General features: G+C 37.9%; 50 protein-coding genes and 1 tRNA gene (1 of these 51 running past the window's edge). 22 read left to right on the plus strand and 29 right to left on the minus strand.

The window, feature by feature from the left end:
- From rplA to NBC122_RS07300, 8 genes are all read left to right on the plus strand, one after another.
- Positions 1-423: the 3' portion of a 50S ribosomal protein L1 gene (rplA, locus tag NBC122_RS07265; protein ID WP_133439737.1), read on the plus strand. 270 nt of this gene lie to the left of the window's left edge; only the last 423 of its 693 coding nucleotides appear in the window; its start codon lies beyond the left edge, outside the window; it ends in the stop codon at positions 421-423.
- Between the two features lie 13 nt (positions 424-436).
- Positions 437-1024, plus strand: a complete 588-nt coding sequence (gene rplJ, locus NBC122_RS07270; protein ID WP_133439738.1) for a 50S ribosomal protein L10 — start codon at positions 437-439, stop codon at positions 1022-1024.
- A gap of 53 nt (positions 1025-1077) precedes the next feature.
- Positions 1078-1443: a 50S ribosomal protein L7/L12 gene (gene rplL / locus NBC122_RS07275; protein ID WP_133439739.1), complete on the plus strand. Its 366-nt coding sequence runs from the start codon at positions 1078-1080 to the stop codon at positions 1441-1443.
- Positions 1444-2300: 857 nt separating this feature from the next.
- Positions 2301-6128, plus strand: a complete 3828-nt coding sequence (rpoB, locus tag NBC122_RS07280; protein ID WP_133439740.1) for a DNA-directed RNA polymerase subunit beta — start codon at positions 2301-2303, stop codon at positions 6126-6128.
- A gap of 83 nt (positions 6129-6211) precedes the next feature.
- A complete protein-coding gene (gene rpoC / locus NBC122_RS07285) occupies positions 6212-10477 on the plus strand; it encodes a DNA-directed RNA polymerase subunit beta' (RefSeq protein WP_133439741.1) in 4266 nt (1421 codons plus the stop codon).
- Between the two features lie 135 nt (positions 10478-10612).
- Positions 10613-10924, plus strand: a complete 312-nt coding sequence (locus tag NBC122_RS07290) for a DUF3467 domain-containing protein (RefSeq protein WP_133439742.1) — start codon at positions 10613-10615, stop codon at positions 10922-10924.
- A 100-nt stretch (positions 10925-11024) separates the two neighbouring features.
- Positions 11025-11774, plus strand: a complete 750-nt coding sequence (locus NBC122_RS07295) for a thermonuclease family protein (RefSeq protein WP_246012475.1) — start codon at positions 11025-11027, stop codon at positions 11772-11774.
- 580 nt (positions 11775-12354) lie between these two features.
- On the plus strand, positions 12355-12990 hold the full coding sequence (locus NBC122_RS07300) for an MBL fold metallo-hydrolase (protein WP_133439743.1): 636 nt from the start codon (positions 12355-12357) through the stop codon (positions 12988-12990).
- 77 nt (positions 12991-13067) lie between these two features.
- On the opposite strand, the gene NBC122_RS07305 is transcribed toward NBC122_RS07300, so the two are convergent.
- From NBC122_RS07305 to NBC122_RS07355, 11 genes are all read right to left on the minus strand, one after another.
- Positions 13068-13628 carry a thioredoxin family protein gene (locus NBC122_RS07305; protein ID WP_133439744.1) on the minus strand — a complete coding sequence of 187 codons (561 nt, stop codon included), beginning with the start codon at positions 13626-13628 and terminating at the stop codon, positions 13068-13070.
- A 92-nt stretch (positions 13629-13720) separates the two neighbouring features.
- Entirely contained in the window at positions 13721-14623 is a 903-nt protein-coding gene (gene miaA, locus NBC122_RS07310) for a tRNA (adenosine(37)-N6)-dimethylallyltransferase MiaA (protein WP_133439745.1), read from the minus strand.
- Positions 14624-15125: 502 nt separating this feature from the next.
- The gene (locus NBC122_RS07315) at positions 15126-15467 is read right to left on the minus strand and encodes a YkvA family protein (RefSeq protein ID WP_133439746.1); all 342 of its coding nucleotides are present in this window, start codon (positions 15465-15467) and stop codon (positions 15126-15128) included.
- A gap of 72 nt (positions 15468-15539) precedes the next feature.
- Positions 15540-16091 (minus strand): TlpA family protein disulfide reductase, encoded by a 552-nt coding sequence (locus NBC122_RS07320; protein WP_133439747.1) that lies wholly within the window; start codon positions 16089-16091, stop codon positions 15540-15542.
- Positions 16092-16112: 21 nt separating this feature from the next.
- Positions 16113-16676 (minus strand): thioredoxin family protein, encoded by a 564-nt coding sequence (locus tag NBC122_RS07325; protein ID WP_133439748.1) that lies wholly within the window; start codon positions 16674-16676, stop codon positions 16113-16115.
- A 154-nt stretch (positions 16677-16830) separates the two neighbouring features.
- A complete protein-coding gene (gene aroC / locus NBC122_RS07330; protein WP_133439749.1) occupies positions 16831-17901 on the minus strand; it encodes a chorismate synthase in 1071 nt (356 codons plus the stop codon).
- Between the two features lie 145 nt (positions 17902-18046).
- Positions 18047-19690 (minus strand): LIC_10190 family membrane protein, encoded by a 1644-nt coding sequence (locus NBC122_RS07335; protein WP_133439750.1) that lies wholly within the window; start codon positions 19688-19690, stop codon positions 18047-18049.
- Between the two features lie 54 nt (positions 19691-19744).
- Complete coding sequence (locus NBC122_RS07340) at positions 19745-20329, minus strand: YMGG-like glycine zipper-containing protein (RefSeq protein WP_133439751.1); 585 nt, start codon at positions 20327-20329, stop codon at positions 19745-19747.
- Positions 20330-20750: 421 nt separating this feature from the next.
- Positions 20751-20821, minus strand: a tRNA-Cys gene (locus tag NBC122_RS07345).
- A gap of 62 nt (positions 20822-20883) precedes the next feature.
- The gene (locus NBC122_RS07350) at positions 20884-21378 is read right to left on the minus strand and encodes an RDD family protein (RefSeq protein WP_133439752.1); all 495 of its coding nucleotides are present in this window, start codon (positions 21376-21378) and stop codon (positions 20884-20886) included.
- Between the two features lie 24 nt (positions 21379-21402).
- Positions 21403-22779 (minus strand): DUF4403 family protein, encoded by a 1377-nt coding sequence (locus tag NBC122_RS07355; protein ID WP_133439753.1) that lies wholly within the window; start codon positions 22777-22779, stop codon positions 21403-21405.
- A gap of 332 nt (positions 22780-23111) precedes the next feature.
- Between NBC122_RS07355 and NBC122_RS07360 the strand changes: the two genes are divergently transcribed.
- The 3 genes from NBC122_RS07360 to NBC122_RS07370 all read left to right on the plus strand — a co-directional run bounded on the left by NBC122_RS07360 (position 23112) and on the right by NBC122_RS07370 (position 26918).
- Positions 23112-24119: an LLM class flavin-dependent oxidoreductase gene (locus tag NBC122_RS07360; protein WP_185145755.1), complete on the plus strand. Its 1008-nt coding sequence runs from the start codon at positions 23112-23114 to the stop codon at positions 24117-24119.
- A 282-nt stretch (positions 24120-24401) separates the two neighbouring features.
- Positions 24402-25523, plus strand: a complete 1122-nt coding sequence (gene ribB / locus NBC122_RS07365) for a 3,4-dihydroxy-2-butanone-4-phosphate synthase (protein WP_133439755.1) — start codon at positions 24402-24404, stop codon at positions 25521-25523.
- Between the two features lie 183 nt (positions 25524-25706).
- Complete coding sequence (locus tag NBC122_RS07370; RefSeq protein WP_133439756.1) at positions 25707-26918, plus strand: type IX secretion system plug protein; 1212 nt, start codon at positions 25707-25709, stop codon at positions 26916-26918.
- Positions 26919-26957: 39 nt separating this feature from the next.
- On the opposite strand, the gene NBC122_RS07375 is transcribed toward NBC122_RS07370, so the two are convergent.
- The 4 genes from NBC122_RS07375 to NBC122_RS07390 all read right to left on the minus strand — a co-directional run bounded on the left by NBC122_RS07375 (position 26958) and on the right by NBC122_RS07390 (position 29849).
- Positions 26958-27152 carry a hypothetical protein gene (locus tag NBC122_RS07375; RefSeq protein ID WP_133439757.1) on the minus strand — a complete coding sequence of 65 codons (195 nt, stop codon included), beginning with the start codon at positions 27150-27152 and terminating at the stop codon, positions 26958-26960.
- 227 nt (positions 27153-27379) lie between these two features.
- Entirely contained in the window at positions 27380-28408 is a 1029-nt protein-coding gene (gene hemH, locus NBC122_RS07380) for a ferrochelatase (RefSeq protein WP_133439758.1), read from the minus strand.
- Positions 28409-28493: 85 nt separating this feature from the next.
- Positions 28494-28901 carry a GxxExxY protein gene (locus NBC122_RS07385; RefSeq protein WP_133439759.1) on the minus strand — a complete coding sequence of 136 codons (408 nt, stop codon included), beginning with the start codon at positions 28899-28901 and terminating at the stop codon, positions 28494-28496.
- 69 nt (positions 28902-28970) lie between these two features.
- Positions 28971-29849: a NifU family protein gene (locus NBC122_RS07390; protein WP_133439760.1), complete on the minus strand. Its 879-nt coding sequence runs from the start codon at positions 29847-29849 to the stop codon at positions 28971-28973.
- Positions 29850-30035: 186 nt separating this feature from the next.
- Here NBC122_RS07390 and NBC122_RS07395 point away from each other — a divergent pair, with 186 nt between their 5' ends.
- Entirely contained in the window at positions 30036-30560 is a 525-nt protein-coding gene (locus NBC122_RS07395) for a gamma carbonic anhydrase family protein (RefSeq protein WP_133439761.1), read from the plus strand.
- A 21-nt stretch (positions 30561-30581) separates the two neighbouring features.
- Here the strand turns inward: NBC122_RS07395 and NBC122_RS07400 are convergent, their stop codons facing one another.
- Entirely contained in the window at positions 30582-31043 is a 462-nt protein-coding gene (locus tag NBC122_RS07400) for a hypothetical protein (protein ID WP_133439762.1), read from the minus strand.
- 233 nt (positions 31044-31276) lie between these two features.
- On the opposite strand from NBC122_RS07400, the gene NBC122_RS07405 reads away from it, so the two are divergent.
- On the plus strand, positions 31277-33397 hold the full coding sequence (locus NBC122_RS07405; RefSeq protein ID WP_133439763.1) for a helix-turn-helix domain-containing protein: 2121 nt from the start codon (positions 31277-31279) through the stop codon (positions 33395-33397).
- Positions 33398-33887: 490 nt separating this feature from the next.
- On the opposite strand, the gene lnt is transcribed toward NBC122_RS07405, so the two are convergent.
- From lnt to NBC122_RS07445, 8 genes are all read right to left on the minus strand, one after another.
- Entirely contained in the window at positions 33888-35549 is a 1662-nt protein-coding gene (lnt, locus tag NBC122_RS07410; protein ID WP_133439764.1) for an apolipoprotein N-acyltransferase, read from the minus strand.
- A gap of 514 nt (positions 35550-36063) precedes the next feature.
- The gene (gene folB / locus NBC122_RS07415) at positions 36064-36423 is read right to left on the minus strand and encodes a dihydroneopterin aldolase (protein ID WP_133439765.1); all 360 of its coding nucleotides are present in this window, start codon (positions 36421-36423) and stop codon (positions 36064-36066) included.
- 185 nt (positions 36424-36608) lie between these two features.
- Entirely contained in the window at positions 36609-37628 is a 1020-nt protein-coding gene (nadA, locus tag NBC122_RS07420; protein WP_133439766.1) for a quinolinate synthase NadA, read from the minus strand.
- A gap of 34 nt (positions 37629-37662) precedes the next feature.
- On the minus strand, positions 37663-37965 hold the full coding sequence (locus NBC122_RS07425; protein WP_133439767.1) for a helix-turn-helix domain-containing protein: 303 nt from the start codon (positions 37963-37965) through the stop codon (positions 37663-37665).
- Positions 37940-38278, minus strand: a complete 339-nt coding sequence (locus NBC122_RS07430) for a type II toxin-antitoxin system RelE/ParE family toxin (protein ID WP_133439768.1) — start codon at positions 38276-38278, stop codon at positions 37940-37942. Before NBC122_RS07430 ends, NBC122_RS07425 begins: the two co-directional genes overlap by 26 nt.
- 112 nt (positions 38279-38390) lie before the next feature.
- Complete coding sequence (locus tag NBC122_RS07435) at positions 38391-39122, minus strand: NAD(P)-binding domain-containing protein (RefSeq protein WP_133439769.1); 732 nt, start codon at positions 39120-39122, stop codon at positions 38391-38393.
- Positions 39119-39682 carry a guanylate kinase gene (gene gmk, locus NBC122_RS07440; protein WP_133439770.1) on the minus strand — a complete coding sequence of 188 codons (564 nt, stop codon included), beginning with the start codon at positions 39680-39682 and terminating at the stop codon, positions 39119-39121. Before gmk ends, NBC122_RS07435 begins: the two co-directional genes overlap by 4 nt.
- Positions 39683-40049: 367 nt before the next feature.
- A complete protein-coding gene (locus NBC122_RS07445; RefSeq protein WP_133439771.1) occupies positions 40050-40907 on the minus strand; it encodes a YicC family protein in 858 nt (285 codons plus the stop codon).
- Positions 40908-41227: 320 nt separating this feature from the next.
- Between NBC122_RS07445 and NBC122_RS07450 the strand changes: the two genes are divergently transcribed.
- From NBC122_RS07450 to NBC122_RS07460, 3 genes are all read left to right on the plus strand, one after another.
- Entirely contained in the window at positions 41228-42307 is a 1080-nt protein-coding gene (locus NBC122_RS07450) for a PASTA domain-containing protein (RefSeq protein WP_133439772.1), read from the plus strand.
- Positions 42308-42373: 66 nt separating this feature from the next.
- Positions 42374-43432 (plus strand): RluA family pseudouridine synthase, encoded by a 1059-nt coding sequence (locus NBC122_RS07455; RefSeq protein ID WP_133439773.1) that lies wholly within the window; start codon positions 42374-42376, stop codon positions 43430-43432.
- Between the two features lie 47 nt (positions 43433-43479).
- Positions 43480-44424 carry a PorP/SprF family type IX secretion system membrane protein gene (locus tag NBC122_RS07460; RefSeq protein ID WP_133439774.1) on the plus strand — a complete coding sequence of 315 codons (945 nt, stop codon included), beginning with the start codon at positions 43480-43482 and terminating at the stop codon, positions 44422-44424.
- Positions 44425-44723: 299 nt separating this feature from the next.
- Here NBC122_RS07460 and NBC122_RS07465 read toward each other — a convergent pair whose 3' ends face one another.
- Entirely contained in the window at positions 44724-45020 is a 297-nt protein-coding gene (locus tag NBC122_RS07465; protein ID WP_133439775.1) for a type II toxin-antitoxin system RelE/ParE family toxin, read from the minus strand.
- Positions 45010-45240 carry a hypothetical protein gene (locus NBC122_RS07470; protein ID WP_133439776.1) on the minus strand — a complete coding sequence of 77 codons (231 nt, stop codon included), beginning with the start codon at positions 45238-45240 and terminating at the stop codon, positions 45010-45012. Before NBC122_RS07470 ends, NBC122_RS07465 begins: the two co-directional genes overlap by 11 nt.
- Positions 45241-45462: 222 nt before the next feature.
- Between NBC122_RS07470 and hemW the strand changes: the two genes are divergently transcribed.
- Positions 45463-46587, plus strand: a complete 1125-nt coding sequence (hemW, locus tag NBC122_RS07475; RefSeq protein ID WP_133439777.1) for a radical SAM family heme chaperone HemW — start codon at positions 45463-45465, stop codon at positions 46585-46587.
- 224 nt (positions 46588-46811) lie between these two features.
- On the plus strand, positions 46812-47642 hold the full coding sequence (murI, locus tag NBC122_RS07480) for a glutamate racemase (RefSeq protein ID WP_133439778.1): 831 nt from the start codon (positions 46812-46814) through the stop codon (positions 47640-47642).
- 1419 nt (positions 47643-49061) lie between these two features.
- Here the strand turns inward: murI and NBC122_RS07485 are convergent.
- The gene (locus NBC122_RS07485; protein WP_133439779.1) at positions 49062-49664 is read right to left on the minus strand and encodes an RsmD family RNA methyltransferase; all 603 of its coding nucleotides are present in this window, start codon (positions 49662-49664) and stop codon (positions 49062-49064) included.
- Between the two features lie 349 nt (positions 49665-50013).
- Positions 50014-50736: a DUF3822 family protein gene (locus NBC122_RS07490; RefSeq protein ID WP_133439780.1), complete on the minus strand. Its 723-nt coding sequence runs from the start codon at positions 50734-50736 to the stop codon at positions 50014-50016.
- Positions 50737-51099: 363 nt separating this feature from the next.
- Between NBC122_RS07490 and NBC122_RS07495 the strand changes: the two genes are divergently transcribed.
- Positions 51100-51402 (plus strand): DUF6370 family protein, encoded by a 303-nt coding sequence (locus NBC122_RS07495; RefSeq protein ID WP_221343565.1) that lies wholly within the window; start codon positions 51100-51102, stop codon positions 51400-51402.
- A 387-nt stretch (positions 51403-51789) separates the two neighbouring features.
- On the opposite strand, the gene NBC122_RS07500 is transcribed toward NBC122_RS07495, so the two are convergent.
- Positions 51790-52284, minus strand: a complete 495-nt coding sequence (locus tag NBC122_RS07500; RefSeq protein ID WP_133439781.1) for a Smr/MutS family protein — start codon at positions 52282-52284, stop codon at positions 51790-51792.
- Positions 52285-52956: 672 nt separating this feature from the next.
- On the opposite strand from NBC122_RS07500, the gene NBC122_RS07505 reads away from it, so the two are divergent.
- The 3 genes from NBC122_RS07505 (at position 52957) to NBC122_RS07515 (ending at position 57475) form a co-directional block, all read left to right on the plus strand.
- Entirely contained in the window at positions 52957-56496 is a 3540-nt protein-coding gene (locus tag NBC122_RS07505; RefSeq protein WP_133439782.1) for a T9SS type A sorting domain-containing protein, read from the plus strand.
- A 15-nt stretch (positions 56497-56511) separates the two neighbouring features.
- Entirely contained in the window at positions 56512-56757 is a 246-nt protein-coding gene (locus NBC122_RS07510; RefSeq protein WP_133439783.1) for a hypothetical protein, read from the plus strand.
- 241 nt (positions 56758-56998) lie between these two features.
- On the plus strand, positions 56999-57475 hold the full coding sequence (locus NBC122_RS07515) for a regulatory protein RecX (RefSeq protein ID WP_185145756.1): 477 nt from the start codon (positions 56999-57001) through the stop codon (positions 57473-57475).
- Positions 57476-57671: the final 196 nt, after the last annotated feature.

Genomic DNA, 57671 nt, shown 5'->3' on the forward strand with positions numbered 1-57671 from the left:
GGTGCTGATTATGTAGGTCTTGATGAGTATTTACAGAAAATAAAAGACGGTTGGACAGATGTTGACGTTATCGTTACCATGCCAGCTGTTATGGGTAAATTAGGTCCGTTGGGTAGAATTTTAGGTCCAAGAGGTCTAATGCCAAATCCAAAATCAGGAACGGTAACCATGGAAATCGGTAAAGCGGTATCAGAAGTAAAATCAGGTAAAATTGATTTTAAAGTTGACAAATACGGTATTATCCATGCAGGAATTGGTAAAGTATCTTTCGATGCTGGTCAAATCAGAGAAAATGCTTCTGAATTAATTCAGACTTTACTTAAATTGAAACCAACTGCGTCAAAAGGTGTTTATGTGAAAAGCATTTACTTGTCTTCTACCATGAGTCCGGGTATTGCAATTGATACTAAATCTGTAAACTAAAATCTGTAAGACAATGACAAAAGAAGATAAAGTATTAGTAATACAAGAATTAAAAGAAGTGTTACAAGACGCGAAAGTTGTTTATGTAGCAAGTCTAGAAGGAATGAATGCTGCTGCGACTTCAGATTTTAGAAGACAGGCGTTCAAACAAAATATCACTGTAAAAGTTGTAAAAAACACTTTACTACAAAAAGCACTGGAGCAAATCGAAGGAGTAGATTACTCTGAAATGTTCCCTACTTTCAAAGGAAATTCAGCGTTGATGATTTCTGAAACAGCAAATGCTCCGGCAAAGTTGATTCAAGGATTCAGAAAAAAAGCAGAAGTTCCAGCATTGAAATCTGCTTATTTACAAGAAACCTTCTATGTTGGTGACGAAAACTTGGCTACACTAGTAAGCATCAAGTCTAGAGAAGAAATGATCGGTGAAATCATCACATTACTTCAGTCTCCACTTAGAAATGTACTTTCTGCACTTCAAAATAAAGATGAAGCAAACGGAAACGCTGAAGAAGCTGCTCCAGTTGCAGAAGAAACCCCAGCTGAAGAAGCTGCTCCAGAAGCAGGCGCTGAAGCAACCGATGCACCTGGTGCAGAGTAATCAGACTCAAAAAAAAATCAAATAAATCGTTCAACAATTAAAACATTATTAAAATGTCAGATTTAAAAAACTTAGCGGAAACGCTTGTAAACTTAACCGTTAAAGACGTAAATGAATTAGCTACTATCCTTAAAGATGAGTACGGAATCGAACCAGCTGCTGTAGCTGTAGCTGCTGTTGCAGGTGCAGGTGAAGCTGTTGAAGAAAAAACAGAATTCGACGTAATCCTTAAAGCTGCAGGTGCTTCTAAATTAGCAGTTGTAAAATTAGTTAAAGATTTAACTGGTGCAGGTCTTAAAGAAGCTAAAGATATGGTAGATTCAGCTCCGACTGCAATCAAAGAAGGTATCTCTAAAGACGAAGCTGAAGCTTTGAAAAAACAATTAGAAGAAGCTGGTGCTGAAGTAGAATTGAAATAATTCTTCATCAACCTTATAATAAAGCCGTTTCCTTTTAGAAGCGGCTTTTTTGATGTGTTCTTAAATCGGATGATGGTAAGTAATTCTTTGATTGGTAGATTTTTTTGTGCTTTTTGAAGGTTTTATTAGCTATTGCTGCAGAGGATTAAAGTATCGTTTCATTGTAGATGCCCCATGAATGCTTAGGAGGCACCGAAAAGACCTTTTTTGAAATTTCTAAAAAGAATACTATAGATCTGTATCCGGTAATCATGAATCACTGCCGACTGTCTTATGGTAAATTGAAGATTCTACGAAGTCAAATGAGAAAGATCGTTCCGAGTCTTCGCTGGGAATGATCATATACGTTAATAAAGGTGGGGTAAAGACTTGCCGTTTTTAATGGCTCGAAATGGACTTTCTGGAAACCCTAAAAAACGAGCAATCAATTGCTTAAGTCACTCCGTGGAGTGGCTTTTTTATTTGTTGATTCCAGATATTATATGTAACTTTGCACTCAATTTTGGCGCATATAATTGTTTACTTGACTTTAAAATATTGAATATCAACTCTTTCATCGATTGAAAGGGATTTCGTGTTTATAGCTATGTCAAACAAAAGTTACCGCCAAAATTACAGTGAAAATATTTTGCACTACGTCGTGAAAAGATATACCGATGTTGCAGTTAGGTTTAGATAAAAGACTGATAGGTAATCGATCAGAGACTTATAATAAGAATTATTCGGATAACTGCGCCAAAGTTTTCTATATCATTTTCTTATCGAGTTCGTCGCTAATCACCAATCTTTTCGTTTCCTGTTTAAACCTGATATTTTGAAAACAAAATATTTTTTAACCCTCATTCTTTAATTTTTTTATGAGTAAATCTAAAGCAGTCGCTAAAACTCAGGCCAATGAAAGAATCAATTTCTCCGAAGCAAAAGGAAAAATTGTTACCCCTGACTTTTTGGACATTCAGATCCAATCTTTCAAAGAATTTTTCCAGTTGGATACCCTTCCGGAGCAGAGACTCAAAGAATCTTTGTACAAAACCTTTGAAGAGAATTTCCCAATTACCGATTCTAGAAACAATTTCGTTTTAGAATTTTTAGATTATTTGGTAGATTCACCCCGATACTCGAGAGACGAGTGTGTAGAAAGAGGTTTAACCTATTCGGTTCCTCTTAAAGCCAGACTAAAATTGTATTGTACCGACCCGGAACACGAAGATTTCCAAACGGTAGTACAAGACGTTTATTTAGGACCGGTTCCTTATATGACGCCGTCTGGATCATTTATTATTAATGGCGCTGAGCGGGTTATCGTAACCCAGTTGCACCGTTCACCAGGTGTTTTCTTTGGTCAAACGTATCACGCCAACGGAACCAAATTGTACTATTCCCGTATTATTCCTTTTAAAGGATCCTGGATGGAATTTACAACCGACATTAATAATGTAATGTTCGCGTATATCGACCGTAAGAAAAAATTACCATTAACAACTTTGTTAAGAGCTATCGGATACGAATCCGATAAAGACATTTTACAGATTTTCGACCTTGCCGAAGAAGTGAAAGTTTCTAAAGCAGCGTTGAAAAAAGTAGAAGGAAGAGTTCTTGCAGCGAGAGTTTTGAACACCTGGTTCGAAGATTTCGTTGATGAGGATACCGGTGAAGTCGTTTCTATCGAAAGAAATGAAATCATCCTTGATAGAGAAACCGTTCTTGAAAAAGAACATGTTGAAATGATTATCGATTCCGGTGTGAAATCAATTTTGATTCACAAGGAAAATGCTAATGAATTCTCTATCATCCAGAATACATTACAAAAAGACCCTACCAACTCAGAAAAAGAAGCGGTAGAGTATATTTACCGTCAGTTGCGTAATGCAGATCCGCCCGATGAAGAAACAGCACGTGGAATTATTGAAAAATTATTCTTCTCTGAGCAACGTTATTCATTAGGTGAAGTTGGCCGTTACCGACTGAACAAAAAATTAGGATTAAATATTCCTGAAAAAACTGAAGTTTTAACCAAAGATGATATCATCGCGATCGTAAGACATTTGATCCAGTTGGTAAATTCTAAAGCGGAAGTTGATGATATTGACCACTTGTCAAACAGAAGAATTAAAACTGTTGGTGAGCAATTATCAGGACAGTTCGGGGTAGGTCTTTCGAGAATCGCCAGAACAATCCGCGAGCGTATGAACGTTAGAGATAACGAAATCTTTACGCCAATTGATTTGGTTAATGCGAAAACTTTAACCTCAGTGATCAACTCGTTCTTCGGAACCAACCAGTTGTCTCAGTTCATGGACCAAACCAACCCGCTATCAGAAATCACGCACAAGCGTAGACTTTCTGCCCTGGGACCTGGTGGTTTATCAAGAGAGAGAGCAGGTTTCGAGGTACGTGACGTTCACCATACGCACTACGGTCGTATTTGTCCGATTGAAACTCCTGAGGGACCAAACATTGGTTTGATTTCTTCTTTAGGAATTTATGCAAAAATCAATACTTTAGGTTTCATCGAAACTCCATATAGAAAAGTAGAAAACGGTAAAGTTGATTTAAAAGGAACTCAGATTTATTTAAATGCTGAAGATGAAGAAGACAGAGTAATTGCTCAGGCAAATATCGAAATGAAGGACGACGGTACCATCCTTACAGACAGAGTTATCGCTCGTTTGGATGGTGATTATCCGGTAGTGGAGCCGCAGCAGGTAGATTTGATTGATGTTGCACCAAACCAGATTTCCGGTATTTCTGCTTCATTGATTCCTTTCCTGGAGCATGATGATGCGAATAGAGCATTGATGGGATCGAATATGATGCGTCAGGCAGTTCCATTATTGAAACCGGAAGCACCAATCGTAGGTACAGGTTTAGAAAAACAGGTAGCGAGTGACTCCAGAGTCTTGATTAATGCTGAAGGAACTGGAATCGTAGAATATGTTGATGCTGATAAAATCACCATTAAATATGATAGAACTGATGACCAGAATTTAGTTTCTTTCGATTCAGGGACAAAAACTTATAAATTAACCAAATTCCGTAAAACCAACCAGAGTACCACGATTACTTTGAGACCAAACGTAAGAGTAGGTGACAAAGTAGAAAAAGGTCAGGTTCTTTGCGACGGTTATGCAACTGAAAACGGTGAATTGGCAATCGGTAGAAACCTTACTGTAGCATTTATGCCATGGAAAGGGTACAACTTTGAGGATGCGATCGTAATTAATGAAAAAGTAGTTCGTGAGGACTGGTTTACTTCAATTCACGTTGATGAATATACACTGGAAGTTCGTGATACCAAATTAGGTATGGAGGAATTGACCGCAGATATTCCTAACGTTTCAGAAGAAGCAACCAAAGATTTGGACGAAAACGGTATGATCAGAATCGGTGCTGATGTGAAGCCTGGTGATATCATGATTGGTAAGATTACGCCAAAAGGGGAATCTGATCCAACGCCGGAAGAGAAATTATTGAGAGCAATTTTCGGTGACAAAGCCGGAGATGTAAAAGATGCTTCGTTAAAAGCAGATTCTTCATTAAGAGGAGTTGTAATTAACAAGAAATTATTCTCAAGAAATATCAAAGACAAAAAGAAAAGATCCGAAGAGAAATTGAAACTTGAAGAAATCGAAAACACGTACAAAGCGAAATTCGACGAATTAAGAGGAACACTTCTTGAAAAATTAGGAACTTTAGTAAACGGTAAAACTTCTCAGGGAGTGAATAACGATCTGGCTGAAGAAATCATCGGAAAAGGAGTGAAGTTTACAACGAAACTTCTTCAGTCTGTTGAAGATTATGTAAATGTAAGCGGTGCTGACTGGACTGTTGACGCTGAACGTAATGAACTGGTTAAACAGTTAATTCATAACTACAAAATCAAATACAACGATCTGAACGGTGTTAAAAACCGTGAGAAATTTGCAATCTCAATCGGAGACGAACTTCCTGCAGGTATCATCAAATTGGCGAAAGTGTACGTTGCTAAAAAACGTAAACTGAACGTAGGTGATAAAATGGCGGGACGTCACGGTAACAAAGGGATTGTGTCAAGAATCGTTCGTGAAGAAGACATGCCGTTCTTAGAAGACGGAACTCCGGTAGATATCGTATTGAATCCACTTGGTGTACCTTCCCGTATGAACATCGGTCAGATTTACGAAACCGTTCTAGGTTGGGCTGGACAAAAATTAGGGTTGAAATTTGCAACTCCAATTTTCGACGGTGCAAGTTTAGAGCAGATTACAGAATATACCGAGCAGGCAGGTTTACCAAAATACGGCAGTACTTATCTATATGACGGTGGAACAGGTGAAAGATTCGCGCAGCCAGCAACGGTTGGGATCATTTACATGTTGAAACTGGGCCACATGGTAGATGACAAAATGCACGCACGTTCAATCGGACCTTATTCATTGATTACGCAGCAGCCGTTAGGAGGTAAAGCGCAGTTTGGTGGACAGAGATTCGGAGAGATGGAGGTTTGGGCATTGGAGGCATTTGGTGCTTCAAATATCCTGAGAGAAATCTTGACCGTGAAGTCAGATGATGTGATTGGTAGAGCAAAAACTTACGAAGCGATTGCGAAAGGAGAAGCAATGCCTGAACCAGGTATTCCGGAATCTTTCAACGTATTGCTTCATGAGTTGAAAGGTCTTGGTCTTGATGTAAGACTGGAAGAATAGAATAGAGACTTTTAGACGTGAGATTAGAGATTTTAATTGCTCTACTCGCCGCTCTCTCAATCTTTTAATCTAAATTTAAACAAATGTCAAACAAAAATAAAACAAGTAATTTTAGTAAAATTACAATTGGTCTTTCTTCACCGGAATCTATTTTACAGGATTCAAGAGGTGAAGTTTTAAAGCCCGAAACAATTAACTACCGTACGCACAAGCCGGAAAGAGATGGTCTTTTCTGCGAAAAAATATTCGGTCCTGTTAAGGATTACGAATGTGCCTGTGGGAAATACAAAAGGATCCGATACAAAGGAATCGTTTGTGACCGTTGTGGTGTAGAGGTTACTGAGAAAAAAGTACGTAGAGAAAGAATCGGGCATATCGGCCTGGTTGTTCCTGTGGCTCATATCTGGTACTTCCGTTCTTTACCGAATAAAATCGGGTATCTTTTAGGATTGCCGTCTAAGAAATTAGACATGATCATCTATTATGAAAGATATGTTGTCATTCAGCAAGGTATGGCTAAAAGAGCCGATGGTGCTGACTTCGATGATAAAGAATTCTTAACAGAAGAAGAATATCTGGATGTTCTGGAAACTCTTCCTGCGGACAATCAATATCTTGATGATGCTGATCCGAACAAATTCATCGCGAAGATGGGTGCGGAAGCAGTGGAGCAGTTATTGAGCAGAATCGATCTTGATACCTTATCATTCGACCTGCGTCACAAAGCGCACAACGAATCTTCAAAACAAAGAAGAACAGAAGCATTAAAAAGACTGAACGTTGTAGAAGCGATCAGAGGAGCAAATACCAGAATGGTTAACCGTCCGGAATGGATGATTATGAGAGTGCTTCCTGTAATTCCACCAGAATTGAGACCTTTGGTTCCATTGGATGGTGGTCGTTTTGCGACTTCGGATTTAAATGACCTTTACAGAAGAGTAATCATTAGAAATAACCGTTTAAAAAGACTTTTGGAAATTAAAGCTCCGGAAGTAATCTTGAGAAACGAAAAAAGAATGTTGCAGGAATCTGTAGATTCATTATTCGATAACACCAGAAAATCTTCTGCAGTAAAATCGGAATCCAACAGACCATTGAAATCACTTTCTGATTCATTGAAAGGTAAACAGGGTCGTTTCCGTCAAAACTTACTGGGAAAACGTGTGGATTATTCTGCCCGTTCCGTAATCGTCGTTGGACCAAACCTGAAACTTCACGAATGCGGTATTCCAAAAGATATGGCAGCGGAATTGTACAAACCGTTCATCATCAGAAAACTGATTGAAAGAGGAATTGTAAAAACCGTAAAATCGGCGAAAAGAATCATTGATAGAAAAGAGCCAGTTGTTTATGACATCCTGGAAGGAATCATCAAAGGTCACCCGGTTCTTTTGAACAGAGCGCCTACTCTTCACAGATTGGGTATCCAGGCATTCCAGCCGAAAATGATCGAAGGAAAAGCAATCCAGCTTCACCCATTGTGTACCACTGCATTTAATGCGGATTTTGATGGTGACCAGATGGCGGTGCATTTACCTTTAGGTCCTGAGGCAATCTTAGAAGCACAACTTCTGATGTTAGGTTCTCAGAATATCTTGAACCCTGCAAACGGTTCTCCAATTACGGTACCTTCTCAGGATATGGTTTTGGGTCTGTATTATATGACCAAAGAATTATCCTCAACGGATGACATGAAAGTACTGGGTGAAGGCCTGGCTTTCTATTCTCCACAAGAAGTAGAAATTGCTTATGCAGAAGGAAAAGTTTCCCTGAATGCAAAAGTAAGATGTAGAGTTCCTGTAAAAGAAGAAGGTGAATTGATAACCCGATTGGTAGAAACAACTGCCGGTAGAGTATTATTCAACCAGATTGTTCCTGAAGGGGTAGGATTTGTTAACGAACTTTTAACCAAGAAATCATTGAGAAATGTTATTGGTAGAATTTTAGCGGATACAGATTTCCCTACAACCGTAGACTTCTTAGATGATATGAAAGACTTAGGTTATTCCCACGCATTCCGCGGAGGATTATCCTTTAGTTTAGGTGATATCGTAATTCCTGTTGAAAAGAAAGACATGATTGCAACGGCTGTAGAAACAGTAGATGAAATCAAGGCTAACTATAACATGGGATTGATTACCGATACAGAGCGTTATAACCAGGTCATTGATGTTTGGACGAACACCAACGCAGGATTAACTGAGATGATTATGAGCAGAATGAAAACCGATCAAGGTGGATTCAATTCTGTTTATATGATGCTTGATTCTGGAGCAAGGGGTTCCAAAGAGCAGATCCGTCAGCTTTCAGGAATGAGGGGATTGATGGCAAAACCACAAAAAGCCGGTTCATCTGGAGCAGAGATTATTGAAAACCCGATTGTAGCCAACTTTAAAGAAGGTCTTTCAATTTTAGAATACTTTATCTCTACTCACGGTGCGCGTAAAGGTCTTGCGGATACCGCACTGAAAACTGCCGATGCTGGTTATTTGACCAGAAGATTGGTAGACGTTGCACAGGATGTAATCATTACTGAAAACGACTGTGGAACTTTAAGAGGAACAGAAATTACTCCACTTAAGAAAAATGACGAAATCGTTGAACGTATTTCTGAAAGAGTTTTAGGTAGAGTTTCTTTACACAACGTTTATGATCCGGAAACCGATGAAATCGTCGTAGAAGCTGATCAACTGATCAATGAAGCTTACGCGAAAAAAATCGAAGCAGCTGGAATTGACAGTGTAGAAGTTCGTTCTCCATTAACTTGTGAAGCGAAAAAAGGAATCTGTGCAGCATGTTACGGTCGTAACTTAGCAACAGGTAAACCTATTCACATGGGTGAAGCGGTAGGAGTTATCGCAGCACAATCCATCGGTGAGCCAGGAACTCAGTTAACATTGAGAACCTTCCACCAAGGGGGAACTGCAGGAAATATCTCAGAAAACCCTTCTATCGTTGCAAGACGTGATGGTATCGTGGAAATGGACGAAATTAGAACCGTTACTTCTGAAAACGAAGCCGGTAAAAAAGCAGAAATCGTAGTTTCCCGTTCAACAGAATTCCGTTTGGTAGCAGACAATGCTGCAAGAACGCCGTTGATGGTTGCCAATATTCCTTATGGATCTGAATTGGCGGTGAAACCGGGAGATAAAGTACTAAAAGGAGATTTAATCTGTAAGTGGGATCCGTATAATGCGGTAATCATCGCTGAATCTGCAGGTAAGATCGAATATGAAGACATTATTCAGGGTATTTCATTCTCACTGGAGATTGATGAGCAGACCGGTTTCGAAGAGAAAGTAATTTCTGAATCCAGAAACAAGAAAGCCGTACCAACCCTGAAAGTTGTGGATTCTAAAGGAGTTGAGCAAAAAGCATACAACTTACCGGTAGGAGCACACATCATGGTCAACGATGGTGAGAAAATTAAGGCCGGTAAAGTAATGATCAAGATTCCAAGAAAATCTGCTAAATCAGGAGATATTACAGGGGGTCTACCGAGAGTTACCGAATTGTTCGAAGCGAGAAATCCTTCAAACCCTGCGGTAGTTACGGAAATCGACGGAGTGGTATCTTACGGTAAAATCAAAAGAGGTAACCGTGAGTTGATCGTAGAAGCAAAAACCGGCGAAATCACTAAATATTTAGTGAAATTATCCAACCAGATTTTGGTTCAGGAAAATGACTTCGTAAGAGCTGGATCACCATTATCAAATGGATCTACCACACCGGATGACATCTTGAAAATTAAAGGGCCAACTGCCGTACAGGAATATTTGGTGAATGAAATTCAGGAAGTTTACCGTCTGCAAGGGGTGAAAATCGATGATAAACACTTTGAAATTATTGTGCGTCAGATGATGACCAAAGTTTCAATTGTTGATGGTGGAGATACTCAGTTCTTAGAAGGTGCACTGGAACATAAAGGGGATTTCTTAGAAGAAAACAACCGCGTGTTCGGTCTTAAAGTAGTTGTGGAAGCCGGTGATTCGAAAGAATTCAAACCAGGTCAAATGATTACCACCAAAGAATTAAGAGATGAGAACTCTAAACTGAGACGCGAGGATCTGGCTTTAGTAGAAGTTCGTGACGCACTTCCAGCAACCGCAACACCGGTATTGCAGGGAATTACAAGAGCGGCGCTACAAACCAAATCATTCATGTCTGCAGCCTCTTTCCAGGAAACAACGAAAGTATTGAACGAAGCGGCAGTTTCAGGAAAAGTAGATTACCTGAGCGGTCTGAAAGAAAACGTAATTGTAGGACACAGAATTCCTGCAGGTACCGGTCTGAAAGACTACCAAAACGTGATCGTGGGTTCTAAAAAAGAATTCGAAGACATTAATTAAGACGGATAGATAATAGATGGATAGATAATAGACAGATAGATCATAATATGTTTCTATCGTCTATTAGTCTATCATCCAAAAGTCTATTATCTAAAAGTCTATCATCTAAAAATAAAATTTAAAATATTAAAAAAAATGGACAACAATCAAAATCAAAACCAAGATCCAAACAACATCAACATTCAGTTAAACGAAATGGTTGCGGCCGGCGTTTACTGTAACTTAGCTTTAGTAAATCATTCTCCATCAGAATTCGTAGTAGATTTCATCCAAATGATGCCAGGAGTTCAGCAGGCTAATGTAAGATCAAGAGTAATCTTGGCTCCGTTACACGCAAAAAGAGTAATGGCTGCATTGCAACAAAACATCAATAACTACGAACAACAATTCGGCGAAATCAAAGAAATTGAGCCGTTCGTATTAGGAGGAAACAACGTACAGGCATAAAATTTTCTATTTTGGCAAAGTTCCAAACTTTGCCAAAGTTTTTCAAAATAGAAATCCCGGTTCATTCAGTTGAATCGGGATTTTTTTGTTTAACAGATTAATGAGAAGCATCAAAATCTTCGCTTCCCAGACCACCGGTCGCGCTGTCCGCTGTATCTTTCTTATCTCGTCTGAGGACGAGCCAAGAAAGGATGCCGCTCCCATCGCGGCTAGGTTGAAGGGATGTTTCTATCTTCAAAGAAATACGCAATCGTTGAAAATTTGTGCATTCGCAGCTTTTCCTGAAAACAATAAATTCTTACCGAATTTTGCCAAACCTTCCGGAAATTCCTATCTTCCTCAAAAATATTACCTCTTTCCAATGCAAAAATCAATCTTCCTTCTCCTCTTTATTTTCTTCGGAACCTTAACTATTCCAGCATCTTTTCAATATTCACCCCAAACCGACCAACTTATTCTAAAAGTAAAAGTAATCGGTGTAAAAGACGGCGATACGGTTGAGGTTTTGTATTACCAACTTCCCATGGTCATTCGGCTCGAGCATATCGATGCGCCGGAAAAGAAACAGGCGTTCGGCACTGTTTCAAAACAGAAACTTTCAGAATTGTGTTTCGGGAAAAATGTGACCCTCATCAGCAAAGGAAAAAAAGGAAACTATGATGGACGCGGACGTATGATCGCCGAGATTTACGTGAACGATAAAATCTGCGCCAACAAAGAAATGGTGAAGTCAGGTTTGGCCTGGCACTATAAAAAATATTCAAAAAGTGGGGAATATGCGCAGTTGGAAAATATGGCAAGAAGAAATAGAGTAGGCCTTTGGGCAGATAAAAGTGTAACAGCTCCCTGAGATTTCAGAAAATAGTTTATCAATAAACTAATCTAATTGGAATTTTTCTTTTCCACCCCGTGAGCAACAACTTTTGCTACCTTTTGAAGACTTTTTAAAATCAAACTTTTGCGCGTTTTGCGGTTTGAAAAAATAAATATCAAAAAAGCGTAACGTAACAATTTATAATGTGAACTTAAAAACGCAATATGTTCCATCTTTAAATTAAACTTTTGCGCCTTTTGTGGTTTAAAAAAATAAATATCAAAAGAGCGCAACGTAACAATTTATAATGTGAACTTAAAAACACAATATGTTCCATCTTTAAATTAAACTTTTGCGCCTTTTGTGGTTTAAAAAAATAAATATCAAAAGAGCGCAACGTAACAATTTATAATGTGAACTTAAAAACGCAATATGTTCCATCTTTAAATTAAACTTTTGCGCCTTTTGTGGTTTAAAAAAATAAATATCAAAAGAGCGCAACGTAACAATTTATAATGTGAACTTAAAAACGCAATATGTTCTATCTTTAAATTAAACTTTTGTGACTTTTGTGGTTTATAAAAAATTAGCCCTTAACTTTGTAAAAAATTAATCAATGTTGCAGATCAAATCTTTTGTTTTTAATCCTTTTTCACAGAATACCTATGTCGTTTTTAATGATAATAAAGACGCTTACATTATCGATCCCGGAAATTTCTCCGATGAAGAAACCGCTGTTTTAGAAAAATTCATCTCCGACAATCAACTGAAAGTTCAGCATATTCTTTTAACTCACGCGCATATCGATCATGTTTTGGGTTTGCAGAAAGCATCTGACAAATACAAGGTTCCTGTCCTGATGCATCCAATTGAACAGGAAATTCTGGATCGCAATCCTATGGACGCAAACAGGTTTGGATTTTTCTTTAAACCCTTTGAAGGAAAAATTTCTTATGTCAAAGAAGACGAAATTCTCAGTTTAGGAAAAGATGAATTTAAAATTATTCATATTCCCGGACACTCACCGGGAAGTATTGCTTTTTATAATGAAACTCAGAAATTCATGATTTCGGGAGATGTTTTATTTGAAGGAAGTATCGGCCGAACCGATTTATACAAAGGCGATCACGACCAACTTATCAGCAATATCAAGTCGAAACTCTTTGTTCTTGATGCAGAAACAAAAGTGTACAGCGGCCACGGAAATCCCACCACGATTGGGTTTGAGAAAAATTACAGTCCTTATTTCTAAAAGTAAAAAGGTTAAAGTAAAAAGAGCCAAGTAATGCATGTCATACTTGGCTCTTTCTTCTTTTTACTTGGCTCTTTCTAAGCTTTCCACTTGATATTGCAACCCATACTTGGTTTCTGTATCTCTTCCTGAGGGGCGCCCGCCAGAAGATTTTCAAAAGCGATAATTAAATCTTCACCGGTAACTTCTTTTTGATTTCCCGGTCTGGAATCATCCATCTGTCCGCGGTAAATTAAATCTAATTTTTCATCAAAAAAGAAAAAATCCGGCGTGCAGGCTGCATCGTATGCTTTTGCAATCGCTTGACTTTCATCATATAAATACGGGAAATCAAATTTTCTTTCCACCTGAAATTCAACCATTTTTTCCGGGGAATCAGTTGGATATTTTTCTGCGTCGTTGGCATTGATAGCGATAAATTCAATTCCCTGTTCCTGATAATCTTCGTACAGTTCAGTTAATTTATCGATCACGTGAAGCACAAACGGACAATGGTTACACATGAAAAAAACAAGTGTTCCTTTTTCGCCTTTTAAATCTTCCAAAGACTGCATTTCGTTGCTTTGGGAAGGATTCGGAAGTTCAAAGAAAGGTGCTTTGGTTCCGAGTGCGAGCATATTTGAAGGTGTATTTGCCATGATGATTTGTTGATGAGTTAATGTGATAAAATGATGATACAAATATAATGATAAACTACGGCAAAGAAAGAAACAATGTTCAAATTAACAAATTATCGCATCACCGCATTTAAAATAGATAAGGATTCTTCCACCGGATTTTCAAAATTCACCCAGTTGATATTTTCTTCTTTCCGATACCAGGTCAGTTGGCGTTTTGCAAAGCGTCGGGAATTTTTCTTGATTTCTTCCAACGCAAAATCCAAAGTCCATGTTCCGTCGAAATAGTTGAAAAGTTCGGAATAGCCAACGGTTTGCAAGGCCAGGTTGTTTTTAAAAGGAATTAAAGATTCTGCTTCTTTTAATAATCCGTTTTCTACCATCAGATCTACGCGCTGATTTATTCTCTCATAAATGACTTCCCGCGGTGCCTGTAATCCGATTCTGATGACTTCAAAATCCCGTTGGTTCATTTGGGCAGAAATATTTTCGGTGTACGTTTTTCCCGTTTGCCAGATAATATCGATTGCCCTGAAAAGTCTTCTCGGATTGTCTTTATCTACTTTATCGAAATAGCCTGGATCCAGATTTTGTAAGATATTTTGCAGTTTTTCGATGCCGTCTTCTTCTAATAGCTGTTCCAGTTTTCGCTGGTTTTCTTCGTTGGCTTCGGGTAAATCGTGAAGTCCTTCGATGACGGCTTTTTCGTACATCATGCTTCCGCCAACCAAAACAACGACATTGTGTTTCTGAAAAAGTTCGCCGGTTTTTTGAATGGCGTCTTTCTCGAACTGTCCGATGGAATAATAATCCTGTACGGAAAGATTTCCAATAAAATGGTGGGGAACTTCGGCCAACTCTTCTTTTGAAGGCGTCGCAGTTCCGATATTCATTTCTTTGAAAAACTGTCGGGAATCACAGGAAATAATTTCGGTCCCGAAATGTTTGGCGATTTCGATGGCGAGTTTTGTTTTGCCGATGCCGGTTGTGCCGATAATAGAGATGAGTTTTTTCACACTGCAAATTTCCTGATTTTTTTTGAATAATAAATTTATAATCCTGAATTTAAAATCTGCAGCATTTGACTGTTTTTTCTCCCGCCGATTTTGCGGAGTGGTATTTGCGAAAAAACGTGAAGTACGTGCTTTTTTTATGAATTAAATTGGAAAATATAACATTAAGGTATTAAGGTAAATTAAGATTTTTGTAATGATTAATGATATCATACTGTGGTCTTAATGAATTCTTAATGCCTTAATTTTTAAAATAATTCCCTTTTGGTTGAAGCTTCTCTTACTGATTTCTGAAAATAATTTTGATTTTTCATCTTTTTTGTTTTTATAATAACAAACTGTCTGAAGTTTTAGCCCCGATGGAAGTGGAAATCCTTTTTCCGACGAAGGAGAAAAAAGATTGTAACGGACAGCGGGACTGGTTTTGTAAGAAGCGAAAATCTTGTTGCTCCTCATAAAAATAACCGTTCTTTTGCAAGAACGGTTACGTATTTAATTTTTAATATTATCCGATGACTTCGGCTTCCTCAATCATCGAATCGTCGGACTGTCGGGCGGCTTCCCAGGCAATGAACTTCTCAGCTTCTTTCACCAATAATGGAATAGCAAACGCAAGCAAAGCCAAATCATCGAAAACGCCGATAACCGGTATCCAGTCTGGGATAATGTCGATGGGGGAGATGAGGTAAAGCAGCACCAATCCCGGTAAAATGACGTCTTTGAAATGCGGTTTGTAACCTCCTTTTTTAGTTGCAGATTTTATCATCCGAATGATTACAGGAATTTTGGAAATGAATCCTTTATGTTTAAATGCTTCTTTGGCCAACTGAATTTTTGATACTTTCATTGTGTATTTTGATTTTTAAAACGCTATCTAATTCGCAAAATCCATACCACCATTTCGTAAATTTTGTTAAAATTACTGCGTGACATTATCGATGAAATCATTAGTTGACTTGGAGTTCCAGTCTTTGGATCCGTCTTCTTTCAGAAGAATTCGTCCGTTTTTATCCAGTAGAAAAGTGGTCGGGAAGACTTTTGGCAATACGTGACTGGTAATCGGGCTTTCAGCGATATAAACCGGTGCGGTATAATTATTTTTCTTCATAAAGGCGATCACATCCTCCTCTTTGTCCTGCATTGCAATCAGCACGAAATCGATTTTGTCTTTTCTGGCCAGATACAGTTTTTCGATGGTAGGCCATTCTTCGCGACACGGCGGACACCAGGTTCCCCAGAAATTAAGCAGGACGAGTTTATTGCCCTTCAAACTCTTAAGATTAATATCGGGAACGTTTATTCCTTTGAGCTGGATGTCGTAATCTTGATCGTTTAAAGTGATTGCGTTTTCGATCGCTGCAATCGGGAAAAAAAGATCTTTCAGTTTTAATTTCACCGAAGGGAAAAGATAAAGTACGGCCAAAAATGCCATAGCCAAAATAAAAAATGCGTTTTTCTTCAAAAATTTCATGCGTGGTTTTTATATTAAATATTACAGCAAAGATATAATTTCTTCAATTGCATCTTTGCCACGGTTTTTCGCATAATAAATCTGCAGGTCATTGTAGAAATCTTCTCTTGGATAAGTTTCCGGGTTTTCTTTGAATTTTTTCAGAAGGTCATTTCCGAATTGTGGCCTTGGCCCCCAATCTGCTTTTACAGAAAAATCATCATTCACGATAATTATTTTGGGAATCGACTGTGTTCCGTTGGTCAGGAATTGGTCGATCAGGGAGAGATCGGTATCTCTTAAGAAAATTCTCACCTCGATTCCGGCTGCCTCGAAAAATTTGGAAACCGCTGGCACAGTAGCGCTTGCGTCGCCACACCACGGTTCTGAAATAATTAAAATTTTACCGTTAAAGTTTTTCGGTTCTAATTGCTGAAGGTGTTCAGCATCAACTTTATAGGTCTTAACTGTGCGGTTGGTTCTTTGTAAACCTAACTCATAATACTCCTGGTATTCATCGTTTTTGTTGGGGTTGTTGTGGAAGCGCTCTTCTGCGATTTTCAGATACTCATCGAAAGTGATGGCGTTTTGCCAGTAATTTTTCATTCTTTTTTTTATTTATACAAATTTCAGTATTAAACTTTTATTATAAGGTGATCTAAATCACATTAAACAAATTTTAACGGTAAATTAACCCAGATAACTTAGATGATTTTAATTAGTTGTTAAATGAGGATAGAAATGGAGCTTTATTTTAAGTTTAACCATCTCCATATTTGCGGAGTTTATTGATCAGGAACAGATCCGCCAAAACGAATGCTGCCAGATTCTCCACAATAGGAACGGCTCTTGGTAAAACACAAGGGTCGTGTCTTCCTTTTCCTTCTACGGTAATTGGATTTCCATCGCTGTCAAAACTTTCTTGCGGACGTAAAATAGTCGCTATAGGTTTGAAAGCGACGCGGAAATAAATGTCCATTCCATTGGAAATTCCACCTTGGATCCCGCCTGAGAGATTGGTTTTGGTGGTGAAATCTTCATTGAACAAATCGTTGTGTTCTTTGCCGGTCATCTTTGCACCGCAAAATCCACTTCCGTATTCGAATCCTTTGCAGGCATTGATATTGAGCATTGCTTTTGCCAGCTCTGCCTGAAGTTTTCCAAAAACAGGTTCACCGATTCCGATGGGTAAATTCTTGATCACGCACGTAATTGTGCCGCCGATGGTATTTCCTTCTTTTTTAATTTCCTTGATTTTAGCAATCATTTTTTCTGCAGTTTCTGTATCAGGGCAGCGAACGTCATTGGATTCGGTTTTAGAAAAATCTAAATCCTGATAAGGTTTTTCACAGAAAATGTCTCCGACAGAAGAAACATAAGCGTTGATCTCTACATTTTTTGGGAGAATCTGTTTTGCCATACTTCCGGCCACCACCCAATTGACGGTTTCACGGGCAGAAGATTTTCCGCCACCGCGATAATCCCGGATTCCGAATTTTTGGTCATAGGTGAAATCGGCGTGACTTGGCCGGTAAGATTTCGAAATATGATCATAGTCTTTCGATTTCTGATTTTCGTTTTCAATCATAAAACCGATGGGAGTTCCCGTTGTTTTTCCATCAAAAATACCGGACAGAAACGTTACCGTGTCGCTTTCTTTCCGTTGGGTTACAATCGAACTTTGACCCGGTTTCCGACGGTCCAGCTGGTGTTGAACTTCTTCTAAATTAATGGGTAAGCCGGCGGGAAAATTGGTGAGAATGCCGCCGTACGCTGCGCCGTGACTTTCGCCAAAGGTAGAGAGCGTGAGAAAATTTCCTAAATTGAACATAAGACAAAGTTACTTATTAGTTGTGAATTTTTTTGCCACAAATTCACGAATGTTTTTTAATGAACTAACCTCATCATATTTGTGAGGCAGAATTCGAGTTTCGTAGAGTTCGGGAGTATATTTTTTTATACAGTTATATTTTATTTTAATCCTCTTTTGCAGGAATTGCTTCTGAATATTCTTTCAGAATTTCAGCAATTTTCATCTTTTCTTCGTCTGAAATTTTACGCCAGACAAAACCCTCTTTTAAAGTTTTTCCTTTGAGCTGAGGGAAAATCCCGGCATCCAAATCTTCCTGAATGAATTGAGGAGTAATTGTCGGGATTGGAGTGTCGAAACTGAAGAAATATCCGTCAACAACATTGAATTTGAGATTGCCGATTTGATGGGTTTTGTATTTATTTAATTCAAAAGAAGAAGGTTTTATAAATTGATTTTTATTAAAACCCGTCATGAAATTTCCGAGTTTGAAACTGGGAATATAGGTTTGAGGCAGATTTGGAAAAGATAGAAATCCGGCAATAAAGATTGATAGTCCGGTAAAGAAAATGAGTGAAAATTTTCTCGGAATAACCTGATAAAAAACAACGAAGAACATCACAAAAAACAGATCAAAGAAAAATCGGTATTGAGCGGAGAATAATAGTACTAAAACACTTTTTATTAAAATAGAAATAAAGAGGATCCAAATTAATTTTGTCTTCCTGATCATTGCAAAAACAAAAAATGCTGTTAAACTTAAAACAAATAAAAGATGGATTTTACTTTTTATTCCATTTAAAAACAACCAGTTTCTGACATGATCCAATCTTGAAAACCGCTGGATTTCGCCGTAGGAGTATTGCATGTCGTAGGTTTTCAGAAGTGCTACTTTGGAGGAGTTTTCCAAAAGTTCATCATTAAGTTTCCATGAAAATCCAAGGTCAAGGAATTGAACCGGGAAAATGGGAAATCCGAAAGTCCAGATATTTTTAAAAAAGAAAAGAAATAAAATGGCTGTCCCACCGAGAAGGAATCTGTAATTGTTTCTTACAATAAAGAAATTATAAAAAAAAACAAAAATAGGCAGCCACATCATGGTCGGTTTTATGGCCAATACGAAAACGGAAATTGCGAATAGAAATCCTGCGTTTTTATTGGAATTAAAAACTTCATTTAAAATAATCAATGAGAAAACGATTGCGGGTAAATCCGGTGAAGGCGATTGGATAAAAAGAAACAGAAAAGGTAAAAACAGCAAATGGATCCATGATTTTTTTTCTAAAATGTAGATTAGATAAACAATCATTACTAATGCATTTAATCTTAAATAAGGATCCGAAAAATTGGAAAATCCAGCCTGGAAAATATGCCAGAAAGAACTCTGTCCTAAAAGTAAATCGAGATTTGAGATTCCTTGCACCAAACCAACTTCTGCAAGCCATTTTATGGTCGGAACATAATAACCGAAGTGGTCTAAAATAAACGGATAATAAGACCCGAAGAAAATAATCACTGCTGAAATACCCGAAGATAAAATGAAATTCCGGGTGATGAAATTCCAGAAATCCAGATACATTTTAAAATAGAAAAAAGCAGAGAGTCCAATAACTAAAGTCCCTGTTTCTACATAAATATTCAGCGGAATAAAACAGGCAAGAATTGTCCAGGTGACGGTCGTAAAGAAAATACCTGCAAGAATTTGCAAGGCAATTCCTGCAGAAAAATCTCCGAAAATGTTTTTGAAAAATGCTCCTAAACCCGCCATCGCCGGAAGCAGCAAAATCACCATCAGTAGAATATACAGCATAAAAAAAGATTGCTTAAAAATAAGCAATCTTTTTATACTGTCAATTTGAAATTTTTAATTTCTCGGCTGTACGCGACCGTCTTTTCTGTCGCCTGCTCTACCGATGGTGTAACCGGTTGCCCCACCTACAACACCGCCAATAACTGCACCCAGGCCACGGTTTTTCTTACTGATAATCGCTCCGGCAGCGGCTCCACCTACGGTACCGATAATGGTTCCTTTAGCGGCTTTGCTCATTCCCTGTTTTTGAGCGGTTTGATTTGTTCCCTGTGAAACTCCTGAATTGGAGCCAGACGAGGCACTTTGTCTCGGCGTGTTATTCACATAAACCGTTTTGGTTTCTCTGATCACCTGCGGTTTTGGTTGTGCCGCGATGGCTGCTTTTCTTTCTGCAATACTATCGGCTTTCTTTTGAGTTTCGTACGCGATTTTCTCTTTTTCAATCGCTAATTTTTGTTGCTCAATTTCCAGCTGTCTCTGTTGGAATTCTATTTTCTGTTGATCTAATGATTTTTCAACTACCGTGTTTTCTTTTTTACACGCCGTCAACATAAGTGCTGCAGTTACTCCTGTTAAAAAGATATTTTTTAAAGTAAAGTTCTTTCTATTTGCTTGGGGTATTGAATGAGTTGATTTCATAATGATAAATTTTAATACGGTTTGATAAGTAGATTAGCGGCTAATCTTTCTTTATATGCTAACGCCAAAAAGAGAACCAATCTTATGTTAATGAATTGTTAAAGTTTTTGAAAAAAATACTAATCAATGGAATTCCTTGGTGCAGAGCGGTAATCCTGGCTTGTGATTTTTCAATTATTTTTTTTAAAATTGAAATTTTTAAACTGTTGTTTAAAACTGTAGGTATTTCCGTTTAAATGATAAGTGGGAATTTCACCGGAAAGGTTCACGAAGATTTATTTACAAACCCTACTTTCACCCATTTCTTTAAATTCAGAAATGAGAGGTTTAAAAGCGTAGAGCTTCGGCCGGATAATTCCCAATAATCACACCAAAAAAGAAAAACCCTAAAAATCTCACTAGCAGATTAATAGGGTTTTAGAGGTTCCTAGCGGATTCGAACCGCTGTAGATGGTGTTGCAGACCACTGCCTAACCACTCGGCCAAAGAACCATTTGGGTTTGCAAATATAGGACTTTTTATTTTTCAGAGAAAATTTTATTGAAGATTTTCTTTCATCCCCAGACTTTCGATCTCATTTTGCATGTTTCTGGCCCTGTATAATCTTTAGCTTTAACCACCCGCGTATTCGACCAGTTGTCGTGCCAGCCGCTATTTCCTAAAAATGAAAGCTGATCAAACGGAACTGCGCGCGCAAAATTTCTTTTGAGCAAATCATCAGTCGTCAGATCACTTCCATCGGTTTTTACCACTTTAGTTCCGGTGATTAATTTCCCCAAACTTCTGCCATTACTGAATTTTTCTACCAAAAACATAATCAATCCGTAAACTAAAAGGGTTCCCACGCGGTCAACCAAAGGATTGATATTGGTAATGTCATCTATCGCTTCTTCCATCTCGGTGCCGTTGACAAGGTATTGTGCAAAGACGAACAGGAATGCCAGCATCCAAATCATCACGACTGAAAAACCAAAATCGATAATGTAATTGACAAAGCGGTATCCTTTATCTGCTTTATTTCTCTCTACAACTTGTAAAACTCTTGCCATATTTAATTAATTAATTTTAATGAATCACATTCCCTTTACGGAAACTTCCAACTGTGCCTGTATATCGATCACTGCGGTAATTCCGAGAGGATTGAGGATAATACTCGAAGGTGTCAGTTTAACAGCTTTTCCCTTCATCATCAGTCCTTTGTAATATTCTTTATTAAAGGTTTCTTCGATGCTTTTTCTGGAAGAATCTTCAAGTTCCGCGGTCGGGATTCCGTATTGTTCTTGAATCATTTTCACGATTTTTCCCTGAAATAAAAGTGTTGCGGTTTTATATAAAATGTTTTTCGTTTTCAGTTTGAACTTCGTGTCAGACAAAACGATTTTTCTTCTGAATTCATTATAAACAGGAATTCCGGTGATATAGGAAATACCTTCGATTGTTCCTTCTGTGTGTGCTTCGATGATGATTCGGTCATTTTCTCCGTAAACTTTAACGGAAGTAATTTTCACTTTTGATTTTCCTTCTTTAAAATCAAATTCTTTACCTGAAAATAATTTTTCTGCAATCGCGGTTGCTTCCGTAAACGGAATATTAACGGTGGTCTGTAACAGAAAATTGTTTGGGAGTTGCGGTACCGGATTAAAATTGGCAATGCTGCTTATCAACGGTGAAGAAGGCGGTTTCGTGCCTGTAAAAGTTTCAGAATACACATCAATTCCGATATGGGTGTCAATACGGTTTCCATGAAAGGTAAGTGGCGTAATATTGACGCTTACAGGGCTGATTTTCAACCAGGTATTATATTCTTCCGAAATTTCAAAAGGTTCCGAAAATTGATTCCACGCCATGATGGCATATTGCTGAAAGTTTAACTGATCCAGCATCATTTCGTCGATGGTTTTGCAGAAGTCGGCTTGCTGTTTTTTCAAACTCGATTCTACTAATGAAGTGATTGGCACTTTAATTCTTCCAAAATCAAGAACTGGTTTTGTGATCCATTTAAAACCCATGGGCGAAGTTTTGGTCGCCATTTTCCAGTTACTATTAAAGGTGAGTTGGGTGTTGAAATACATCACCGTTTCAAAAGTGGTGTTTTGGTAATGATAAATCCCCAAGGTTCCGATTCCTTTTTCGGCCCATATTTTTAAAGGAACTTCGATCAGCAGATTCTGTTGTGTTCCGCCAACCAGTCGGATTGGTCTCGTTTTCCAGACTTTTACTTTGAACTGGTCGTTGTCATTATCGGTATAGGAATCATCCTGAAAAATCAGGGCAGGCAAAGAGTTATTAATTATATTCCCAATTTCCGACAGCGGAATTTTCACCGGCATGGTAACCGATGATTTGATTTTTGGGAAATTGTAAACGGGAACTGAAGAATACGCGATGGTTTGCTGCGAAAATATTTTCGGAGCCAGAAGTAGAATCATCAGAATGAGAAAGCTTCGCATTTTTACGTTTTCAGTGAAACGCAAATTTGCATAAAATTTGGATACGTACAGAATAAATATTTTAGAGCCTGTGTAAATTTATTTTAAAAACCACAAAAGACGCAAAAGTGATATTTTTTTAATTGTTTCAAAGATCAAAAAAGAGAAGTGTCCTAAAAAAGCTGTCTTTTTTGCTCTTTTGGAGATTTTATTTTTAGATTTTCTTTTGTGTCTTTAGCAGTTTAATTCTTTTTAAACAAACTCTGAATGAATGTCTTTTTTTCTATTAAAGAGATTGGTTCTTTGAATAATTTTCAGGCTAAAAATTTAATTCTATTCCTTATCTTATCGCAATGAAAAAATTTGAAATTTCTGTACTGGATCTAGCACCAGTCAAACAAAATAAAACCATTCACGACACTTTCAATGACAGTCTGGATTTAGCAAGAGCCGTCGAGAAATTAGATTATAAAAGATTCTGGCTGGCGGAACATCATAATATGGCAAGCATTGCGAGTTCTGCAACATCTGTCTTAATAGGGTTTATCGCCAATGGAACCACAAAAATCAGAGTGGGTTCCGGAGGCATTATGTTGCCCAATCACAGTTCGCTGGTTATTGCAGAGCAATTCGGCACCCTGGAAAGTTTATTCCCAAACAGAATTGATCTCGGCGTGGGAAGAGCACCGGGAACTGACGGTATTACCGCAAAAGCTTTGGGCAGAAATCCGATGAATATTAATCAGCATTTCCCACAGCAGATTCAGGAGTTGCAAAGGTATTTTTCGGTGGAAAATTCAGAAAGTTTGGTGAGAGCGATTCCGGGTGAAGGTTGCGATATTCCCATTTATATTTTGGGATCCAGTACAGACAGCGCGTGGCTGGCGGCAGAGATGGGTTTGCCTTACGCCTTTGCCGGACACTTTGCGCCTCAGATGATGGAAACCGCTTTTGAAATTTATCATCAGAATTATCAACCGAGCAAAGAATTCCCGCAACCTTATACCATCGCCTGTGTCAATGGCATTGCGGCAGAAACAGATGAGGAAGCGAAAAAACTCTCTACAACACTTTATCAGGCATTTGTCAATTTGATTCGAAATGACAGAAAACCGTATGCGCCGCCTGTGGATGATATGGATGAAATCTGGAATCCTATGGAAAAAGCCCACGTCATGCAAATGTTGCACTATAGCTTTACCGGCGGTGAAGAAACCATAAAAAACCAGATGTCACAGTTTCAGAAAAGATTTCAGGTGAATGAACTGATGATTACTTCTCATATTTATGAGCATGAAGCCCGTTTAAAATCATACGGAATTATCAGAAAGGCGACTGATGCATTGAATGCCGGGCTGTAAATGTTTCTTTTTTTGCGGATTGACGCGGGCAAAATTATCATGCATGACAAGTCTGCGCTGAAACAGTTGAAACCGGAATTGAAATTGGTGTCCAAACCTGCGTCCCAGCTTGAACGGAGCTCTTTATTAGATTTTTTCGGGAAGGGAAAAGCAAGGCGGAAATCCCAAAAAAAGCGCGAGTCCTTCGACAAGCTCAGGATAAATCCAGACGGGAAAAGACGCCCAAATAAGAATTGTCGATTGCCATAAATCTAACTATCTTTGCAAAAATCTAAAAGTAAAATGTCAGATATTCAACTTAATACGATTCCTGAAGCGATTGAGGATCTAAAAAACGGAAAAATAATCATCGTAGTTGATGATGAAAACCGGGAAAATGAGGGAGATTTTCTTTCTGCGGCAGAATTAACTACGCCGGAAATTATCAATTTTATGACCATTCACGGTCGCGGTTTGATTTGTACGCCACTTCCTGAAAAACGTTGCGACGAACTTGGTCTCGATATTATGGTTACACGGAGCAGCGATCCAAAGGAAACAGCTTTTACGGTTTCTGTGGATTTGTTGGGAGATGGAGTTTCTACCGGAATTTCTGCCAGCGACCGAAGTAAAACGATTTTAGCTTTAATGGACGAAAATACCAAACCGACAGATTTTATGCGTCCGGGACATATTTTTCCACTGAGAGCAAAAAAAGGAGGCGTGCTGAAAAGAGCTGGTCATACCGAAGCGGCGATCGATTTAACCAAATTAGCCGGCCTGCAGGAAGGAGGGGTGATTTGCGAAATTATGAATGATGACGGTTCTATGGCAAGACTTCCCGAATTATATGAACTGGCGAAAAAACACGATTTGAAACTGGTCTCTATTGAGGATTTAATTCAATATCAGTTAAGAAAAGGGGATTTAATCGAGCGTCTGGAAGAAAGAAAAGTGAAAACATTCTACGGCGATTTTGATTTCTACGCTTTTAAAGAAACGAGTACGGATCAAATTCACTTTGCTTTAACGAAAGGGAAATGGTCAGAAAACGAGCCGATTTTGGTAAGGGTTCAGGCTTCGAATTCTTATTTCGATGTTTTGAGCAGATTGACGACGGGCGAAAAACCGTTGCTTGAAAAAGTAACTAAAATGATTAATGACGAAGGGAAAGGGGCGATAATTTTCATTAATAATGTCTCAAATTCTGAAAATACGATGCGCAAACTGCAGCAGTTTTTAGATTTTCAGGACGGTCAGGAAAAACGTCCGACTTTGGCTTCCAACTTTCATGATTACGGAATCGGAACGCAGATTTTAAAAAACTTAGGGATTAATAAATTCCGTGTCATTTCCCAGAATGTTAACCAAAAACCTTTGGTAGGCGGTTACGATGTGGAAGTGACAGAAATGGTTGAGTTATAATAAGAGCCAAGTAAAAAGGTAAAAGAGCCAAGTAGGCAGTACATATTTTGGGCAATTTTTTTTGCCAACGCTAAACCCTTTCGGCCTTCTAAAGGCGGAAAGGGTTTTCTTTTTAATCAGCAAATCAACAGATCACCACATCAACAGATTATCACCTCGCTAAAAATTGTTATCTTCGTTTCAATGAAATACTTATCCTCTTTCTTTTTCGTATTCAGTGCATTTTTCTTTGCACAGGATATCCGCAGCGTTCAATTGTTTAATCCGCAGACCAATGATGAAACGCCGGTCATTGGTTTTAATGAACAGTTGATTTTACGTTTCGACGATTTATCGAATTCCAGTACGATTTATCGGTATACTTTGAAACATTTCGACCGGAACTGGAATGATGACGGCTTATTTTTTACCGAGTATGCCACCGGAAGTTTAAACGGAATGATTGATCAGTTTCAGTATTCGTTCAATACCTTGCAGGCGTACACCAATTATACATTAACGATTCCGAACGATAAAATTCAGCCCAAAATCTCCGGGAATTTTGAACTCGTTGTTTATCAGGATTCAGTCAGCAAGCCATTGTTTACCAAAAGATTTTGTGTGGTTGAAGATGGTGCTAACCTGGCTTTGAATATTTCCCGAATTTCTGACGCGGGAAAACCGCAGATCAATCAAAGAGTTGAAGTACAGGCAATCGGCAACGGTTCAGTAATGAATTCCAATCTGAATTCTTTGACTTTAAATGTCATCCAAAATAATAATTGGGATATGGGAGTTTACAATCAAAAACAAAGTTCCTCTCTGGGAAATAAAATTCTTTTTCAACAGATGAATTTAGCGTTTCCCGGAAATAATGAGTTTTATTATTTCGATAACAAGAATATGAACCAGCCGTTCGATATGGTTGCGCAGTCAGAAAATGTCAATGGAATAAATTATACCTATTTGCATTCTGTGTGGGCGTTTCCGATGAATTATCAATACCAGCCGGATGTGAACGGTGCTTTTTATTTCCGCAGAAATGATTTGGGTATTGAAAGAAATGCGGATCGGGAAGCGGACTATTCCTGGGTGTATTTTGCTTTGGATTCCGAAAAAAGCAATAAAGAGATTTATGTAGTTGGCGGTTTTAATGATTTTAAAGCAAGCAAAGAAAATCAAATGTTCTATGATGAAACCGCGAAAAAATACATCGCAAAAATTTATTTGAAACAGGGATTCTACAATTATATTTTAGCCACCAAAAACGCTGATGGATCTTTAAATCTGGGTGAAATTAACGGTAATTTCTGGCAGACAGAAAACCTCTATCAGGCCTTTTTGTATTACCAGCCTTTTGGTAGGAACTATGATGGATTGCTGGGTTACGGCGAGTTTAGAACGCCTTTGAGATAAGTTTTATTTTGATATCCTCTCTGTGGAAACAATAATCCTTTACAAATCGCAATCCTCAAAAAAAATGCCTTTATCTTTCCAATAAGGATTTTTTGTTTTGATTAATGGAACTTCAAACTTTCCAATATTTTCTAAAATTTTATCATAAGATTTCTGCGTTTTCGGATAAAAAACCAAAGCATCATCTTCATCAAATTTGGATTGAGGTTTTTCTTCATCCTGTATAAATTCCAAATGCCAATTTTCACCTTTAGTACATGACAAAAAAAGTAAACCACAAAAGGCACAAAAGTTTTTACCATTTAGAAGATTAAAAAATTTCGTGTTAAAGTTTAAAGAAGGTTAATGCAAAAGCGCTTTACTTATTTGAACTTTAAAAGGAGTGTTTTTATACTTTCCCCTTTTGTTACTTTTGTGGTTGGAAAATTCAATAATAATTTTTTGTCATGTAGTAATTTTTTTTATACCAGATAAAACTCATGCAATCTTTCCTCACACAAAGTTTTCACCACCTCAATCCAGCGGTCTTCATCATTTAAACAGGGAATATAATGGTAGTTTTCACCGCCGCCATGCATAAACTGTTCTTTACCTTCTACGGAAATTTCCTCTAAAGTTTCCAGACAATCTGAAACAAAAGCCGGACAAACAATCGCCAGATTTTTAATTCCTTTTTTGCCTAAATTTTCCAGAGTTTCATCGGTGTACGGTTCCATCCATTTGTCATTTCCCAAACGGGACTGGAAGGTGACCAGAACTTTTTCTTTCGGTAAATTGAGTTTCTTAATCACTTCTTCCGTTACCTTAAAACACTGATGTCTGTAGCAAAACTGATGACTCGGATTGCTGTCTCGGGAACAACAGTCGTTTAAATTACAGGTTTTGGTTGGGTCTGTTTTAAAAATATGTCTTTCCGGAACACCGTGATAAGAGAATTGTAACGCATCAAATGTTTCCGGTAATTTCTCGCGGATACTTTCTGCTAAACAATCAATGTAAATTTCACGGTTATAGAACGGTTGAACGTAATTGATTTTAATATTGGGGAAATGCTTCTTACGAACATCTTCTGCTTTTTCAACCACTGTTTCCGTCGTGCTCATCGCATATTGCGGATAGAGCGGGAAGAGTACGACTTCAGTAACGCCCTGTTCGGTCAGTTTTCGGATTCCTGTTTCGATGCTTGGTTCGGCGTATCGCATTCCGATTTCTACGGGAACATCAACCAACTTTTGCAGTTTTTTCTGAATTCTTTCCGTGATGAAAATTAACGGTGAACCTTCTTCAGTCCAAACGGTTTCATAAGCGGCAGCCGATTTTTTCGGTCGGGTATTCAAAATGATTCCGCGCACCAATAAAGTCCGGAAAAACCAACGGTAATCGATGACTTTTTCATCCATTAAAAATTCGTCGAGATATTCTTTTACATCTTCAACTTTCGTCGATTTGGGCGAACCGAGATTCACCAATAAAATTCCTTTTTTAGACAAAATATTTATTTTTTTTTATAAACCACAAAAGTCACAAAAGTTTCCTATAAAGATGGAATTGACTTCGTTTTAAAGTGAAAATAATTTATAGCAACTTACTGTAATGCTCATTTACAAGCGTTTCCTGTCCTTCGTGGTATATGTTTTTTACATTAAAATTAATTAAAATTCCTTTTGGAACTTTTAAAATAGCCATGTAATTCAAAAGTTTTGCCCGATGTATGTCATCAAAGCTTTTTACCGATTTTATTTCTAACACGATAATGTCCTCAATTAAAAAATCACATTTGTAGTCGCAATTCAATTTCTTGCTTTTGTAGAAGATTTCTGTTTGCAGTTCCGATTTATAATTTATTCCCCTTAAAGTAAATTCTTCTTTTAATGCTTCATGATAAACCTTTTCTAACAAGCCTGGACCTAAGATTTTGTGGACTTCTATACAAGCCCCATTTATTTTATAGGTTAAGTCTGTAAGATAAGATTGCGTTATCATTATTTGAACTATAAAAAGTTTTAAAGATACTTAAAGAATAAAACTTTTGTGACTTTTGTGGTTAATTACTTAACCATTAACCGCTTCCACGTTTTCTACCAATTCCGGTAAAAACTGTTTCAGAACATTTTCAATTCCTCCTTTCAAAGTGGCGGTCGAACTTGGGCAACCCGAGCAGGCTCCCTGCAACAGCATTTTAGCGGTTTTCGTGTCTGCGTCATATTCCATTAATGAAATCTTCCCACCATCGCCTTCCACGGCTGGCGCAATATATTCATTTAAAATATCAGAAATTTTCTGTTCGTCTTCATTGTATTCTCTGTTCATGATGCCGGCTGCCGGGCTTTCATGTTTCTGCGGAGTTGCATTAGAAATGACACCTCCGTTCTGAAGATAATCAGCCACAAATGCTCTTACTGCAACCATTACCTCATGCCATTCTACGGAAACATTTTTGGTAACTGCCACGAAATTATCAGAGATGAAAACTTCTTTAGCAAAATCATATTCATCGAAAATCGCTTTAGCTAAAGGAATGTCACCAGCTTCTCCGCGGGATTTCACTTCGATGAAACCGTCCATTAATGCTTTGTTAGAAACGAATTTCATCACCATTGGATTGGGAGTCATTTCTGCATAAACAAGATATTCATCATTTTTTTTCTGAAGATAAATTCGGGGATTTGCCGCCAATTCATCCTGAATCACACTTTTTAGAGGATCAACGAGATTTTCCCAGTCGATACCATCCTGTTTTGCGACAGCGATAAAATTGGCGGTGATGAAAACTCTTTCTACGAATGGATATTTGAAAAGTTCCTGGGCTAAAGGGATTTCTGCGATATCAGAATTGCGGTCGAGTTCCAGAGAACCGGGAATTAAGTTGTAATCGGCTACAAACTTCATTACTTTTGGGTTTTCTGTGGGCTCTATAATAATTGGTCTCATTTTAATTTCTTAAATTTGAGTACAAAAATACGGATAACAATTTAGATTTCATCATGCAGGTTTTAGACGCTGTCAATGAGTAATATCAGTTGTTATTGAAAACCATCGGGGATTAATTAAATTGCAACAGAAAATTACTTCAGCACTTTAAATCAATTAGCACATTATCAAATTAACAAAATTAACATGGCACTTATAAAAGAACTTTTAGGAAAAACTCCACAAATCGGAGAAAACACTTTTTTGGCAGAAACAGCAACCATCATTGGCGATGTCACTATGGGTAAAGAATGCAGTGTCTGGTATAACGCCGTTATTCGTGGCGATGTGAATTACATTAAAATGGGTGATAAAGTTAATGTTCAGGACAACGTGATGTTGCACTGCACGTATGAAAAATTCCCGCTGATCATTGGAGATAATGTGTCGATTGGTCACAACGCAATCGTTCATGGCTGCACGATTCACGACAATGTTTTGATCGGAATGGGCGCCATTGTGATGGACGATTGCTTGGTCGAAAGCAACTCGATTATTGGCGCAGGTTCGGTGGTCACCCAGGGAACGCATATTAAATCCGGTGAAGTTTGGGCAGGCGCCCCGGCACGGAAAATCAAAGATATGTCGGCAGAATTATTGGAAGGTGAAGTCAACAGAATCGCTAACAATTATGTGAAATATTCTTCCTGGTATAAAGAAGTTGTTCTTTAATAACCATAACAGGGAAGTTGATTATTCAGCTTCCTTTTCTTTTTCTGAATGGTTTCCAGTCAAAACAGCTTTTCCGTTTTCGCAGCGAATTTCCGCAGGAGGAAGAACCATTACGCAATCTGACATGAGGCCATATTTGAGATTGAAAGCACTTTGCATCGAAGTGAATTGGGTTACTTTCGGTAAAATTTGATCTTCCAGTTTAACGGGATAAGCGATATAAGAACTTGGTCCACCACACGCTTTCGAACCAATGGCAGTAAATTTCCAATCTTTTGCATCCGCACATTTTTCAGTGCTGATCAGGGAATCTATTTCTTTGATGAGGTTTTTCATTTCAATCTGGTCTGCCTGCTGTGAAAAATGATCTTCCGGTTTCAGCGCAATATCTTTAGGCAAGGTCTCCACGTCTGTCACTCTTTTTTTGGACGAGCATGAGACTAAGGATAAAAGTGAAATGGTAATAATCAATAGATGTTTCATTGTAAATGTTTTTTTTCTGCTTTACAAAAATACAGTCTTTTTTGCAATGTTAAAGGAGCAGTGGGATTATCGGAGTTCAAATGTATTAAAATTCAATTTTTTCCTCTTAAAAAGGCTTTTTTTTATGGTATTCAATTTGTCATTTTTAAATGAAATTCGTGTATTAGTGGCTAAAAACCAGATGCACCGATTTCCACTATGGTAATTGCATTCAATTTTCTTAAATTTGACCGATGGACGAATCTCTCTTTAATTTAGCCGAACATACGAACCGCAGTATTTTTTTAACAGGGAAAGCCGGGACGGGAAAAACGACTTTTCTGAACGAGTTTGTAAAGAAAACCAAGAAGAAACACATTGTCGTAGCGCCAACCGGGATCGCTGCGATCAATGCTGGTGGCGTTACGATTCACTCCATGTTCGGACTTCCATTGAGAACTTTTATTCCGACGACCGACCGGATCGACAGCAATTTGGGAAACAATATTTCCGATTTGATGCAGCATTTCAAATACCGAAAAGACAAACTCAAATTGTTGCGCGAAATAGAAATTATCATCATTGATGAGGTTTCCATGCTGCGTGCCGATGTTTTGGATATGATGGATTTTTCGCTGAGATTCGTTCGCAGGAATCAGCAGAAATTCGGGGGCGTTCAGATGTTGTTTATTGGCGATCTGTACCAGCTTCCGCCGGTGGTTCGCGATGAACATTTTTTAGGCAAGTATTATAAATCGCCTTTTTTCTTCGAAAGTTATGCCTTGAAGGAAATGCCTTTAATCACCATCGAACTGACGACCGTTTACCGGCAGACCGACGAAAAGTTTTTGGATATTCTGAATGATATCCGCGATGGGGCAGTGGGTGATATCGATTTCGAAACATTGAATGAAAGATATGTTCCCGATTTCGAACCGACCGATGAACCTTACGTTTATCTGACTTCACACAACAGAATGGCCGACGAAATCAACCAGAAAAAACTGACCGAACTGAAAGGAAAACCTTTTATATACCGTGCAGATATTATTGGGAATTTTAATGAAAATCAATATCCCAACGAAGAAGAACTGCAGTTGAAAGTAGGTGCCCAGGTCATGTTTATCCGAAACGATGCGAGCGGTGAAAAAAGATATTTCAACGGAAAACTCGCCGAAGTAATGGGTTTGGATGAGAAAGAAATTACCGTGCTTATCGATGGTGACAATGAAGTTTTTAAGATAAAAAAAGAAACCTGGGAACAGAAAAGATATGGTTTGGATGCCGATAAAAATATTACGGAAGATGTGTTGGGGAGTTTCCAGCAATATCCGATTCGCCTTGCCTGGGCCGTGACCATTCATAAATCGCAAGGTTTAACTTTTGACCGTTTGATTATCGATGCCGGAAAATCTTTCGCTTCCGGACAGGTTTATGTAGCGCTTTCGCGGTGCCGGACTTTAGAGGGAATTGTGTTAAAGTCTAAAATCACACCGAATGTTATTTTCGCCGACCGCAGGGTTTCGAAGTTTCAGGATGAAACGAACGCCAATGAAAAAGTTGAAGAGATTCTTCAGGCTGAAAAATATGATTACAGCATCAAAAAAGTGATCAGCAGTTTAGACTGTTTGTGGTTCAAACATTCCCTGGAGAAATGGTTTCAAACCACCAAAACCAGCAAAGCACTTGATAAAAACAAAGCCACTTTTTTGTACCAAAGCATTAAACCGAAGATTGAAAACTTTGGGAACGTTTACCAGAAGTTTGAGAAAATAATGGTTCAGAAAACCCATAAATTCATCAATGGTGATGAGGAATGGAGCGAAATAGAAACCAAAGCAAAAGGAGCGGTGAATTTCTTTTTTACGAAAGTAAATATAGAAGTTTTTCAGCCGTTGCTCGATTTTTATTCTGACAACAAAGGAACCAAAGGGCTCAAAGAATACAACGAAGATTTTCGGGTTGTTCTGGATGATTTGGAAGATTATCTGAATGATCTGAAAAAAGTGTATTTATTGCAAGCGCCCCTTTTCAATACCGAAAATAATATCACCATTTCAACGAAAGTTGCCAAAATCCCTTCTCATATCCTGACCTTCCAGTTATTTGAAGAAGGCAAAACCATTCCTGAAATCGCCAAAGAAAGAGGGTTGGTCACCGAAACTATTTTCGGTCATCTGGCCAAATTCGCCGAGCAGGGATTATTGGATTTATCCAGAATTTTTGATAAAGATAAAATCAAAACTTTTGAAAAGGAGTTCAGGAACAATTCCTACGAAACCTTAAACGATTGGAAAAAAGCATTGCCGAACGATTTTGAATTCAATGAAATCCGTTTGCTGCTGAATCACTTTACCCACAAGAAATCTAAGTAAGAAGTTAAACCACAAAAGTCACAAAAGTTTTATTGTTACTCAAGAAAATATAATTCTTCTGAAAAGTTTACAAAATTTTCAATGAATTTTATAGTGATTTTCACCATTAACATTTAATGAAGAAATTAAGTTCATTTAGAATTCCTTCGCACAAATCTTCATGCACTTTTCAGCAGCTTAAAAACTTCAACACAAGTTTGTGACTGTGTGGTTGAAAAAATAATTTACAGCAACTTTTGCGAACTTTTGAAAGCCTTATTAAAATATAACTTTTGCGCCTTTTGCGGTTAAAAAAAATGAAAATTCGCAGCAGAAATTGAACCATTAAGATATTAAGAATAATTAAGAGAACACTCCTTTTAGCGGTCAATTCTTAATCTTCTTTAATACCTTAATGTTTAAAAAATTTCATTCAATTCTTCAAGCTACTTTTAATAAAAATTTTTAAACTTACAATAATCTCAATTCCTGAAATCCGTGAGCTTACTTTTTATCTTTTAATCACGATTTTCTTTACCGGTTCCTGCGGTTTTCTGTTCTGATATTTTTTAATCCAATTATAAAAAATCAGAAAGCCGAAAACGAAAATAGAAAGCCGTGATAATAAATCTCCCGTTCGGGTATAAAAAGTCTGGTGATCATACAGATCAATTTTCGCAAAAAGAGCTGTTTTGTCGCCATAAAAGGTATCGGCCACCACATCGCCTTTCACATCAATATGCGCAGAAATCCCGCTGTTGGCGGATCTTGTAATTTCACGTCGGGTTTCTATCGCGCGCATTTTGGCATAAGCCAGAAGTTGTTTGTGACCCTGCGTAACGCCCCACCAGGAGTCGTTCGTCATAATTCCTAAAAAGTTCGCGCCTTTTTTAACGTAATCAGTAACGAATTCGCCGTAAATACTTTCGTAGCAAATAATCGGCGCCAATTTTCCTTTGTTAAAAGGATTGCCGAACACCTTTCTTTCTTCATCAATTCCCAGGGAAGCAGTTGTTCCGCCCAGATCCAGCATCGCATTTCCGAGAATGGGTTTCAGTACATTGATGTAAGGGAAAATCTCTACTCCCGGCACGAGTTTACCTTTGTGATAAACTTCTATTTTTTGGTTAGGGATAATTTGAATGGCAGAATTATAACTGTCCACGTACATTCCCTGGGAAGTCTGGTACGCGGTTTTCGATCTGTGATTTTCATCGGTATAAAAACGGTGGGAAGAAATTCCCGTGGCAAAAACAGATTTCGGATGTTCCGTTAAAAATTCTTTCGTTTTATTTAAAAGTTCGCTGTGTTCAAAACCCGTTTCCGAAATTGAACCAAAACCGGGAAGTGAAGTTTCGGGACCGATATAATAATCGATTTGTCCCTTCGAATTTTCTTCGGCTAAAGTCAGTAAATCATTTAAAATGGTTAAGCTGTCCTTTGAATATTTTTCGGTGTAGGGATTTAAGTCCGGCTGCAGCATTAAAACATTGACCGACCCGATGGGTTTCAAATCAAAGTTTTGGTATTTCACCACTGAAATTATCATGGGCAAAGCAATTCCTGCAACAAGAATGGAGGAGTTGATGATTAAGGATTTTCTTTTTCTGCCGGCTTCCCAAATCCGCAATGTGTAGAAAGCAAAAACATTCACCAGCAAGATCCAGAAACTTCCGCCCGTTGCCCCAAAGGTGTCATACCACTGAATCAGCTGCGGGTAATCGGCAAATGCGTTTCCTAAATTCAACCACGGCCAGGTAAATTCCCAGCTCAAATGGATTTTTTCCCAAACCATCCACACGGCAACGAAGAATGTCAGTCCGAAATAAGTTCCCTGCGCGTTTTTATACCAATGATAACATTGAAAAATAAAGGAATAAAAGAGAGAATTCAATAAAACCGGTACCACAACGGCTAATAGGGAATTGGTGCCGTCCGGATTTTTCGCTCCGTATAACCAACCGGTGGTGACGATATTCCAAATCACAAAACAGAGGAAAGTCAGTCCGAAAATGGTCCCGCCTTTTCTTTTGATTTCTGAAAATTTTGAAATGTCGTGTTCCATTATTAAAAGAGGAACGAGCGCAAAAAATATAAAAAAAGGAATGCCGTAAGTGGGCCATGAAATACTCAGCAGAACCGCCGAGAGTAAGGACAAAATAATATATTTCATAAGTTGTTTAAAACGAATTTAGTCTTCAAAGATAAGGATTTCTGCTTCCGCATTGAAAAGTAATCTTTTTGCCACGGATGCATGGGTTTTTTACTGTTTGGAGAAAATAGTCGTGCATTCGTGGCTTTAATCATTTTTGCCACGGATGCACGAATTTTTTTACTGTTTTGAGGAATGAAATTATTCGTAAAGGTCCATTTTGTTTAACTGGAAATTAAAATGATTTGAGAAAACATTCGTGCATTCGTGGCTTTTATTTTTGCGATGAATAAACGGGTTTATTTTGATATAATTTATTCGTGCATTCGTGGCTTTAATCATTTTTGCCACGGATGCACGAATTTTTTTACTGTTTTGAGGAATGAAATTATTCGTAAAGGTCCATTTTGTTTAACTGGAAATTAAAATGATTTGAGAAAACATTCGTGCATTCGTGGCTTTTATTTTTGCGATGAATACACGGGTTTATTTTGATGTAATTTATTCGTGCATTCGTGGCTGATGTCCTTTAAAGCTAAAACTGATTTTCGATCTCCACGCTTACGCCGTGCATTTCGCCCGTCATTGGCGGATTGGTTTTGGTGATTTTAATTTTAATAAAAGAAATCTGCGGAAAGGCCAGTTTTACATTTTTCAGAATTCTGCCCGCCACATGTTCCATCAAATTCGAAGGGATTTTCATTTCCTGATGAATAATATCGTTGATGGCTGCGTAATTGATGGTGTCGTTTAAATCATCCGTTCCTACGGCTTTCCACAAATCGGCCTGAACTTCTACATTCAAAAGATAATAGGTTCCGATGAGCGTTTCTTCGGCAAGCACGCCGTGATAAGCGTAGATTTTCAGATTTTCTATAATTATTTTTGAAGTCATTTTTTTTAAATTTATTGTAACGCAAAAGACGCCAAGATTTATTAAACGAACTAAAGTCCCTTCCTATTGATGAATTCTAAATTGTAATGATGAAAGAATTTTCTATACTGTGACTTAATAAGTTGCCCCTGTTTCTCATTATCACTTATCCCATCACCGAATCACCACATCATCACATCATCCCATCACTTAATCGTCGTCGATAATTCAAGCATCGCTTCAATCGGTTTCAAAGCTTTCAGGCGCAATTCTTCATCCATGGTGATTTCCGGCAATTCGTATTTCATGCAGAGATAGAGTTTTTCCAGCGTATTTCTTTTCATGTAAAAACATTCCGAGCAGTTGCAGCTTTCATCGAAAACCAAGGCCGGCATTAGTTTTTTATGCGGAGCGCGTTTTTGCATTTCGTGAAGAATTCCCTCTTCGGTGGCTACGATGAATTCCTGCGCATCGTCTTTTTCCACAAAATTTAAGAGCGCAGAAGTAGAACCGACGAAATGAGCCAGATCTAAAACAGGCGTTTCACTTTCCGGATGCGCGATGAGTTTTGCGTGAGGATGATCGGCCATTTGTTGGGCGATTCTCTCCATGGAAAAGGCTTCGTGAACGATACAGCTTCCGTCCCAGAGAATCATGTCGCGGCCGGTTTTCTTCATTAAATATTTCCCCAAATTTTTGTCCGGCGCGAAAATAACCGGTCGGTCTTCCGGTAAAGAACGGATGATGGTTTCGGCGTTGGAGCTGGTAACGATGATGTCTGATTCTGCTTTGGTTTCGGCGTTGCAGTTGATGTAAGTTGCAATTAAAGCGTTCGGGTGTTTTGCCCGCATAGCCCGCAATCCTTCGCCGCTGCAACCGTCTGCAAGCGAACAGCCAGCCTGCGTATCGGGAAGGACGACTTTCTTTGTAGGATTCAGGATTTTAGCTGCTTCTGCCATAAAATGAACGCCACAAAAAGCAATCATATCGGCATCGGTATCTTTCGCCGCACGTGCCAACTGGAGGGAATCGCCCAAATAATCTGCAATGTCCTGTATGGCTGCAGGTTGGTAATAATGCGCCAAAATCACGGCGTTTTTTTCTTTTTTAAGATCTAAAATGGCTTTTACCAAATCTTCACCCTGCGGAATGATTAAGTCTTTAATATTTAAAAAACCTCTTACGGGAAGGTTGGCTTTTGCGGTGTCTAAATTTTCTGTGCTCATGCGAAATTCTGTTTAAGTATGGTGTTTCTTAAAATTAATAGGCGGGATTAAATTCGATTTTCAAACCCAATGCCTCGATTATTTTATAAAAAGTTGAAACTTTAGGTTCTGTTTTGCCATTTTCAATTCTTGAAATATAAGATTTGTCGGCACCAATTTTGTCTGCCAATTGTTCCTGGGTCATGTTAGCGTTTTTTCTGGCTTGCTCAATAATTTGCCCGGTATAGAAAGCCATTGCTTTCTCCTGGAATTTTTTGCGCTCTTTAGTTCCGTATTCGCCATGTTTCTCGGCAAGAACTTTACTGTAGCTTCTAATTTTCGGTTCTTTTGTGTTCATAATATTGAGCCATTATTTTTAAAGCTTTCTCTACCTCTTTTTTTGGAGTTTTCTGAGATTTTTTCTGAAATCCATTGAAGAGAACAACTAATTTTCCCTCATCAAAACAAAAGAAAACTCTGTAAATATTGCTTTGATATTCGATTCTAATCTCGAATAAACCATTTTCAATATGTTTCACAAATTTTTCTGAAATCCTTTCCTGAGTTTCAATGATATCAAAAATATATTCTATTTTTTCAACAACTTTCGGATGAAGTTTCTTTATAAAATCATCAAAATAATGACCGAAAGTTATGATTTCTCTAATCATCGCAAAGTTACTAAAAGTTGTATAATTGTGCAACTTGTTTCGAGCGGGCAATTGCAGTCAAATTTTCAATAATGTCTGCTCCAAACCTGAATACAAATCTATTGTTTAATGCTTAAAAACATTTAGGATTGGGATGTATAAATGTATAATTAAAATCTTGAATCAAATGCTGGGACGAAATAATCCGTTGCGGTAGCATTCCTGTTTTATCGCTGTTGCTTTTATTTTCCAAATTCAGAACCTCTCCTATTGACGGATGTTCCGGAGCAACGACATTGTAAGTTTCTGCTTTTATTTCAGAATGAATCAGTTGTTCTGCGATCGCTACAATATCTTCGTAATGAATATAATTGGTGGGTTTATCAGGGTTTTCCGGCAATCTGTTTTTAAAGAAATTTTGGAGCGACCGTTCGTTACCCATTAATCCGCCAAACCGCAAAATAGTGGTTTGCGGATATTTCTTTCGGACTATATTTTCTGAAGTGAGAATATCGGTTCTTAAATTCTCGGTATCGTTTTCAGTGAAAGTTTTCTCTTCCTGCGGATAAATTCCGGTAGAGCTGAAAAAGATGGTTTTTGAAAATTGCTCATCGAGTTTTTCAAAACCCCGATGCCAGTCATTTCTCGAAACCGGCATGCTGAAAACCGCAATGTCGACCTCGTTTAAAAAATCAAAATCTACCGTTGAGCGAAAGTCGAGCAGATGAACTTCTACCGCCACTTTCTTCAGCGGAATTATTTTATCAGGTGTCGTGGTTGTGGCGATGACATGATGCTTTTGATCAGTCCAGTATCTGGCTAATTTTTCTCCAACCCAGCCGCAGCCGATAATGGCGATTCTCATGATTTCAAAAACTGCGTTATTAAATTATCGATTTCAATTTTAGCCACTTCCAACTGATCGTTGATTACAATTTTGTCAAATTCATTTTTAAAAGAGATTTCTTCTGTTGCTTTTGCAACACGCAGGTGAATGGTTTCCAGGTCGTCGGTTCCTCTTGCAATCAATCTTAATTCCAAAGCGGCTACCGAAGGCGGCATAATGAAAATAGACAATGCTTTGTCGCCGAAATATTTTTTCAAGGCAATTCCGCCCTGCACATCCACATCGAAAATAACGGCCTTTCCGCTGGCCCAGATGCGTTCGACTTCTGATTTCAAAGTCCCGTAATATTTGTCGGTATATACTTCTTCAAACTCCACGAAATCCCCCTCAGCAATCTTCTGACGAAATTCTTCAGGAGTGATAAAATGATAATCGATACCTTGCTGTTCTTCGCCTCTCGGATTTCTGGTCGTACAGGAAATTGAAAATGCCAGTTCCGAAAAATGTTCGAGACAGTGTTTTACAAGAGTGGTTTTTCCACTTCCGGAGGGTGCGGAGAATATGATTACTTTGTTCATTGGTTTTTTAATTTTTGAGAAGACGGATAGATGATAGACGGATAGATAATAGATGATAGACTGTTAGATAATAGATGATAGACTGATAGATGATTATGCATCTCCGATTTTGGTCATGATTTTAATTTTTTAACGCAAAGTAATATAATGTTTTTATTTATAAATGCCCTGTTTTTAGCTTTTTTTAAGTTCGAAAAGGGGCATTTGACTTCGTCGAATCTTTGTTGTCTCCACTTACTAAAGTTCGTAAAGATTTTACAATTACTTCTAATTACGGCAATCAATGCTGTGGTCTTTCATCTATCCGTCTATCGTCTATTATCTATCCGTCTATTATCTAATATCTTCTAGTCTATTATCTTTTAGTCTACAATACGTTAAGCGTCTGTTCCTTTATTTTTTCCAGATCATCTTTCATCATGACCACGAGTTTTTGAATTTCTGCGTGGTTGGCTTTGGAGCCGAGGGTATTGATTTCTCTGCCGATTTCCTGAGAAATAAACCCGAGTTTTTTGCCGTTGCAGCTTTCTTCAATCATTACTTCCAGATAATATTTTAAATGTTGGGTAAGCCGGACTTTTTCTTCAGCGATATCCAGTTTTTCAGTATAATAAGCCATTTCCTGATAGAAACGGGTTTCGTCGATCTGATCAAATTCGTTGAGTGATTTTCGGTAGCGTTCTTTTACCGCATCCATTCTCACTTCTTCGTAAGGTTTTATCTGATGGAGGCAGTTCTCAATTTTGTTGATATTCCGGTGCAGTTCTTCCTGTAGAATTTCACCTTCTATCCGTCGGAAATTGTCAAATTTCGTTAAAGCTTCTTCTAATAACTCGATTAAAAAAATCCATTCGTCATCATTGAGTTCGTCGCTTTTGGAAGAAATGGCTTCCGGCATTCTCACCGCCATTTTCAGATATTCGAAATCGGGACCGTCTCCGGCCACTTTTTTCAGTTCCTGCATATACGCCTGTACCAGATCGTGATTTATATTCACATCACTGGCGTTATTGAGGGATTCGATATTCACGTAGCAATCAACTTTCCCGCGGAGAACCCGGTCGTTGAGTATTTTGCGCATTTCGAATTCTTTCTCTTTATATCTTAATGGGATTTTGATGTTTAAATCAAAAGATTTGCTATTGAGGGATTTAATGTCGACGGTTATTTTTTTACCTTCGAAAACTCCTTCGCTTCTGCCGAAGCCGGTCATGGATAAAATCATGTATTTGCTTTATCTTACAAAGATAATTATTTCAAATCTTTTAAACTTAAAAAAGAAAGATCAAAGCCTTTTTAAATCTTAAAATGAATAAATGCTGTGCCGCAGGTTAAAATAAGTGTTTCCAAAACCATCTTTATGAAAAAGCCCACACAGATTCCGCAGATTCCCAGTTTAGTCAAGCTACCCAATATATTCATTACCCATTACTTATTACCCATTAAAACATGAATCAACTTATTAAATTTTGACGGCTCTGAAATTTTCGATAATGACAGAAAAGATTATTTTATATATTTGCACTTAATAAAAGATTTATAAATATGCTTAAATCGTTCTTCCATTGGAAAGTCCTGGTCAATATACTTCTAGCGGCTGCCATCTTCGTAGGGGCAGTTTGGCTGACATTTCGTTGGTTAGAAATTCATACGAACCACGGAAAAGAAATCGCAGTACCCAATGTGATGAATAAATCGGTGCATGAAGCCATTAAAATTTTAGATGATTCAGGCTTGGGATACGAAGTCGACAGTTTTAAATACGACCCCAAATTCAAACCTTTTCAGGTTTTACAAATTTATCCTTCACCGGGTTCCCGGGTGAAAGACGGCAGAACGATCGTACTGAAAGTGAATCCGAGAACCTATGCACAGGTTTCAGTACCGGATATTTTAGACCGTTACAAGGGCTTGGCATTCAGGCAACTGGAGCAGGTCGGGTTGAAAATAGGCGATACCATCTATGAGCCGAGTATCCAGCGTGATGCTGTTTTGAGAATGCTCTACAATGGGGCGGTTTTGAAGCCTGGTGCCCTGTTACCGAGATTCACAACGATTGATCTGGTCATAGGTGCGGGGCCAAAAAGAAATATCAGCGTGCCGAATCTGGTGGGTTTAACCGTACAGGAAGCGAAATTAATTATTGCGCAAAATTTATTCGAAATAGGATTAATCGAATATGAAGATGGCGGTGGCGATGAATCAGATATTGTGTACTACCAGGATCCGGCAGCATTTGATGTGAGGGATCAGGGAATGCAGATTGATCTTTGGGCCAGTAAAAAAACGCCGGCGGAAATGCGCGGAAAAATCTCACAGTTGAATTCCATGTATCGAATTAAAGACAACTACGAGCCTCGGAATTACGAAGAAACCCCTGTTTATAATGAACCTGTCCCCAACCGGAGTGAACCCCCTTTAGAGGAAACGCCAAAAGTGGTTGTGCCAAAAGTAGAAACTCCAAAGCAGGAAGTGAAAAAGCAGGAAATACCAAAAACAGCGGCGGAGCAAAAACCAAAAGCCACTGAAGCGAAACCGAAAACCGCTACAACTCAGGCACCGGCAAAGGCAACTCCTGCAAAAACAGAAGAAAAGCCCAAAGTTAAAAAGGTGATTGTTGAATAGTTTTTTAATACATCTCTCACTAAAGCTTCAACCGAAAATGTTGGAGCTTTATTTTTCAAAAATACAATGACAGAAGACAACGAAAATTTCGCGGAAGAAGATTTTCTGACTCAGGACTCCAACGAAACTGAATCGGAAGGTCTCTTTGAACATCTTTCCCTCACCGTTGATAAAGGCCAGGAATCGGTACGGATCGATAAATTTCTGGTGAATTTCCGGCAAAATTCTTCAAGAAATAAAATCTCGCAAACCTGCCGTGCGGGGAACGTCGTGGTCAATGGTTCGCCGGTTAAGCAGAATTACCGCGTAAAACCCGGGGATGAAATTTCCGTCCTGCTTACCAAGCCGCCACGGGAAAATATCATCATTCCACAAGATATTCCCATTAATATCGTTTATGAAGATGACGATGTGGTCGTGGTAGATAAAGCAGCAGGAATGGTGGTGCATCCCGGTCATGGGAATTATGACGGAACTTTGATCAATGCGCTGGCTTTTCATTTTGAAAAAAACGGGATAAAATCAGATCTGGACCGCGTTGGGTTGGTGCACCGGATTGATAAAGACACCTCAGGCCTTTTAGTCATTGCCAAAAATGAATATGCCCTGAGTTTTCTTGCCAAACAGTTCTTTGACCGTACGACCAAAAGATTATACTGGGCGTTTGTCTGGGGGAATATGGAAGAAGAGCAGGGAACGATTCGTGGAAACATCGGCAGGCATCTGAAAAACAGAATGCAGATGGCCGTTTTCGAAGACGGAACTTTGGGGAAACACGCTGTTACTCATTATAAAGTCATCGAGCGTTTCCGGTACATCACCTGGGTAGAATGTAAACTGGAAACCGGCAGAACCCATCAGATTAGGGCGCATTTCAAACATATCGGGCACACTCTTTTCAATGATGAAAGATATGAAGGAAATCAGATTTTAAAAGGAATCAATATGCCGAAGTACAAACAGTTTGTGAAAAATGTGTTCGAAATTTTGCCCCGTCACGCCCTTCATGCCCACACGCTTGGATTTATCCATCCGACGACCGGGAAAGAAATGTATTTTGAAAGTAGAATGCCGAAAGATATGGACGATGCCCTGAATAAATGGAGAAAATATTTAGAATCTTAGATTCAGTAAAACTTTTTATCTTTGCTAAAATTCACGCAACTCTTATTATGAGAAAAATATATACGTTATTTTTCGTGGTGGTCTTTCTCGGAAGCTACAAAAGCCAGGAAACATTGCCATTTTATCAACAGTATCTGCTTGGCGGCGATTTTCTTTTTAATCCCGCGCTCTATGGTAGTACCGATGATGTTGTATTGAATTTAAACTACCAGAAGCAGTTTTCGAATTTCGATCAGTCGCCCAATGTACAGTCGATCGGGATGCACGCCAACGTAATTGACAGATTGGGAGCCGGATTGTCTTTTTTCAGAGATCAAAACGGGCCGATTTCTTCCAACGGTATTTCGGCAGGTGCTGCTTATTTTATTCCTATTGATGATGATGGCGAGCGAAAAAACCAATTCTCTTTTGGGACGAATGTGAATTTCTATAATATGAATATCGACTTGGGCATGCTGAATCCACAGGATCCCGGCGACCCGGTTTTAAGTTCAAATTCCCTCTTTCTGGTCTATGCCAATCTTGGGATGGCGCTCAATTACCGTAATTTTTTCGCAGGAGTTTCTGTGAACGATATCGCTTTAAGCAATGATATTCCTATTGTGAACGGTATTGAACCGGAACCGACCAAGGTTCTGATCCACACGGGTTATGACTGGTATGTGACCGATGAGTTTTATGTAACACCGTCTGTTTTGGCGAACTTTAATACCAATTCATCTAAACTGGTGGATCTCAATGTGATGGGAACCGTTAACGGAGACGAAAACTCCTTTTCAGCCGGGGTGAGTTTTAGAACAGCAATCAATAAATTCGGTAATCAAAGTTTAGGATTTTCTCCGGTTATCAAAGGAACGGTGAATAATTTCTTTTTCGGTGCCACTTATAATTTCGGACTGTCTGATATTCAACAGTATGCCGGCAGCAGTTTCATGCTGAGTATCGGTTATAAATTAGAAAATTTCATCAATACGAGAGGGTACCGGTATTAATTATTAAATGCTTTTTGTTTAATTTTTTTTATAATCACTAATTATAATGATTATTCAAGAATTAGAAGAAAGATTTTTTATTGTATGCTATATGCTTGATCATAATGAATTCTATTTTTTTTAGCAATTATAGAATATTTTGACAATGATTATTATGGATATGAACATTATAATTTCATTAGTTATAAGTATGCCTTTAGCATTAATACTTACTGCCAAAAGACTTCTTGCCATATATAAGCCAAATAAGAGTAATAAATAATCTAAAAGCCAACTCCTAAAAGTGTTGGCTTTGTTATTTATAAATTAGGATATTTCTGCGGATCTTGGTTGGTGTTAAAAACAGAATAAATGTAAACCAATTTTTCCTCTTCGTCAATCGTGAAAAATAGGATATAAGGAAACGGTTTAAAAGGAATCGCTCTCAAGTTTTTATATCGAAATTGGAAGAAAGGATTTATTTCCAAAGATTGATAAGCCAGTTCTAATTGTTCATCAAAAGATTTCATTACCGAATAAGAAATCTCTGAATAATATTCATAGGCTTGATCTATTTCTTCCTGAGCACGATTAAGAATAACGAGATTATAACCCATGTTTTTGACGCAGTTTATCCAAAGCTTTTCTTGCAGGAATAAAATCTTTTTTATCGGATTTTATTCTTTCATCAAGGTTTTTTTTCTGCAGATCCGAAAGTTGAAAAAGGTCTGAATTATCATTTATTTGATATTTTTTTTCCAATTTTTTCCAGTCTTCAATTGGGATAAAAACACCAGTTGGGTTTCCTTGTGAATCATTGATGTATTGTAAATTCATGGTATTCCAATTAAAAGATTAATGAGTTTTCTACTTTAAAAAAATAAATTTAAGTAGAAAAATTGTAGAGTACAAATTTAATGCATTATAAATTTAAAACAATGAAAAGAAAAAATAGATATTCAACTGAATAATTTTTACCTTTGAAAATTAAGTAAATTACAGAAATTTTTCACTTCTTAACCTTGGCTCTTTTCACTTTTTCCCTGGCTCTTATTTAAAATGATTTACCTCCATATCCCTTTCTGCAAACAAAAATGCAGTTACTGCAACTTTCATTTTTCCACTTCTTTACAATATAAAGAGGAGATGATTTCTGCGATAAAAAAAGAAATTTCTTTAAGAAAAAATGAGTTGGAAACCCAGGATTTAAAATCCCTTTATTTCGGTGGCGGAACTCCTTCCATTCTTAATGCAGATGAACTTCAGTCGATTATTGATGAGGTCTTAAAACATTTCTCTTTTGATTCCAATATTGAAATTACCCTGGAAGCCAATCCCGATGATTTGGATAAAAACTTTCTTAAAGAATTATCAAAAACACCTTTTAACCGTTTGTCAATCGGGACCCAAAGTTTTTTTAATGAAGATTTGAAATTAATGAACCGCGCGCACAATGCAGGCGAAGCTGAAAGTTCAATTAAAAGAGCGCAGGATTTTGGTTTTGAAAACATCAGCATCGATTTAATCTACGGTTCGCCGACTTCAAGTTTCGAAATATGGAAACAGAATCTCGATAAAACTATTGAACTTCAGGTGCCGCACATTTCTTCTTATGCACTGACGGTTGAACCGAAAACAATGTTGAATGCCTGGATCTCTCAGGGAAAAATCGCCGCTCCAAAAGAAGCGGAGCAACATGAGGAGTTTTTCTACATGACCGATTTTCTGAAAGATCACGGTTTCGATCATTACGAAATATCCAATTTCGGAAAGCCCGGTTTTCATTCCAGACACAATTCTGCCTACTGGAAATACCGGGAATATCTGGGCATCGGCCCTTCCGCACATTCCTATAACGGGCGAAACGAAAGAAGCTGGAATATTGCCAATAATAAGCTGTATATCAATTCTTTAAATAAAAATATCTTGCCCAGAGAAACGGAACTGCTCTCCGAAAAAGACCAGTTCAACGAAATGTTGATGATTGGGTTGCGAACAACCTGGGGCGTAGATTTGTCTGCCTTAAATGAAAAATTCAGTGCCGAACTTTTGGAGTATTTTCAAAACCAAATCAAATCCAAACTCGATGATGGACTGCTGATGATTGAAAATAACCATCTTATTATTCCTGAAAAGCATTGGTTCCTGGCAGATGGAATTGCTGCTGATCTGTTTATGGTGTAGGGAGTTGCGAGGTACGGGTTGCGGGTTCGTGGTGCCGGTTCGAGGTTCGAGGAGTTTTTTTGAACACTAATGGTACAAATGGTTTCACTAAGAGCATCATTTTGTTTGTCGTAAATGCTTTTAAAGAAATTCACCATTCACCCATATTCACCATTCACTTTACTTGCCTTCTTTTTACTTTTTACTTGGCTCTTTATTCGTATTTTTGCAGAAATTTCTTCCCCTTGAAAACGATAAAACCAGATTTCAGCCATCTTTCCGCCAACCAATCCATCGGGATTTTCGACTCCGGTGTGGGCGGATTAACCGTTGCCAAAGAAATTAAAAGATTACTTCCTCATGAAAATTTAATCTATTTCGGCGATACCAAACATCTTCCGTACGGTGAAAAATCCAGGGAAGCCATCGTGGGATATTGTACGAAAATCACCGAGTTTTTATTGGAGAAAAATTGTAAAGCCATTGTAATTGCCTGTAATTCTGCGACCGCAAATGCGTTAACAGAAGTGTTGGCATTGGTTAATAATCAAGTTCCGGTGATCGATGTGATCAATCCGGTTGCTGAAAAAGTATCCTACGAAATACACAATAATGTGGGGGTGATTGCAACCAAAGCAACGGTCAATTCAGGATTGTATAAAAAATCGATCCGCAAGCACAATAAGTTTATTAAAGTCGATGAACTGGCGACTCCGCTTTTGGTGCCCGCCATCGAGGAGGGTTTTCGGAATCATCCGATTACGCATTCTATTATTTATAATTACCTGAGCAACAGTAAATTGAAAAATATTGAAACCCTGATTTTAGGCTGTACCCATTATCCACTTTTGCTGAACGAAATCAAACAATATTACGGAAACCGCGTTCGGGTAATCGATTCACCGAGTATCGTGGCGAATCAGCTGAGAATTATTCTGGAAAAGCATCATTTGCTGAATGAAGAAAATCCAAAACCTACTTATCAGTTTTACCTTTCAGATATTACCAAAAACTTTGAGAAAATCTCTAAGAAATTCTTTGGTAAAACCATCGATCTGGAATTGAAAGTACTGTAAGAGTTGGTGCTGGTTTTATTATACTGAAAAAGATGCAGTTTTTTTAAAGGTGACTTGTATAAATACTGAAGATTTTTAACGCAAAGACGCAAAGATTTCACTTAACATTCTTCATGGAAATTACGGACGCAAAGGCGTTTCACTTAGCAAAGGCAAAACGTTTTATAACCAATTATAAAAGGAGGTCTGAGTTTCTTTAAACCACAAAAGGCGCAAAAGTTTAATTCTAAAAAGTCTTTCAAAAGGTGGCAAAAGCTTTTCTATAAAAAAATGCCACGAATACACGAATTCGTATGTTACCGATAACATTTATTCGTGCATTCTTCCAAGGGACAGCTTAATATTCTTAATTCCTTCATCGAATCTTAATGGTTCAATTGCTGCTGATGATTTTCAATTTCTCATAACCGCAAAAGACGCAAAAGTTTAATTCTAAAAAGTCTTTCAAAAGGTGGCAAAAGCTTTTCTATAAAAAATGCCACGAATACACGAATTTTTCTGTTACCGATAACATTTATTCGTGCATTCTTCCAAGGGACAGCTTAATATTCTTAATTCCTTCATCGAATCTTAATGGTTCAATTGCTGCTGATGATTTTCAATTTCTCATAACCGCAAAAGACGCAAAAGTTTAATTCTAAAAAGTCTTTCAAAAGGTGGCAAAAGCTTTTCTATAAAAAAAAATGCCACGAATACACGAATTTTTCTGTTACCGATAACATTTATTCGTGCATTCTTCCAAGGGACAGCTTAATATTCTTAATTCCTTCATCGAATCTTAATGGTTCAATTGCTGCTGATGATTTTCAATTTCTCATAACCGCAAAAGACGCAAAAGTTTAATTCTAAAAAGTCTTTCAAAAGGTGGCAAAAGCTTTTCTATAAAAAAAAATGCCACGAATACACGAATTTTTCTGTTACCGATAACATTTATTCGTGCATTCTTCCAAGGGACAGCTTAATATTCTTAATTCCTTCATCGAATCTTAATGGTTCAATTGCTGCTGATGATTTTCAATTTCTCATAACCGCAAAAGACGCAAAAGTTTAATTCTAAAAAGTCTTTCAAAAGGTGGCAAAAGCTTTTCTATAAAAAAAAATGCCACGAATACACGAATTCGTATGTTACCGATAACATTTATTCGTGCATTCTTCCAAGGGACAGCTTAATATTCTTAATTCCTTCATCGAATCTTAATGGTTCAATTGCTGCTGATGATTTTCAATTTCTCATAACCGCAAAAGACGCAAAAGTTTAATTCTAAAAAGTCTTTCAAAAGGTGGCAAAAGCTTTTCTAAAAAAAATGCCACGAATACACGAATTCGTATGTTACCGCTAACATTTATTCGTGCATTCGTGGCAATATGACTCTGAAAACAGCATTTCGTCTGTTATCTATCCGTCTATCATCTATCCGTCTATTCTATGCTCTCTCCATTTTCAGCCGTTTCTTCCGGTTGTGGTTCGTTGGGTTTTAGGAAAGAAAAACTTACGTTTCCATATTTTCTGGTGTCGGTAATATTCGGATGTTCCAGTTTTGTACGGCTTTGGTGTTCCAAAATAAAGACGCCGTTTTCCTTGAGGTAATTATTCTTCAATACCAGAGAAATGAGTTCCTGGTACTTTTCTACCTCCATTTCGAACGGCGGATCTGCAACCACGATATCGTAGGATTTGCGGTTTCTGTTTTTCTTTAAATACTCAAAAACGTCGCCCCGGATGGCATTCACCTGCGTGTTCATTTCAAGCTCTGTTGCGGTAGCATTGATGAAACCGGCATGGCGGGCATTCATCTCGATTGAAGTTACGTCTTTGCAGCCTCTGGAAGCGAATTCCAGTGAAATCGATCCGATTCCGGCAAAAAGATCAAGTACAGAAATCGAGGCGTAATCCAGTCGGAAACGGTTTTCGATAATACTGAACAGGGCTTCTTTGGCAAAATCGGTCGTCGGTCTTACATCGAAGTTTTTCGGAGCGGAAATTCTTTTGGCTTTCCATTGGCCACTTATTATTCTGTACATGGGTGTAGGTGCTGGATGTTTGGTGCTGGGGGTTTGGGGTGGATGCACAAGAAGTGCAATTTAAGTCAATTTATTTCTAAATGTATATCTATTGTTTTATTTTAACGCAAAGGCGCAAAGATTTTTGAAAAAATAGCTTTACAAAAATTACGGTCGCAAAGGCGTTTGACTTCGTCGAATCTTCGATTTCACTTGGCAAAGAAAATTTCAACATTTGCTTTTTTATCTTTTATTTACTTTAGATAAGTAAAGCTTTTGTGTCTTTTGTGGTTAAATAAGAGGAGTTTAAAATTTATTGACGATTCACTTTACTTGGCTCTTTTTACTTTTTCCTTGGCTCTTACTACATTTATCGTGCATTCAAAATAAAGTTTTTGTTCGGAATATTATCGTAAACGATTTTCAGGCTTTTCACAAACTTCTTTAATTCTGAAATAAATGTTTCATTTTCGGTCGTTTCGCCGTAAACAAAAAACTGGGTATCCGCAATTCCAAATCCGATTTTACTGATGGTAAACATAATGAAATAAAGAAAATCGACTTCCGAGTTCACATCCAGATTATTGTAAAGGATTATTTTTTTATGGTCCAAGGCGAAAAACTCACATTGCTGATGATACAGATTAATATGAATTTCCTTCTGGTTTTTGGCCGTTATCTGATTCAGAAACTGTTCGCCCGAAAAATTGAATTTCGCAGGGATGGCGGTGTTTTTTATTTTCTGATAGATAGATTTCGGGAAGGTATAATAAAACTGAACGCCGAATTTTTTATTTACCGAAAGCATTAATTCTTCCTGATCTTCATCCACAGGAGCGTTATAAGCAATCAGACCGTATCCCAAATCGTGTTCCTTAAAACCTTCCGGCATTAAGGTAAAATGATTCAAAGCAGAAATGACGGTGATTTCTTTATATTTTTTCAGCGCTAAAATCTCATCAATCTTTTGGCTGAGCGCGTTTTCAGGCGATTCTTCGGTTACAAAAAAAGAGTGCTCCTCAGAAACATTCCTGTTCCTGGAAATCTGGTATTGTACGCCGTCTTTGGTAAAAAGTAATTTGAGTTGTTCCATGCTTTACGAGCGCAAATTTATTAAAATTAATCGGCTTTTGAAATTTTCTTATTTTTGAAGAGTTATGAGCAAAGTCATGAGCCCGGGTGAAAGAGATTTGCTACTTTTACATAGGTTTTTAATAAAGGATCTGAGATTTCAAACCATCAGGATTTAACCGCAAAAGGGACAAAAGATCATTGCAGAAAAAGTTCTTCAAAAGAATGCCGAAAATGGAACCACTTTTAACAGGGCTTCTTTTGCAGACTATTGATTTACTTTTATTAAAATTAAACTTTTGCATCTTTTGCGGTGAAAAAATACAGCGATCTCAAGATTGAAACCAAATCCATTAAACGAATTTTTTAATCAATATTAAATAGTATGAAAAGAGTCTTATTGGTATTCTTGCTGTTAGTTTCAGTAAGTATTTTTGCCCAGAAAGTTCAGAACCAGACGGTTGACGCGGCTTGCGGAATGTGTCAGTTCAAAATCAAATCCGATAAAGGGTGCGCCATGGCCGTCAAAATTGATGGCAAAGTCTATCACGTCGAAGGTTTAGACAAAAAAACATACGGTGACGCTCACGCCGAAGACGGCTATTGCAAAATCATGAAAAAAGCGGTTGTCAGTGGGGAAGTTAAGAAAGGGAAGTTTTATGCAACCAGTTTTAAGTATGTAGAGTAGGGAGCTGCTGGGTGAGGGATGTTAGGTGTTTGATGTAGGATGTGCGGTGCAGGATGCAAGGTGCAAGGATGCAGACAATTGGTGCAGGAGGTTTGATGGTAATACTCAATCATCAATTCATAAAGTTATTCACGCATTCACTAAATTCACCAAATTCACTCATTGCGTGATGTAGGATGCAAGATGTTTATGATGGGTGCAGGATGCAAGGGTGCAAGGTGCAAGGATGCAGGCTGTAATGGGTAGTAGCGAATAGTTAATTTTGCGTCTATCGTCTATCGTCTATCGTCTATCGTCTATCGTCTATCGTCTATCGTCTATTGTCCAACATCCAAACATCCAAACATCCAAACATTCATCATCCATCATCCATCACCCAGCATCCAACTACCGAAAATACACCAATACGGTGCCCGATTGATGGTGAAGTATTTCTTTGTTCTGAAACTCCAGATGGGTTTGGCTTTCCAGCACGTCGTGGACCATTTGCTGCAAAATGCCGTCTCCGATTCCGTGGATAATCTCCAGTTTTTTCAGGTTGTTTTTCCGGCAGTAGTCGATGGTGGTCAGGAGTTTTTCTTTTTGAAGAAAGAGCCGGTCAAAGGAGTTGTAACCTGCGGGATTCTTTACCAGATGTTCGAAATGCAGATCCAGCACAAAAGGTTTCTTATCATGCTTTTTAGAAACGGGTTTTGACAGTTCTTTTTTCTGAACAGTTTTTATCTGTTCATAAATTTCCGCCTGCTGCAGGACGAGTTCCTCAGCATTGTATTCATACCGGAATCCGTGCTCATCTTCAATCGTCACTTTTTTTCCTTTGATGCTCATGATTTTCCCTTTCAGGTTGTCATCGATTACCGAAACGGGGTCGCCTGTTTTCATGTTTTTCCTTATTTTGCAAAATTAAGGAAATTGAAATAGAGAATCCCCAGAGAGGTGAAAATTTAATTTTGCTGAGAGCCTGTTTAAATTTCATCAAAATTAATTTCCCAAACCCTTACTTCGGCTTCGCTCAGCATAAAAAAGGGCGTAATTTTGATGAAATTTTCAGAGAATTTTTCCACCTTTTAGGGTTGGGAAAAAGAAAAATTCTTTGAAAATTTGATTTTTGAATAATTTTTAAACAGGCTCTGAAGGTTTTTCAAAAGATCAAAGGGGGTAGTTCAATTTCGGATGCCAATGGTAAATGATTTCTATTCTTAAATCCCGTATCAAAATTTAAAAGATTTGACCATTTTCTTTTCGCCTCCGGCTACGGTAAGTTATCCGGTATTCCAAAAGTTGAGGTTGGTTACATTAAAATACAGTTTCCGCGTAAATTTTTCTCTATCTAATTAAAACAGGAAACCCTGAGAATGGGTTTGTGCGCTGTGAGTTAAAGAAATTTCGAAGGCTAACTTGACTGTATTTTCTGGTCGGTGAGATAAGGTTTTTGCTTGTTTGTTACAGAAGAAAGAAATAATTTATACTTATTCATGTTAAATTAATACATTATTCATAATTAATGTGATAATATTCACTAAGTTTGACAACTAATTAAAAATTCAATATTTTATGAAAACAAATTTATTTTTGCGGCGACTGCTCTTATTGTGGGTATTCGCTTTTTCTGCCAGTGTCTGGGGGCAGACCTACTTTGACATGTCGAGTGCAGACTATTCCCAAAATTTTAATGGAATTACTACATTGCCAACAAATTTTAATACTGTAAGCGTATTAAATACAGGATCAATTCCAGCAGCAACTAAGACTACATCTTCATCAACAAATACACTTGCCGTAGTTGCTTCAGCAGCAGCAGTTGGTATAGATGCTTCAAGTTCTACAAAATTAGTTTTTCTTACTACTGGTGCAACTGACAATACTACATCTATTGCAACTGATTTGAATTTGAATTTCGCAAATAGAACAGCAGGAAATTTAAGTTTTGATGCTTCTACTATTTTTAATGGGACTGGAAATAGAGTGAGTTCTTTGAAAGTTTATTATTCACTTAATGGCACAACTTGGACGGAATTAACAGGAACTAATTTACCATACGTTGCAACAAATAATGTGGCAGGAAGTAGTGCAATTAATATAACATTGCCATCTGCTTTAAATAATGAAGCAAATGTAAAGTTTAGATTTTATTATCATAATGGAAGTGGAGGTTCAACGGGTAGTCGCCCTAGAATAGGGATTGATAATTTATCTGTAACTTCTACATCATTTAATACTACTGTCCCTAATTTGTCAATTTCAGGAAACTTAGGTCATGGTGCAACATGTGAAAATACAGAAGCAACTAATATTACATACACGATTACTAATAATGGTACTTTAGCGGATGGAATTACAGTAACATCATCTGATCCTCAGTTTGTAGTGAGCGATATATCCTCAACCTCAATTCCTGCTAATGGAACAGCAACGTTTAAAGTGACTTTTACTCCTACATCAGCAGGGGATAAGAGTTCAACAATAACAGTGACGAGTACAACAGCAGGCAGTAATACCGCAACTTATGGATTAACTGGGAAAGGATTAAATACCCCACCAACAGTTACTACCCCTACCAGTACAGCAATAACTGCAAGTACAGCAACTTTAGGTGGAAACATTACCATTCAAGGATGTTCTCCAATTACAGAAAGAGGAATCTATTACAGCACAACTAATAATTTTGCAGAGGGTACTGGAACTAAACTTTCTGAAGAAGGATCTTTTACTACTGGTGTATTTACTGTAAATGCTAGTGGGTTAAATTCTAGTACAACTTATTATTATAAAGCATTCGCTACCTCAGAAAGTGGTACTGCTTATAGTACGCAAGGGACTTTTATAACAACTGCAATTGCTGCAACTGTAGCAACTGCTGCAACTGATATTGCCGAAACAGGTTTTACAGCAAATTGGGAAGCGGTTGCTGGTGCGACCGGATACGAACTTGATGTTTTTAATAAAGTCATCGGGATCTCTCCTAATTTAGTAGTTAATCCAGGATTTGAAAGTTCAAACCTAAATGATTGGAGTTTTGAATCAGGTATGAATCAAGTAATTTCAACTTCTCAAGTGAAAACAGGTACATCTTCGTTGTATTCAACAGTTTTAGCCACTAAAAATTTAAGTCAGGCAATCGATGTTGAAGTGGGGAAAGAGTATAAATTGAAGTTCAGTTATTACATCGATCAGGCTTCAACTGGAAATGGCTTTAGAGTTTGGACGACCACTGGAGGGACTATTCAGCTGCCGTCTTCTTCTACATATTTTAACACTAAAGGTTCATGGGTTGACATTGAAGAAACTTTTACAGCTAATAGTTCAATCCTTGTACTTAATTTGAGACTTTATAGTGGTGTTAAAATTTATTTCGATGATTTTGAATTACTTAAAACTTCACCTTCTGTTACAGAAAATTATGTGTCTGGTTATAATCCGAAAACAATTACAGATGGTTCTACAGTAATAAGTGATGTTACTGGACTAAATTCAGGCACAAAATATTACTACAGAGTTCGTGCAAAAGACGCTACTTCAGAATCGGTAAATTCTAATGTAATTGATGTGACCACCTTAGGTTCTATTACCTGGGGTAATTCAGGATGGTCAAACGAAATAGGTCCAGATGCAGCAAAAAATGCTGTAATTGATTACGATTATACAGGAGCAGCTTTCAAGGCAAATTCTGTAAAAGTAAATTTAGGAAAAACACTAACAATCAACAGTTCTGTTACAACAGGAGATGTAACCAATAACGGTTCAATCATTTTGAACGATGGTGCAAGTTTCTTTCAAACTACCGGTGCAAAATATGAGGGCAGCGGAACATTTACAGTAGATAGAAACACTTCAAGCGCGAAAGATAAATATGCTTTCTGGAGTTCACCGGTGGCGGACCAGAATATGTACGGTCTATTTGGCATCAATAAGCCAGCGTTTGTGATGACCTATAATACCGCAACCAATTTTTATGACACGGTTGATCAATCTGCTACGGCAGCCCGTGGAGTAGGGTATTCAATTAAAACTCCGGATAATACGGGAGCAGCTTTTGTAGGCGCTCCAAATAATGGTACCTTCACCACACCTTTGAGTTTATTGGGTGACAAATACAATCTGGTAGGCAACCCTTATCCATCCAACTTAGATTTAACCAAATTTTTAAATGATAATATTACAAATATTGAATCTACCCTTTGGTTCTGGGATAACACAAGTGGTCCGGTGAAAACACAAAACGGAACTACTGCCGCCAGTAATGGCTATGCAACTTTTAACGCAGCAGGAAGTGGTACTTGGGTAAAAGCAACGAGTGCGTCTGCAACTAATGCGCCTGACGGAGCTACGGCTAAAATTGGACAGGGATTTATTGTTAAAGCAACAACAACTAATACGCTTCTCTTCAATAATGATATGAGAGTTGCTGATACCGGTAATAACTTTAATAGATCATCAGGTAAAACTGATGAGGGTAAATATTGGTTAACATTAACCACTCCATATAATACCAGAATTACACAAGCAATCACTTATCAAAACGGAGGTTCTAATAGTTATGATGCTTACGATTCCAAAGCATTAAGCAGCGGGTCTGATGCGTTTTATAGTTTCGCAGGTGCTGAAAAAGTGATTATTCAGGGTAAAGCACCTTTTAGCGCTGATGATGTGGTTGTCTTAGGAAACAAGCATTTCGAAAATGGTAATTTCAAAATCGAACTTACGAAGACTGAAGGTCTGTTTGCAGAAGGACAAGCAATTTATTTGAGAGATAAAGTAACAGGAACTGAGACCAATCTTCAGGAAGGAACTTATTCATTCTCTTCAAATGCTGGTGATTTTACAGACCGTTTTGAAGTAGTTTATAGTAAAACTGTTTTAGGAACTAATGCTGCCGCAAAAAGTACGATTGCGGTTTATAGAAATGGAGATGACTTTGTAATCGATTCTCCTTCAAAAATAGCGTCTGTTGAAGTGTATGATGCTTCAGGAAAATTAATGAAATCGTTGAAATCAAATGGTAATAAAGAAACAGTAAGCAACTTGTCCAGAGGGGTTTATATTCTTAAAATAACCACTGCAACAGAAACGGTTTCTAAAAAAATTATCAAATAATTTTAAACTAAAAAAATGAAAAAAGTAATAATGATAATGGTTGTATTATTTACCACCATTGGGTATAGCCAAAAGGCATCTAAAGATTATAAGTTCTTTAATAATTCAAGCCAGAGTGCTTCCTCTGAGGAAGAAACGACAGATGCTCCCAGTGAGCCAGGAGATCCTGCTCCCATAGACGACTACCTTCCCCTCCTCGCTATAGCGGGGGCCGGAATGGCCCTTTATTTTGGCAGAAAAAAATACATCCTGACCAAATAAATAATTAATTATTGATTCAGAAGACTTCTCCCCGTGAGAGGTCTTCTTTTTTTTGGTAAAGATGAGAAGTGAGGTCTTACTTAAACATGAGACCGAGGGACGGCCCTCAACAGTTCACTAATTTTCTTCCGCAAACGAATACAGTCTTGCCCCGACCGTTCGGGATTGTTACTTTTGCATCAGCGCAAAATAAAAGAAATAAGAAAAATAAATACTAACCCTCCACTTCATTTTCTAACCCATGAATGAAAAAAAATCATACACCTTTCTGGAAATCAAACAAAAGCTGGTCAACTACTGCGTTTATCAGGACCGCTGTCACCAGGAAGTGGAGCAGAAGATGTGGGATTATCTATTGATTCCGGAAGCCAAAGAGGAGATCCTTCTTTATCTGATGAAGGAAAATTACCTCAATGAAGAACGCTTTACCCGCAGTTACATCCGTGGAAAATTCTACATGAAATCCTGGGGACGGAACAAAATCCGCAATCATCTTAAATTCAAAGGAGTACCGGAAAAACTCATCAACAGTTGTTTTAACGAAATTGACGAAGATGATTATCACAAAACCTTAGCTAAATTATTCCTGAGTTACCACTCCAAAATAAAAGGTCTGCAGGCTTACCAGAAAAATTCCAAAACCATTAAGTATTTGATGGGTAAAGGGTTTGAATATGAAGAAATAATGCAGGTGATGCAGGATGAAGAGAAGGGCTGATTGCTGAGGGGTGCTATTGAGTGTTTGGGTATTTGAGTTTTTGGATGATTGAAAAGCGGGGATATTGCGGGTGGAGGGAAGCAGTGTGTTAATGAGGGTTTCCGTAGCAAGAATATCTTTTTTTATTAAGTTCTTTTGTCTTGAAACAAAAGAACCAAAAGTTCAAGACTGGATCTTTTTGCCTCATCCCTTTTTT

Origin of the sequence: Chryseobacterium salivictor (assembly GCF_004359195.1) — a bacterium.
Taxonomy (GTDB): domain Bacteria; phylum Bacteroidota; class Bacteroidia; order Flavobacteriales; family Weeksellaceae; genus Kaistella; species Kaistella salivictor.

What these genes read in the sequence shown, in the direction of transcription:
- rplJ (WP_133439738.1), top strand. Translation starts at nt 437, where the DNA reads ATGACAAAAGAAGATAAAGTATTAGTAATACAAGAATTAAAAGAAGTG.
- rplL (WP_133439739.1), top strand. Translation starts at nt 1,078, where the DNA reads ATGTCAGATTTAAAAAACTTAGCGGAAACGCTTGTAAACTTAACCGTT.
- rpoB (WP_133439740.1), top strand. Translation starts at nt 2,301, where the DNA reads ATGAGTAAATCTAAAGCAGTCGCTAAAACTCAGGCCAATGAAAGAATC.
- rpoC (WP_133439741.1), top strand. Translation starts at nt 6,212, where the DNA reads ATGTCAAACAAAAATAAAACAAGTAATTTTAGTAAAATTACAATTGGT.
- NBC122_RS07290 (WP_133439742.1), top strand. Translation starts at nt 10,613, where the DNA reads ATGGACAACAATCAAAATCAAAACCAAGATCCAAACAACATCAACATT.
- NBC122_RS07295 (WP_246012475.1), top strand. Translation starts at nt 11,025, where the DNA reads ATGAGAAGCATCAAAATCTTCGCTTCCCAGACCACCGGTCGCGCTGTC.
- NBC122_RS07300 (WP_133439743.1), top strand. Translation starts at nt 12,355, where the DNA reads ATGTTGCAGATCAAATCTTTTGTTTTTAATCCTTTTTCACAGAATACC.
- NBC122_RS07305 (WP_133439744.1), bottom strand. Translation starts at nt 13,628, where the DNA reads ATGGCAAATACACCTTCAAATATGCTCGCACTCGGAACCAAAGCACCT.
- NBC122_RS07315 (WP_133439746.1), bottom strand. Translation starts at nt 15,467, where the DNA reads ATGAAAGTATCAAAAATTCAGTTGGCCAAAGAAGCATTTAAACATAAA.
- NBC122_RS07320 (WP_133439747.1), bottom strand. Translation starts at nt 16,091, where the DNA reads ATGAAATTTTTGAAGAAAAACGCATTTTTTATTTTGGCTATGGCATTT.
- NBC122_RS07325 (WP_133439748.1), bottom strand. Translation starts at nt 16,676, where the DNA reads ATGAAAAATTACTGGCAAAACGCCATCACTTTCGATGAGTATCTGAAA.
- aroC (WP_133439749.1), bottom strand. Translation starts at nt 17,901, where the DNA reads ATGTTCAATTTAGGAAATTTTCTCACGCTCTCTACCTTTGGCGAAAGT.
- NBC122_RS07335 (WP_133439750.1), bottom strand. Translation starts at nt 19,690, where the DNA reads ATGCTGTATATTCTACTGATGGTGATTTTGCTGCTTCCGGCGATGGCG.
- NBC122_RS07340 (WP_133439751.1), bottom strand. Translation starts at nt 20,329, where the DNA reads ATGAAATCAACTCATTCAATACCCCAAGCAAATAGAAAGAACTTTACT.
- NBC122_RS07350 (WP_133439752.1), bottom strand. Translation starts at nt 21,378, where the DNA reads ATGGCAAGAGTTTTACAAGTTGTAGAGAGAAATAAAGCAGATAAAGGA.
- NBC122_RS07355 (WP_133439753.1), bottom strand. Translation starts at nt 22,779, where the DNA reads ATGCGAAGCTTTCTCATTCTGATGATTCTACTTCTGGCTCCGAAAATA.
- NBC122_RS07360 (WP_185145755.1), top strand. Translation starts at nt 23,112, where the DNA reads ATGAAAAAATTTGAAATTTCTGTACTGGATCTAGCACCAGTCAAACAA.
- ribB (WP_133439755.1), top strand. Translation starts at nt 24,402, where the DNA reads ATGTCAGATATTCAACTTAATACGATTCCTGAAGCGATTGAGGATCTA.
- NBC122_RS07370 (WP_133439756.1), top strand. Translation starts at nt 25,707, where the DNA reads ATGAAATACTTATCCTCTTTCTTTTTCGTATTCAGTGCATTTTTCTTT.
- NBC122_RS07385 (WP_133439759.1), bottom strand. Translation starts at nt 28,901, where the DNA reads ATGATAACGCAATCTTATCTTACAGACTTAACCTATAAAATAAATGGG.
- NBC122_RS07390 (WP_133439760.1), bottom strand. Translation starts at nt 29,849, where the DNA reads ATGAGACCAATTATTATAGAGCCCACAGAAAACCCAAAAGTAATGAAG.
- NBC122_RS07395 (WP_133439761.1), top strand. Translation starts at nt 30,036, where the DNA reads ATGGCACTTATAAAAGAACTTTTAGGAAAAACTCCACAAATCGGAGAA.
- NBC122_RS07400 (WP_133439762.1), bottom strand. Translation starts at nt 31,043, where the DNA reads ATGAAACATCTATTGATTATTACCATTTCACTTTTATCCTTAGTCTCA.
- NBC122_RS07405 (WP_133439763.1), top strand. Translation starts at nt 31,277, where the DNA reads ATGGACGAATCTCTCTTTAATTTAGCCGAACATACGAACCGCAGTATT.
- lnt (WP_133439764.1), bottom strand. Translation starts at nt 35,549, where the DNA reads ATGAAATATATTATTTTGTCCTTACTCTCGGCGGTTCTGCTGAGTATT.
- folB (WP_133439765.1), bottom strand. Translation starts at nt 36,423, where the DNA reads ATGACTTCAAAAATAATTATAGAAAATCTGAAAATCTACGCTTATCAC.
- nadA (WP_133439766.1), bottom strand. Translation starts at nt 37,628, where the DNA reads ATGAGCACAGAAAATTTAGACACCGCAAAAGCCAACCTTCCCGTAAGA.
- NBC122_RS07425 (WP_133439767.1), bottom strand. Translation starts at nt 37,965, where the DNA reads ATGAACACAAAAGAACCGAAAATTAGAAGCTACAGTAAAGTTCTTGCC.
- NBC122_RS07430 (WP_133439768.1), bottom strand. Translation starts at nt 38,278, where the DNA reads ATGATTAGAGAAATCATAACTTTCGGTCATTATTTTGATGATTTTATA.
- NBC122_RS07435 (WP_133439769.1), bottom strand. Translation starts at nt 39,122, where the DNA reads ATGAGAATCGCCATTATCGGCTGCGGCTGGGTTGGAGAAAAATTAGCC.
- gmk (WP_133439770.1), bottom strand. Translation starts at nt 39,682, where the DNA reads ATGAACAAAGTAATCATATTCTCCGCACCCTCCGGAAGTGGAAAAACC.
- NBC122_RS07445 (WP_133439771.1), bottom strand. Translation starts at nt 40,907, where the DNA reads ATGATTTTATCCATGACCGGCTTCGGCAGAAGCGAAGGAGTTTTCGAA.
- NBC122_RS07450 (WP_133439772.1), top strand. Translation starts at nt 41,228, where the DNA reads ATGCTTAAATCGTTCTTCCATTGGAAAGTCCTGGTCAATATACTTCTA.
- NBC122_RS07455 (WP_133439773.1), top strand. Translation starts at nt 42,374, where the DNA reads ATGACAGAAGACAACGAAAATTTCGCGGAAGAAGATTTTCTGACTCAG.
- NBC122_RS07460 (WP_133439774.1), top strand. Translation starts at nt 43,480, where the DNA reads ATGAGAAAAATATATACGTTATTTTTCGTGGTGGTCTTTCTCGGAAGC.
- NBC122_RS07465 (WP_133439775.1), bottom strand. Translation starts at nt 45,020, where the DNA reads ATGGGTTATAATCTCGTTATTCTTAATCGTGCTCAGGAAGAAATAGAT.
- NBC122_RS07470 (WP_133439776.1), bottom strand. Translation starts at nt 45,240, where the DNA reads ATGAATTTACAATACATCAATGATTCACAAGGAAACCCAACTGGTGTT.
- hemW (WP_133439777.1), top strand. Translation starts at nt 45,463, where the DNA reads ATGATTTACCTCCATATCCCTTTCTGCAAACAAAAATGCAGTTACTGC.
- NBC122_RS07485 (WP_133439779.1), bottom strand. Translation starts at nt 49,664, where the DNA reads ATGTACAGAATAATAAGTGGCCAATGGAAAGCCAAAAGAATTTCCGCT.
- NBC122_RS07490 (WP_133439780.1), bottom strand. Translation starts at nt 50,736, where the DNA reads ATGGAACAACTCAAATTACTTTTTACCAAAGACGGCGTACAATACCAG.
- NBC122_RS07495 (WP_221343565.1), top strand. Translation starts at nt 51,100, where the DNA reads ATGAAAAGAGTCTTATTGGTATTCTTGCTGTTAGTTTCAGTAAGTATT.
- NBC122_RS07500 (WP_133439781.1), bottom strand. Translation starts at nt 52,284, where the DNA reads ATGAAAACAGGCGACCCCGTTTCGGTAATCGATGACAACCTGAAAGGG.
- NBC122_RS07505 (WP_133439782.1), top strand. Translation starts at nt 52,957, where the DNA reads ATGAAAACAAATTTATTTTTGCGGCGACTGCTCTTATTGTGGGTATTC.
- NBC122_RS07510 (WP_133439783.1), top strand. Translation starts at nt 56,512, where the DNA reads ATGAAAAAAGTAATAATGATAATGGTTGTATTATTTACCACCATTGGG.
- NBC122_RS07515 (WP_185145756.1), top strand. Translation starts at nt 56,999, where the DNA reads ATGAATGAAAAAAAATCATACACCTTTCTGGAAATCAAACAAAAGCTG.